The following is a 57,671-nucleotide window of genomic DNA, read 5'->3' as shown; positions in this document are numbered from 1 at the left end:
ATGAAACCGGTCATGCTGCTTATCTTTATGAAGCAATGATGCGACGAATGCCAGCTGCTAGCGTGGAAAAACTTGTAGATGAGTGGCGTACTCGCAAGGTCAATGGCTTATTAGGATTTGCAGGTAATATTTTCCAACGCAAAGATAGTTCCCCTTCCTTAGTGCAAGATGCTGCACCATCAGAAACCAATTCTGAACTGATACCCGCATAAAGTCATCTTTTATGGATAACACCATTTTACAAAAAGGGTGATACAAATCAATAGAGACGCGCTGTTTGAAGCGTCTCTACAGATACCTATAAAAAATATCCCTAAAAGTTATGTCGGGTCTCCAGGCCGTGGAAACTTTTCCAACCGTACCACTGCATTGTAATCAGGTACTCCTTCACGCGATCGCTTACTTCTATCTAACAGCACATTACCTTCGGGCCAATGTACCTGCAAATTTCTTGGGTTAACTGGTGCGATACACACTCGTCCTTTGAACTCACCCAAATTATTCTTAAGAACAACAGCGTCACCATCTTTGAATCCTAACTTTGCTGCATCTGCTTTATTAATCAACACTGCCTCTCTCAGTGCGCCAGTGATGGCGTCCTTATGCTCTTGCACCATACTATTAAATTGTTTGCCCCGGCGTGTAGTGACCAAAAAATAACCTTCTGGTAATTCTTGCTCTTGACGAGATACCACTGCAAAATGAGCTTTGCCATCTGCTGTGGGAAATTTCCAGCCAAAGCACAAATGCGATCCACCATACTGGAATTGATCCCCGGCTTCCTTGAGATGTTGAATCCCAGCATATTGGGGAACCACTTGAGCAATTTCTTCGCGAATTGCAACCGTATCGGCAAAATGTAGAGACGTGCCATGGCGCGTCTTTCCAACGCGTCTTGCCAATTCCACAAACACCTCCCATTCCGGGCGTGCTTCACCAATACGAAGACCTTTAATTTCCGGGCTGAAGATGACTCGGCGTTCAGTGCTGGTTTCTGTGACTCCCCCTGGAATTTCATAACGAGTTGTGGCTGGAAGAAGTACAACCGTATCAGCTGGTTCTACAAGCATTTGGCTGGAAAGGACAATATCCATGTGGACTCGCAGTGGAACCCGTTTTAAGGCAGCTTCAACGTAATCTGGTTCTGGAAGGACTTCCAAGAAGTTACCCCCGACAGAAAACAAAACGTTCAACTGTCCCTCATATGCAGCGTTAATCATATCCGGCGCAATTAAACCCTTGGTAGTTGGCACATCAAAACCCCAAAGCTGACTCAACTCGGCAGCATTTTCTGGAGTCATGGGTTTACCACCAGGGAAAACTGTCGCGTAACAGCCCATCTCTGCACCCCCTTGCACTCCTGAGTGTCCTCGAATGGGCATCAAACCACAACCTTCCCGACCAACAAAACCTTTGGTGAGAGCCAAATTAATAATGGCTCGTACATTGTCTTCGCCACACTCATGCTGGGTAATACCCATACTCCAGACGAATACAGCCTTGTTTGCTTCCCCAACCATCTTGGCAAAGGCGTACATATCATCGCGGGATGCTCCAGAAAGCCTTTCTAAATCTTCCCAAGATTGAGCTTCAACAAAGGCTTTTAATTCATTAAAACCAGTGGTATGGCGATCGATAAATGAATGGTCTATCCAATTATTGGCGATCGCGTGCTTGATTGTCCCGTTCAAAAAAGCCATGTCCCCGCCCACGTTAACGAGGAAAAAATCTTCTGCAAACTTGGTACCAAACAAAGCACTTTCTACAATTGAGGGAACCCAGTATCGCTCCATTCCTGGTTCGCGGTAGGTGTTGATAACAACTATTTTTGTGCCTGCCTTCTTTGCGTAATGTAAATACTTAACAGTGACAGGTTGATTGTTTGCTACATTTGAGCCTATAAAGACCAATAAATCTGTACCAATCCAATCTTTGTAAGAACAGGTGGTAGCAGTTGCACCAAGGGCAGCTTTAAGACCTGCTGTACTGGGAGAATGGCAAATGCGGGCAGCATTATCGATGTTGTTTGTCCCCATAGCCCGCACAGCTTTTTGTGTAACGTAGTAAGTCTCGTTAACCGTACCTCGGCTGGTGATATAAAAACTCAGACGGTCTGGTGTCGTGGTGCGGATGCGAGTAGCAATCACATCCATTGCCTCATCCCAATTTACCCGACGAAACCCTTTTTCCCCCCGTTGACGAATCATTGGATAGGGTAGCCGCCCCAACTCGCGCAATTGGGCACTTGTTTTGGTTTGCAACTCCGAGACATCCTCTAGGATGGCTGGGTCAAAGGCTGGCATTGTGTTCATTTGCAAAAGTCGCAGTCGCACATTGCAGACATGAATTCCTTCTACAGTCCAATCCTTCATACCTGTTGTCCCTAAAGCGCAGCCATCACATACACCCTTATTGAGGATGTTCCAGGCATAGGGCAAATTTTTGCGGGATAGCCAAAGGGCTCGAAAAACTTCCCAGTAATTGTTGGGATATTGTTCTCCAATACCAAAGGGTTTCCAACTTGCCCAATTTGAGGGTGTCCAGCGTTTTTTGGGTTTAGGCAACATAACAAGGCACCTCTGTCAACAGAACACTAAATTATCGTGTCTAGTTCATAATGCTATCGTAAAGGCAAAGACACGCTTGTACATTATCTGAGGAAACCCTTATGACCACAACGCTGTCTGTACCTAGTTCTATTGAGTCTTTGCTGGGACAAGAAGCCGAAGACTTGCTTACCCACAAGGCAAAAGTTTCTAAAGATTTATTACATCTACCGGGACCGGACTTTGTAGACCGAGTTTGGCTGAACAGCGATCGCAGCCCCCAGGTTCTGCGTAATTTGCAAATTCTTTATTCTACCGGACGTCTTGCCAACACCGGTTATCTATCTATTCTCCCGGTAGATCAAGGTATTGAACACTCAGCAGGTGCATCTTTTGCGCCCAATCCTATCTACTTTGACCCAGAAAATATTGTTAAGCTGGCAATTGAAGGAGGCTGCAACGCTGTTGCAACAACATTGGGAGTTTTGGGGATTATATCACGTAAATATGCCCACAAAATCCCGTTTATTGTCAAACTGAACCACAACGAACTGCTAACTTATCCCAATCAATTTGACCAGATTATGTTCGCCTCAGTTGAACAGGCTTGGAATTTAGGTGCAGTCGCTGTAGGTGCGACAATTTATTTTGGTTCAGAGCAATCTACCAGACAAATTCAGGAAGTTAGCCAAGCTTTCAAACGTGCCCATGAACTGGGAATGGTCACTATTTTGTGGTGTTATCTGCGGAATAACGCCTTCAAACAAGACCAAGACTATCACCTAGCGGCTGACTTAACTGGGCAAGCATAACTGGGAACTAGTGGTCAAGGAACCTTCGTCACAAGGCAACGGAACCAAGCAGCGATGCGCTTCTAGTTGAGCGAACTTATACCGTAGAGTTGGGTTTGTCCAAATTTATCTAATTGTGGGTAACTTTGTCCAAACTTTTAGAAGCGGTGAGAAAGCGTGAAACCTAGGATATGAGACATCCAAGTCATTCTCAATTATTAGCAATAAGATGGCAACAGATTTTCTCTCGTAGTTGATAGCCACCGCTCAAGTCATCGTCATTCATCCTGAGTTGTGATATCAAAGACTCGAAGTGTGATAGAAATTCTTCGCTCCTGATATTTCTTGGAAAAGGGAACCTCATGCGTCCAAAATTTATTGGTTTCAAAAGGCATGACAAATACGTGACCGTGTTTCGCTATAAAATCTTTGTAGCCTTCTCCTTTCCAAGGACGCAACCTAAATATTCGCTCTTCTCCGTATGAGATGGTAACAATAGGTGCATCACTGAGCATATTTATAGTACTATCGCGATGTTTTCCCATGTAGTGACCTAACTTGCCATCATACCAATTCAATAAAATTCCATTGAGACGATTATCTATGTTATCCTTTGTCCATTGTCCAAGCGGTTCAAGCAATGAAGGCAGAGGTAAAGCTTTATTGACTCTTCCTGTATAACGATAATCTACACCATAAGCCTGCTGCCAACGTGGTGTTTTGACCAAACGCCCGTGCATTTGGATTTCATGAAAATCACACGGATGTATCGCCCATAAAGCATCAAATTCTGATTGCTTCAAATGGAATTGAGCTGGTAAAGTTCCAGTCCAAAATTTATGCTTTTCGTCTAATTGATGACACTCGAAACCATCATACATAGACTAACGCCATCTCCCTCATCTTTAATTATTTTTCTTGTTTGGTACAAATTTACTATAAAACCGGCGTGCAGTTAAACCCACATAAATTTGTTTTTGCGCGATTACCTTGGGAGCGAACTGGAGAACTTATACATATCTTTATAATATTTAATTTTATAACTAAAAACAGATGTCCATGTAATAAAATGATTTTCATTTTTAAAGCAGTAAACATACTGAGGAAAGTACGTAAATCATCGATAGATTAGTTCTAAGCATTAAAGTCAGTCTTCAGATAGAAGTAAGATAAAACAAGAAAAATTTAACTTAATTAAGGCTAATTTAAGAAAAAGTTAGTAAAAACAAAAATAAGGAATTCAAAATTTAAAATTCAAAATTAGAAAGCCAATCATGACAAAGCCTGTATTTCTAAGCTGTTTGCGAATTTTAGCGTGACAGCTTACCCTGCCTGAAAACCCTCTCCTAAGAAGCTATTGTAGGTGAATATACTCCTCTCTAATTAAATCAAGAAATAGTCACAGTCACTGCCAAAGTAGAAATATGTGTAAAAAAATCATTCTCTGAAAAGAGATTTTTACCCCCATATTCTCTCCCAAAAGTTTTTGCAACAGAACCATCTGAAAAGCCATTTTAAAAAACACTTGTTAAATTACGGGAGATACTAAATGACAGCCAGTCATAATTTGGGCTCCAAAGGTTTCCTTAAAGACAGTAATGTTGCTACTTTAGTAGACATTCTCCAAGGTAGGGCGCTACACCAGCCTGACCAAAAGGCTTTTATTTTTCTACAAGATGGAGAAATCGAGGAAGTTAGCGTAACTTATCGAGAATTGGATTTGCAAGCACGGGCGATCGCTGCGATGCTCCAAAGTCTGGAAGCCACAGGAGAGCGGGCGCTGTTGCTCTACCCGCCCGGTTTGGAGTTCATTGCCGCGTTTTTTGGGTGCCTGTACGCTGGGGTTGTTGCTATCCCCGCCTATCAGCCCCGGAGCAATAACCAAAGCATGGATCGCTTGCTGGCGATTTTGGAAGATGCACAAACAACGCTGGTACTGACAAGCACAAATACTCTGTCTTATCTAGAGCGACGGTTCGGTGACGCTACCGACTTGGCGGCTATACGGTTGCTAACTACCGACAATGTGGCTCTTGAACTGGCACAGGCATGGCAAACTCCAGAGATTGATGCAGAAACTTTAGCTTATCTACAGTACACGTCTGGCTCCACTTCTAAACCAAAGGGAGTCAAGATTTCCCATCGAAATGCGATCGCCAATTCACTAGATATTGCCCTGGGGCATGAAACTAATTCAGAGAGTGTGCTTGTATCATGGCTCCCGCACTTCCATGATTTTGGATTGGTTTACGGAATCATTCAACCGGTGCATCAAGGGTGTCCGTGTGTCGTAATGGCACCCACATCCTTCATTCAGCAACCAATTCGATGGCTACAAGCGATTTCGCGTTATAGAGCCACCCATAGTGGTGCTCCAAACTTTGCATATGAACTTTGTACTAGCAAAATCACGCCCGAACAGTGTACGACTTTAGATCTAAGTTCTTGGTGTGTGGCTGCAAATGGTGCAGAGCCAATCCGCCAAGAAACTTTACAAAGGTTCGTACAGACTTTTGAACCCTATGGTTTCCGTTGGCAAACCTTCTGTCCCAGCTATGGGCTTGCTGAAGCAACCCTGAAGGTTACTAGCGTAGGCAAGACAGAAATGCCTATTTTCTGCACTGTTGAGGCAACTGCCCTAGAAAGGCACCAAATTATTGAAATCTCTGCAAATGAGGCAGAGACTCGGATGCTGGTGGGATGTGGTAGTACTTTAGTCGATACAAAGATTGCGATCGCAAATCCCACCTCTCGAACTACTTGTCTGCCCAACCAAGTGGGAGAAATTTGGGTGTCGAGTGCCAGCGTGAGTCATGGTTATTGGAACCGACCTGAAGAGACAGAGCGTACTTTCGGCGCGTATTTAGCGGACACGAGAGAAGGTCCGTTTCTCCGGACGGGAGATTTGGGATTCATCAAGAACGGTCAGCTCTTTGTCACCGGTCGTCTCAAGGATCTCATTATCATTCGGGGTTACAATCACTATCCCCAGGACATAGAACTGACGGTAGAAAACAGTCATTCAGCACTGCGTTCAAACTGTACCGCAGCGTTTTCAGTTGATGTGAATGGAGAGGAGCGACTGGTCATAGCAACTGAAGTAGAGCGCAGTCACCTCCGGAATTTGAATGTAGATGAGGTCATTGGAGAGATCCGTCTGGCAGTAGCCCAACAGCACGAATTACAAGTTTATGCCGTATTGCTCCTCAAAACGGGAACCATCCCCAAGACGTCTAGTGGCAAAATTCAGCGTCAACCTTGCCGTGCTGGTTTTCTGTCTGGCAGCTTAAATGTGGTAGGAGAATGGACTGAGAGTGATGAAAGCTTAGCAAAGTTAAAGCATCTACAGGCAGAAGTAGAAACTTTAATGCAGCAATTAGAAACTCGCAAACAATACTCCTTCTCAAGTCATAATCATTCTAACGAGCAAAAGAATTTGCAACCGGGTTCTCAAACAGCCCAAGCAATTCAAGCCTGGTTAGTCTCTAAAATTGCCGAACGGCTGAGGGTCAATCCCCATGACATAAATGTTCGAGAACCTTTCATCCGTTATGGTTTGGATTCAATGGCAGTCGTAAGCCTGACGGGCGAGCTAGAAAATTGGCTCAAACGCAAGCTTTCTCCTACCCTAGTGTACGATTACCCCTCTATTGAATCCCTTGCTCGGTACATAGCCGGAGAATCGGATGTCTCAGAGTCAATCTCTCAGGTAGATGCAAACCGGGATATTGAAAGGGAGGCGATCGCCATTATCGGTATGGGCTGCCGTTTTCCCCATGCCAAGGACCCAGAAGCTTTTTGGCACCTACTGCATTCTCAAATGGATGCCATCACTGAGGTGCCAGAAGCGCGTTGGAATGTCAACACGTTCTATGACTCAAATCCAGCAACACCAGGAAAAATGGTGACTCGTTGGGGCGGATTCCTAGACCAAGTAGACCAGTTCGACCCCCTGTTCTTTGGGATTTCTCCACGAGAAGCACAGCGTATGGACCCCCAGCAACGACTGCTACTGGAGGTTGCGTGGGAGGCACTGGAAAATGCTGGAATTGCACCGGATAAACTGGCTGGGAGTCAAACTGGAGTCTTCATCGGCATCAGTACCAACGACTACTCACGGTTGCAGTTTGAGGATTATGCTCAAATTGACGCCTATGCTGGCACTGGCAACGCCTTTAGCATTACCGCAAACCGCTTGTCCTATCTACTAGATTTACGTGGACCGAGTTTGGCAGTAGATACTGCCTGTTCTTCATCTTTGGTGGCGGTGCATTTAGCGTGCCAGAACCTGCGTCATGGAGAGTGCAACATGGCTTTAGCAGGTGGGGTGAATCTCATTCTCTCCCCAGAGTTGAACATCACCTTTTCTAAAGCACAAATGATGTCTGCCGATGGTCGTTGTAAGACCTTTGACGCAAATGCTGACGGCTATGTACGGGGAGAAGGCTGCGGTGTAGTACTCTTGAAGCGGCTTTCTGATGCTGTGCGGGACGGAGACAATATCCTCGCACTAATTAGAGGTTCTGCCATCAACCAGGATGGTCGCAGTAATGGGCTGACGGCACCCAACGGACCTTCCCAACAAGCGGTCATCCGTCAAGCCCTAAAAAATGCTCTTGTGGCACCAGAGGAAATTAACTATGTAGAGACCCACGGTACTGGCACATCTTTGGGAGACCCTATTGAGGTTGATTCCCTCAAGGTGGTACTGATGCCCAACCGTTCAAAGAACGAACCCTGTGCTATTGGATCGGTAAAAGCCAATATTGGTCACCTGGAGGCAGCTGCTGGTATTGCCAGCTTGATTAAGGTAGTGCTGGCTTTACAGCATGAGGAGATTCCCGCTCAACTGCACGTGAACCAGTTAAATCCACACATTTCTTTAGAAGGTACATCACTTTTTATCCCCAAAAAGGGACAGCCTTGGTTTGCGGGTTCAAAGCGTCGTTTGGCTGGTTTGAGTTCTTTTGGCTTTGGCGGCACTAATGCCCATGTGGTACTGGAGGAGCCGCCTTTACCAACAAAAGCAGATATAAATGTCGATGTGCCTTCCGGACAAGAGCAAAGCGAGCGCCCATTGCACCTATTGACTCTATCTGCAAAAAGCGATCGCGCCTTGCAGTCCTTGGTGCAAAGTTATCAAGGGTTTTTAGAGACTCATCCTCAAGTGTCGCTGGCAGATGTTTGTTTTACTGCCAATACGGGGCGATCTCACTTTTCCCACCGTCTGGCGATCGTCACCGAATCGACCGTGCAGTTACAAGCGGCACTAAGTGCTTTCCTTAGTGGCAAGCAGGTACCTGAACTCGTGAGCGGACAAGTGCATAGCACAAATCGACCAAAAATAGTATTTTTATTCACCGGTCAAGGCTCTCAATATCCCAACATGGGACGTCAGCTCTACGAAACCCAGCCCATCTTCCGTCAGACTCTGGATAGATGCGACGAACTGCTCCGCCCCTATCTGGAACTGCCTCTGTTGTCGGTGCTTTATCCCAAAGCCGGGATAACCTCGCCTTTAGACGAGACAGCCTATACCCAGCCAGCATTATTTGCTCTAGAATACGCCCTCTTCCAATTATGGCTGTCCTGGGGGATTGTGCCCGATGCTGTTATGGGTCACAGCTTGGGAGAATACGTGGCAGCTTGTGTGGCTGGGGTGTTCAGCTTGGAAAATGCACTCAAGCTTGTCGCCCTTCGCAGTCGGTTGATGCAGTCTTTACCCCACAACGGTGAGATGGCAGTCGTTTTTGCTCCCTATGAGCGGGTAGCCAGCGCTGTTGCTCCTTATGAAGAACAGGTAGCGATCGCTGCTGTTAACGGACCTGAAAACACCGTCATTTCAGGAGTAAGAGAACAAGTGCAGTTGGTAGCCGAGGAGTTAAAGTCGGAGGGGGGACTCGTACAACCAATGCAGGTTTCTCACGCCTTCCATTCGCAATTAGTAGACCCAATTCTCAACGAATTCGAGTCCCTAGCAGCAACAATAAAGTTTCACAGCCCAAATATTGCCCTAATTTCAAATCTGACGGGCAAAATGTTTCAACCAGGGGAAATCCCGGATGCAAGCTATTGGCGGCGTCATATGCGATCTGCAGTGCAATTTCAAAAAGGGATAGATACCCTGATTGAGCAGGGCTGCGAATTGTTTGTCGAGTTAGGACCGCAACCAACTTTGTTGGGTATGGGCAAGCGCTGTTTACCGAAAGGCATTGGCACCTGGTTGCCTTCTCTGCAGAAAGACCGGGATAACTGGCAAACCCTTTTGAACAGTGCGAGCACATTGTACGTCAAAGGCGTGGATGCAGACTGGACTGGATTCGATGGGGGCTACCGACGGTGCCGCATACCCCTACCTACCTATCCTTTTGAGCGCCACCGTTATTGGTTCGAGTCTAACAAACACAGAGACAAACACCTTATAGATGTTCGGGAATCAAATCCACAGATGGATGTAAGTGTTTATAAGGTATCAGATACGACACCAGTTAGCACCCTTGAAGAAACCCCCCTTCAATCGCCCGCAGAGGAAAATCTTCCCAAATCTGACTCCGCAACCCAGTTTCTCCAGGAGAGAGGATTGGTCTCCGAAGCTACCGTGGAACGAATTATGACACGGCAGATCGAAGCCCTCACTCAATTTATGTCCCGACAGTTAGAGGTCTTACAAAAGAATAGTTTGTCTGCACATCAAGGGCTTTTATCGGAGACATCTCAATCTGTACAACCTGCAAACTATCTTGTCCCTCCATCTTCTTCGTCTGCTTCAGACAAGGTGGAGCATCCCAAAACAACTGTCAAACCACAAGTCGAACCAAAAATTGATGCAAAGCAGTCATTTGGGTTGTGGAAACGAAATACAGAGAAATCTTCTGTTGCTGACATTAAATCTGGGGAAATAAAAACAAGCCAAAATACGAAACAAGAAATTCAATTTAGCTTATTTTATTTCGGCAACTACGAATCAGAATTCATTGCTGACAAGTACAATCTGCTATTTGAAGGTGCAAAATTTGCTGATGAACACGATTTTGCAGCTTTATGGATTCCCGAACGTCACTTTCATGCTTTTGGAGGATTTTCGCCCAATCCATCAGTGATAAGTGCTGCACTTGCCAAAGTCACCCAACGCATACAACTACGTGCAGGCAGTGTTGTTCTACCACTGCATCATCCAATTCGCGTTGCAGAGGAGTGGTCGGTCGTCGATAATCTGTCCAAAGGCAGAGTAGGAATTGCGTTTGCATCCGGTTGGCATGCTAATGATTTTGTTTTCTCCCCTGAGTCTTATGGCAACCATCGCGAACTCATGTTTCAAGGAATTGAGACAGTGCAAAAACTTTGGCGCGGTGAATCAATTTCAGTTATAGATGGTGCTAAAAGCAATATCAGTGTCAAGCTTTTTCCCATGCCAATGCAGTCTGAGTTACCGATTTGGCTAACAATCGTTAATAATCCGGAAACCTATATAAAAGCTGGGGAAATGGGCGCTGGTGTTTTAACTAACCTCATGGGTCAGACGATTGAAGATTTAGCGAAGAACATAGCTTTGTATCGTGAGTCTTTGGCAAAGCACGGGTACGACCCAGAATCAGGTTCTGTAACAGTTTTACTACATACATTTGTAGGCAATGATGTTGATAAGGTTCGCGAAAAAGCTCGTAAACCTTTCTACGAGTACCTCCAGTCATCGGTAGGACTTTTTCAAAATTTAGTCAAGAGCCAAGGGCTTTCTGTAGATTTCAACAAACTTTCTCAAACCGAGCGTGAGTACATATTTTCAACTGCTTATGAGCGTTATATAGGAACGAGCGCTCTGATTGGAACTCCAGAGTCATGCTCGCCCATCATTGACAAACTCATAGCAATTGGGGTTGATGAAATTGCTTGCTTTGTTGATTTCGGAGTAGATACTGATTCCGTTTTAGAAGGGTTAAATCAGTTAAATTCTCTGAAAGAACAATATAAAATTCGCTCTGATGCTGCTCCCAAACAATTCCTGTCACATCCGCAAAAGCACAACAACTGGGTACAGCAATTTACAGACTGGATTCCCAATCTAGAGTTATCTGACGAGCAACAGCCCGAGCAAATCATTACAGAAAACCCGGATAATTGCTTGTACGAGGTGACATGGCAACCTCAACCTTTGCCGTTAGAAAAGCAGGATGAACTACTTGGAAACCGAGGAACTTGGTTGATATTGGCAGACACCTCCGGTGTTGGTCAGCAACTGGCAGATTTGTTGGTGCAACGGGAACAAAGGTGTATTCTTGTTTACCCAGGCGAAGCATATCAGCGCGTGGATGAAGGGCACTTCTACATTCACCCGGAACGAGCAGAAGATATGCAGCTGCTGCTGAAAATGACCTTGGGAGTAGAACAGCCCCCCTGTCGTGGAATAGTCCACCTTTGGAGCCTGAATATCCTGGCTGCAGAAGACACAAGCATAGCTTCTCTGGACACAGCCCAGATTTTAGGGTGTAACAGTATTATACATTTGGTTCGGGAACTGGAGCGCTCGGGATGGGGGGAGACGGTTCGCTTGTGGCTGGTGACTCAAGGAACTCAGATGGTAGAATCCAAACCGATGAAGTTGGCGATAGCGAAGCGCTGCTGCTTGCAGCAGATCGCTCAAGCACCTCTGTGGGGATTAGGTCTGACCATTAGTCAGGAACACTCTACCTTCTGGGGAGGATTGGTGGATTTAGACCCCCAAGCACCCATACATGATTCTTCTGTTTTGTTGTGGCAGCAAATTTGCAGTCAGGATGGAGAAGATCGGGTGGCTTTTCGTGAAAAACAGCGTTACGTTGCCCGTTTAGTACGCAAGCACGAGTCCACACTGCCAGCTGCTCCTCTTTTGTTGCACTCTGATGGCAGCTACTTAATCACAGGGGGATTGGGCGATCTGGGTCTTTTAGTTGCCCGGTGGATGGTGGAGCAAGGGGCAAAGCGGTTGATACTTTTGGGGCGTACACAGTTGCCCGAACGCACTTACTGGAACCAAGTAGAAAAGGACAGTCGCCTTGGCAGTCAAATTACTGCCATACAAGAGCTAGAGTCCTTCGGTGCCAGCGTGTATCTCGCATCAGTGGATGTGGCAAGTGAGGCGCAGATGAAATCTTTCATAGAAGCATTTCACCGTTCGGGTTGGCCACCCATTCGAGGCGTGGTGCATGCAGCTGGGCTGGTGCAGGACCGAACACTGGTGGAGCTCGATCCAACTGCTTTAAACGAGGTTTGGCGACCTAAGGTTGTAGGTAGTTTGCTCTTGCACCAACTCCTGGAAAATGCTCCTCTAGACTTTTTTGTTCTTTTCTCCTCGATGAGTTCCTTGCTACCTCAACCCGGACAAGGAAACTATGCTGCTGCCAATGCTTTCCTAGATGCGCTAGCGCACCACCGACAAATTGAGGGGCGACCTGCCTTAAGCATTAACTGGCCGCTTTGGGCGTTAGCAACTAAAGCTGGGGAAAAGCGTCTAGCTAAGTACCTCACACGCATGGGAATTAGAAATCTGGAGTCAAAGCTTGGTCTAGAACTGCTCGGAAAATTACTCCCGCAACATTCTGCTCAAGTCGCGGTGATACCTGTTAACTGGTCTCAGTTACGTGATGTTTATCCAGCTGCTCGCAAGATACCGCTGCTTTCTTATCTGCTGCAGGAGGAATTGGATGTTCTGCTTGAGCCAGAGAGTGTCCAAGGAAAAGAGCGTTTAACGCGAGACGTTCTCATAGCTGCCGAACCCGAAAAGCAGCAACGCTTGCTAGAGTCTTACCTTAGCAAACAGGTAGCTGGGGTGCTCGGGCTTACGGTATCTCAGCTAGATGTACACCAACCTCTTAACAAACTGGGACTTGATTCTTTGATGGCTGTTGAACTGAAGAACCGCATCGAGAACGACTTAGGGGTCGTGGTATCAGTAGTGTCCTTCCTTCAAGGTCCCAGTGTGACAAAGCTAACAACACAACTGCTTGAACAAATAGCAACACCTGCAGTGGAGTTGGCATTGCCAGTTACACTCAGCCAGAGTACACAAAACGTTAACCAATTTGATGGCATCAACACGGATAACACAGAGTATTTGTTAGCCAAACTGAATCAACTTTCCGAAGAGGAAGTAGATTCTTTACTAAGTTCCATCCAGGCTGAAAAGGAGGTTCAAGAGTGTGAGTAATATCTCTAACAATAATCAAGACTTACGCAGTCATGACGAACAAATTGCTTTCACGAATCACAGACAAGCAAAGAATGTGGAGACAGTAGCAAGAGAATCCGTCAGTGCTAATAATAATGGTAAAAAACCTTCACTCAATGAAAAGCGTGCGCTTCTAGCACAGCTACTTCAGCAAAAAACCAGCGAATCAAAATCTGTATCTTCTCTCTCTTGCGGTCAGCAGGCTTTGTGGTTCTTATACCAATTGGCACCGGAGAGCCCTGCTTACAACATTATGTATGCGGCACGCGTCCGCTCCGATTTGGACATTCTTGTCTTACAACGGGCATTTGGGGAACTCATAGAGCGTCATCCTGCCTTGCGGACTGGTTACACAGTACAGGACGGCAGTGCTGTTCAACAGATTCACCCCCACCAGAAAGTTGACATTGAAGTCATAGACGCTTCAACCTTGAGCCACGAACAGTTAAACGAGCGGCTTGCACAAGAAGCCGACCGTCCCTTCGACTTGGAAAGCGGGGCTGTACTCAGGGTAAACTTGTTTACAACAAGGGAGGGGGAATACGTTCTTTTACTGACAGTACACCATATTGCGAGCGATTTCTGGTCCCTTGAGGTGTTAATTAATGAACTCTGCCTGCTGTATTTTATAGAAAAAGCTGGTGTACTAGCGTCTCTACCTTCTCTCACCCTACAGTACACAGACTACGTTCGTTGGCAATCCCAAATGCTGGCAGGTTCTGAAGGGGAGCGGCTGTGGAGCTACTGGCAGAAACAGCTTTCCGGTGTGTTATCCGTGCTGGATCTTCCGACAGATCGCCCCCGTCCGCCAGTCCAAACTTACCGTGGAGCATCCCACTCCTTCAAATTGAATGAAGAACTGACCCAAAATCTGGCGGAATTGGCTAAAGCCGAAGGCGCAACTCTTTTCATGAGTCTCTTGGCTGCCTTTCAAGTGCTACTTTACCGTTACACCAATCAAGAAGACATCTTAGTTGGCTCACCTACAACTGGTCGGAGTCGCAACGAGTTTGCGGGAATAGTGGGTTACTTCGCCAACCCAGTTGTCTTGAGAGCAAATCTTTCTCAAAATCCCAGTTTCAAGGAGTTTCTCAGCCAAGTGCGCTCCACAGTCTTGGGGGCGATCGCTCATCAAGATTACCCCTTCCCGTTGCTAGTGGAGCGACTCTGTCCGAAACGTGACCCCAGTTTCTCGCCGCTGGTTCAGGTGATGTTCATTTGGGATAAGCCACACCAAAGGAATGAACAGAATAAAACAGTAGCGGGAAACAATCAAGAGAAACTAGAACTGGAACCCTTTGCCTCACAACAGAAAGGATCTGCTTTCGATTTGACGTTGACGATTTTTGAAACGGACAAGCGACTTTCTGCTTCCTTGCAATACAACACAGATCTGTTTGAAGCTGCTACTATTGCTCGGATGGCAGAACATTTCCAAACTTTGCTCAAAGGTATTGTCGCCAACCCAGAGCAACGGCTATCCGATTTGCCGATGATGACACCGCCAGAACTCCAGCAGTTACTGGTGGCATGGAATGACACTCAAGCCCTGTATCCGCAAGATGTCTGTATCCATCAGTTATTTGAAGCTCAGGTCGAACGCACCCCTGATGCTGTTGCAGCGGTGTTTGAAGATCGGCAAATGACTTACTCTGAGTTGAACTGCCGCGCCAACTGTCTTGCCCATTACCTCCAGAAACTGGGTATCGGACCGGATAGTTTAGTTGGGCTGTGCCTGGAGCGATCTGCTGCTTGCAGCAGCGCTTCGCTATCGCTAGAAATGCTTGTAGGTCTGTTGGGCATATTGAAAGCGGGTGGTGCCTACTTGCCCTTAGATCCCTCCTATCCCCAGGAGCGCTTGACATTCATGCTCGAAGATGCACGGGTATCAGTGCTCTTAACTCAACAACAGTTGGCGAACAACTTTGTAAAACACCAGGCACACGCAGTCGCTTTGGATGTAGATTGGGAGAAGATTGCCCGAGAAAGTCAGAAAAACCCAAGCAGTAACGTTACGAGTCAGCACCTAGCCTACGTCATCTACACATCGGGCTCCACAGGCAAACCCAAAGGAGTACAAGTCCTGCATGGCGCTGTCGTCAATTTCCTAACTTCTATGAGCCTTTCTCCGGGACTGACAGACCGAGATACCCTCCTATCCGTCACAACTCTATCCTTTGATATTGCGGTTCTGGAATTATTTCTCCCCCTCATGGTGGGGGCTCGTGTAGTCGTAGTGAGCCGGGAAGCAGCATCTGACGGCACACAGTTGCTAGAAAGGCTAACCCAGTCCAACACTACGGTCATGCAAGCGACTCCAACAACCTGGCGGCTCCTACTGGCAGCAGGGTGGCAAGGTAATCATCAACTGAAAATACTCTGCGGCGGGGAAGCCCTACCCCGCGAGCTAGCCAATCAACTGCTTGAAACGGGCGCTTCCCTTTGGAATATGTATGGGCCTACAGAGACCACCATTTGGTCCGCCATCTGTCGGGTTGACAACAGCAGTCAGTTAGTTCCTATTGGTCGCCCGATCGCTAATACGCAAATTTATCTACTAGATCGACACTTACAGCCCGTGCCTGTAGGAATTCCTGGCGAACTGTATATCGGTGGTGCGGGTCTAGCCAGGGGTTACCTCAACCGTCCCGAGTTGACCGGTGAAAAGTTTATTCCCAACCCCTTCAGTCACGACCCAAAAGAGCGTCTTTATAAAACTGGAGATCTAGTTCGTTACCTACCAGATGGTAATATAGAGTATATTAGGCGCATAGATTCTCAGACTAAGCTTCGTGGCTTTCGCATCGAACTAGGAGAAATCGAGACATTACTAAGCAAGCACCCTAGCGTGCGGCAGGCTGTTGTCCTGATTCAGGAGAATATTCCTGGCAATAAACGCTTGGTAGCTTATGTGACTCTGAATCAAGAGCAGGCATTTATATCCAATGAGTTACGAAACTTCTTGAAGGAACAGCTACCCCAGTACATGGTGCCTTCAACCTTTGTAACCCTCGATACCCTACCGTTAACGCCCAATGGTAAGGTAGACCGGAAGGCACTGCCCAATCCGGAGAGCCTTTCCTCAGAGTTGGCAGAGGCTTATGTTGGACCCCAAACAGAAGTGGAGCAAGCGATCGCTGCGGTTTGGCAAGAGGCACTTAGTATAGAAAAGGTGGGGATGCATGACAATTTCTTCGATCTCGGAGGTCATTCATTACTCATGGCTCAGGTTCATAAAAAACTGCAAGAAGTCTTTAAGAGAGATTTCTTAATGACTGAAATGTTTAAATACCCAACTATCAGTTCCCTGGTTGAATATTTAAGTTCCAAACAGGGCGAACAAACGCCTCTCCAGCAAAGTCAAAAACGACTTGAAATGCGTAAAAAATCAATGGAGCGCCGGAAAAATGCAACCCCGTCAAAAAGCATTTATTAGCATTTATTAAAACATAGATAGGAGTTGCTCAAAATGAGTCATCTGAATACTATTGATAATAATGATGAGCTGGATTTGGAAATAGCTATTGTTGGCTTATCCGGTCGCTTTCCAGGTGCCAAAAGTATTGATGAGTTCTGGCAGAATCTACAGAATGGAGTAGAATCTATTTCGTTTTTTTCTGACCGGGAACTCAGGTCTTCAGGTATTAACTCTGCTTTGCTGAGCAATCCCAACTATGTAAAAGCTAAAGGTGTATTGCAAGATGTAGACCTGTTTGATGCATCATTCTTCAGCATTTCTCCCCGAGAAGCTAATATTATGGACCCACAACATCGCCTCTTTTTAGAGTGCGCTTGGGAGGCGCTGGAAGATGCGGGCTACAATCCTGCAACATACGAGGGTTCGGTTGGAGTTTATGCTGGTGCGGGTTTAAACACTTACCTGTTGTTCAACCTTAGCCCAAATCCTGAATTAACAGCAGGCAGTTTCCAAAATCTGATTTCAAACGATAAAGATTTTTTAGCAACACGTGTTTCTTACAAGTTAAACCTAAAAGGTCCGAGTGTCACGATCCAAAGCGGCTGTTCGACTTCACTGGTTGCCGTCCACCTAGCTTGTCAAAGTCTGCTAAATGGCGAATGCGATATGGCTTTGGCTGGTGGTGTTTCCATATACCTTCCAGAAAAAGCAGGTTATTTGTATCAAGAGGAGATGATTTTTTCTCCCGATGGTCACTGTAGAGCCTTTGATGCCAAAGCACGGGGAACCTTAAAAGGTGACGGTTTGGGAATTGTTGTTTTAAAGCGACTGGTAGATGCTCAAGCGGATGGGGACAATATTTATGCGGTCATCAAAGGTTCTGCTATCAACAATGATGGTTCTTTGAAAGTTGGTTACACCGCACCCAGCGAGCAAGGTCAGGCACAGGTCATTGAAGATGCACTTACCATAGCCAGAGTAACATCCGATACTGTAGCCTACGTAGAAACTCACGGCACGGGAACAGCCTTAGGAGATCCCATTGAAATTGCTGCGCTGACACAAGCTTTCCGCGCCAGTACTGAGGCAAAGGGCTTCTGCGCGATTGGTTCGGTGAAAACCAATATCGGACATTTGGATGTGGCTGCCGGTGTTGCAGGTCTCATCAAAACTGTCTTAGCCCTCAAACACAAGTTGCTACCGCCCAGCCTGCACTTTCAGGAACCCAATCCCCACATCAATTTTACGAACAGCCCCTTCTACGTTAACACCACACTTTCTGAATGGAAAGCCAGCACAACCCCCCGTCGGGCAGGGGTGAGTTCCTTCGGTATTGGAGGTACTAATGCTCATGTGGTTCTGGAGGAAGCACCTGCACCCAAACCAGTAGAGTCACAACTAGAACGCCCGTTACACATCTTCTGTCTATCAGCGAAAACCCAGAAGACGTTGCGAGAACTAGCAACTAAATTTGAAAGCTACTTAGCAATGCATCCTTCAGTATCCCTGGCAGATGTGTGCTATACGGCTAATGCAGGGCGATCGCATTTTTCCCATCGTTTAGCCGTCGTAGCTGAGACATTAGCTCAACTACGCGAGCAGCTAAGTACTTTCGCCAGCGATAAGCCAGTGCGGGTGCTGAGTGGCAAAGTGGAAGGTACAAATCAGCCCAAAGTAGCGTTTTTGTTCACAGGTCAAGGTTCCCAGTATGTTGGCATGGGACGCCAGTTGAGCGAAACACAGCCAACCTTCCGTAAAACGTTGGAGCGATGTGACGAAATACTCCGCCCCTATCTACAGCAGCCTCTGTTATCGGTGCTTTATCCAGAAAATGAAGTAACCTCGTCCCTAGATGAAACAGCATACACCCAACCAGCACTGTTTGCATTGGAGTATGCCCTAGCTGAGTTGTTTCTCTCTTGGGGCATAGAACCAACCGTTGTTATGGGTCACAGTCTGGGGGAATATGTAGCCGCCTGCGTGGCTGGAGTGTTCAGCCTGGAAGATGGGCTAAAACTCGTCGCGGAACGCAGTAGATTGATGCAAACATTACCACAAAATGGTAAGATGGCTGCAGTGTTTGCCAGTGAAGAGCGAGTGGCAACAGCAGTTGCTTCCTATAAGTCACAGATTGCAATTGCTGCTGTGAACGGTCCAGAAAACACCGTCATTTCAGGAGCGCGAGAAGCTGTAGAGTCTGCCATCGCGCAGTTGAAGTCACAGGGGATTGCAGTGCAACACTTGCAGGTTTCCCATGCTTTCCACTCACCACTGATAGAGTCGATTCTCGACAAATTCGAGCACTTGGCGGAAAAAGTGCAATTTAACGCCCCACGTATTCCACTCATCTCAAATTTGACGGGTCAAATGCTAAAAGCTGGGGAAATCCCCGATGCAAGCTATTGGCGTCGCCATATGCGAGAAACTGTACAATTTGCGGCTGGGATGAAAACCCTAGCTCAACAGGGTTATGAGATATTTCTAGAAATAGGGCCTAGCGCCACTCTGTTGGGAATGGGTAAGAGATGTCTGCCCAAAGGAAAAGGTCCTTGGCTGCCTTCCTTAAAGCAGGGCAAGGATGATTGGCAGGTGTTGCTAGAAAGTGTATCTCAACTATACACACTCGGTGGGAATCTCAACTGGAGCGGATTTGAGCGGGACTATTCACGGAGCCGTTTGTCACTTCCAACCTATCCATTTGAGCGACAGCGTTACTGGGTTGAAACAACAAGCGTTATGGATAATCAAAACGTAGCAGTGGAAACATCTACTCCACAGGTGAATATGACGCCCAAGACCAATCGCCGAGATGAAATTCTCTCAACATTGCAAGCTTGGGTGGCAAATTCGCTGCAAGCAGACCCCTCTGCAATAGAGGTGGAGACTCCCTTTACGGAAATGGGTGCCGATTCCATAGTCTTGATTGAAGCGTTACGAGCTATTGAAAATGTTTTTGGGATTAAAATTGCCATTCGACAGTTATTTGAAGAATTAGCCACAATCAATGCACTCGCAAATTATATAGATCGCAACCTTCCTCCAGCGTTTACTCTGGGAGTTTCCCCTTCACCCGAGTTTGAGCCAGTTGTGCATTCGAGTCAGCCAACTCAAGCAGCTTGGGGAAATGCACTTGCAAGCGCAAACCAACATCCGACAGTGGATATGAAAGATGAGAGAGCAACAGATGGGGATGGGCTGCAGCAAATCATGAAACAGCAGTTAGAAGTGCTGTCTCAGGTGATGTCTCAACAGCTAGAGGTTATGCGGGGCAAGGGTTTTTCTGTGGAGCAGCGGTCTTTCTCCCAGAATAGATCTTCTCAATCCGCTCATTTAAACACGACACCTGTTATTCATTCTTTTAGTAGCGTACAAAACAACCACGTTACTGAATCCCCATCTTTCACTAAGCTTAAACCCAATGAAACTACCCCCCAAGCATCCTCACCCTCTACTTTCTGGGGAGTGGAACAGCCTGGAGCAAGGGAACTGAGCCCGCAGCAACAGCGCCACCTGGAAGCACTAATCGCACGCTATACCAAACGTACCCAAAAATCAAAGCAACGAGCCCAAGCCTACCGCCCCGTTCTAGCTGATAGGAGAGCTTCACTAGGGTTCCGTTTTGAAATCAAGGAGATGCTTTATCCAATAGTTGGACAGAAATCTCTAGGTTCCAGAATTTGGGATATTGATGGTAATGAGTACATAGACCTTGCAATGGGTTTTGGCGTACATCTTTTCGGTCACGGTGCCCCCTTTATTCAAACAGCTCTACAAGAGCAGCTAGAGCAAGGTATACAAATCGGTCCACAATCGGAATTTGCAGGTGAAGTTGCCGAGTTGTTCTGCGAACTGACGGGAATGGAGCGAGTGACTTTCTGTAACTCGGGTACAGAAGCTGTGATGACAGCGGTGCGTGTAGCACGTGCTGCGACAGGTCGTGCCAAAATTGCTTTATTCAGTGGTTCTTATCACGGTCATTCTGACGGAACTTTAGCCATATCAAGAAATGTCAGCGGAAAGCAGCAATCTGCGCCCATGGCTATTGGTGTGTCACAACACGCCGTTGATGACGTTTTAGTTCTCACTTATGGTGCTCCTCGCTCTCTCGAAATCATCAAAACTCATGCCCGTGAATTAGCTGCTGTTTTGGTGGAACCCGTACAAAGTCAAAGACCTGATTTGCAACCCAAAGCGTTTCTTCAAGAACTCAGGGACTTAACGCAACAAGCGGGTATCGCGTTGATTTTTGATGAAGTGATTACTGGCTTTCGCATTCATCCCGGTGGAGCACAAGCGTGGTTTGGTATTGATGCAGACATTGCTACCTATGGCAAACTAGTGGGCGGTGGGATACCCATTGGAATCGTCGGTGGTAAGGCGAAATACATGGATAAAATCGACGGCGGTATGTGGAGTTATGGAGAAGCGTCTTATCCCAAGATAGAAACAACATTTTTTGCCGGAACCTTTAACAAGAATCCACTGGCTATGGCTGCGGCAAGAGCTGTTCTCAAGCATTTAAAGATGGAGGGACCAGCTCTTCAAGAGCGGTTAAATCAGCGCACATCACAGTTAGCCGAAACACTTAACGCTTATTTTCAACAAGAGAGCGTGCCCATCCAAGTGGTACATTTTGGCTCGCTTTTCCGCTTTGCCTTATCTGGTAATTTTAGCTATTTATATCAACGTTTAGAAACCGATTTACTGTTTTATCACCTCATCGAAAAGGGAGTCTACGTTTGGGAAGGACGCACTTGTTTTGTTTCCACAGCTCACACCGATGAAGATATTAATTATATAATTCAGGCGGTTAAAGATAGCGTAACGGAGTTAAAAGAGGGCGGTTTTTTTTTGAACCCTTCGGCAAAATTGCCAGAGGGTAATCAACAATTGGATGGCAAATCAAACACTCTTACAAAACCATTTTCCGCTACAGATGCGGTACCTGCTTCTGCATCTTTAAAAACGCAACAAGCAACGGATGAAGAAGCAAAGGAGGTACAAAAAGTACCCCTGAGTGAGGCTCAAAAGCAACTGTGGATTTTGGCGCAGATGGGTGACGATAGTTCCCTTGCCTACAACCTCACGACAACTCTCCAGTTGCGCGGTCCTTTTCAGTTACAGGCGATGCGTCAGGCATTGCAGCAAGTTATCGATCGCCATGAAGCTTTACGGACAACTATTAGCAGCCAGGGCGATTTTCAGCAAGTCTTACCATTTCTCAAGATAGACGTTCCTTTGATTGACTTGTCAACTGGAGATAGATGCGAACGCGAGTCTAAAGTGGCAGCATGGTTCACAAAAGAAAGCCAAGAACCTTTTGCTCTTACCCAAGGACCTCTCTTGCGTTGTCACATCTTGAAGTTAGAGGAACAACTGCATTTACTAGTTTTGACGGCTCATCACATGATAATTGATGGGTGGTCGATTAGCGTGTTGTTGCAAGAGGTGGGTGCATTTTATTCCGCACAGTGTCAGGGCAGTGTTTACCAACAGGAGCCACCTCTGCAATTTAGAGAATATATCGAATGGCAGATGGAGCAGAGCCAAAGTGCAGATATGTTGAAACACGAAAATTACTGGCTCGGGCAATTTGCCGACTCGATTCCTGTTTTGGAGTTACCTTGCGATAACCTGCGACCATCTGTCAAGACCTATAAAGGAGCCAGAGCCAGTCTGAAGCTTGAGGCAAACCTTTACGACTCCCTCAAAAAATTCAGCAGGCAGAAGGGGTACACGCTTTTTATGACCCTGCTAGCGACCTACATGACTTTGCTGCAGCGATTGACAAATCAGAATGATATTTTGATTGGTGTTCCAGTAGCAGGGCGATCGCTGAAAGGCTGTGAAAGTATGGTAGGCTACTGTACTAACATACTACCAATACACATTTCTCTAGAAGGGTCTCCTGCATTCTCAGAATATCTCAGCACGGTCAAGCGTGTTCTGTTCGATGCCTACGAACATCAGGATTATCCCTTTGCCCGATTACTCAACCAACTGAATTTACGCAGGGATGCCAGCAGTTCTCCTTTGGTGACCGCAACATTTAACCTAGATCGACCCTTGGCTGTGCCAAAGATGTTTGGGCTGGAACTTGAGTTGGTCTCACCTCCTATTAATTATTCACACTTTGATATCAGCTTGAATGTTATTGAAAGCAACAGTGAATTACTGTTGCAAATGGATTACAGCACCGACCTGTTCGATGCTAGTACCATTAACCGGATGCTAGAGCAGTTCCAGACCCTGCTAGAAAGCATTGTCAGCGATCCATCGCAGCGCCTTACAGATATGCCGCTGTTAACACAAGCAAAGCGCCTGACTCTGGTGGAGGAATGGAATCGCACGGCGACGGATTACCCGAAAGATTTATGTATTCATCAGTTATTTGAAGCACAGGTGGAGCAAACACCGGATGCAGTGGCGGTGGCATTTGAAGACCAACAACTGACCTACTTTGAGTTGAACCAAAGGGCGAATCAGCTAGCCCACCACTTGCATTGCCTAGGGGTGGAACCAGAAGTACTCGTTGGCATTTACCTGGAGCGATCGCTGGAAATGGTCGTAGGGCTGTTAGCCATTCTCAAAGCTGGCGGGGCTTACGTACCCCTAGACCCAGCCTATCCCCAAGAACGCTTGGGCTTCATGCTCAAAGATGCCCGTGTATCGGTACTACTGACCCAACAGCATTTGGCTGAGCAGCTTCCAGAACACACGGCACCTATTGTTTACCTCGACAGCAACTGGGGAACCAATGCCGACGACGGTGCTCAGAGCGGCACCCACCAAAGCTTAGAAAACCTCACGAGCAAAGCAACACCCGAAAACCTCGCCTACGTGATGTACACCTCAGGGTCCACGGGTACACCCAAGGGTGTGAGGATTATACACCGGGGAGTCGTGCGGTTAGTCAAAGAAAACAATTATGCCAACCTCAGTGCAGAACAGGTGTTCCTGCAACTTGCTCCCATCTCCTTTGATGCCTCAACTTTTGAGATTTGGGGCAGCCAGCTCAACGGTGGGCGGTTGGTGGTCATGCCTGCCCATATGCCATCTTTGCAGGAGTTAGGGCAAGCCCTGAGACAATACCAGGTAACAATACTGTGGTTGACAGCAGGATTGTTCCACCTGATGGTAGACGAGCGACTTTCTGACCTGGAGCAGGTAGGTCAACTACTTGCAGGCGGTGATGTTTTATCAGTATCCCACGTGCAAAAGGTTCATCAACAACTTAAAGGATGTCAGTCGATCGACGGCTATGGACCGACGGAGAATACAACCTTCACCTGCTGCTACGCGGTACCACGGGAAACTGACATTGGAAACACCATCCCTATCGGTCGCCCGATTGCAAATACCCAAGTATATCTGTTGGACGAACAGTTGCAACCAGTACCGATAGGCGTGCCAGGGGAATTGTATATCGGCGGTGACGGCTTGGCGCGGGATTACCTCAACCGCCCGGAACTGACGGCAGAAAAGTTCATCCCCAATCCTTTTAGCTCAAAGCCAGGGGAGCGTCTGTATAAAACTGGTGACTTAGCGCATTACTTAAGTGATGGCAACATTGAGTATCTCGGTCGCCTTGACAACCAGGTAAAAATTCGCGGCTTCCGCATTGAACTCGGAGAAATAGAGTCGGCGCTGCAACAGCATCCCGGCGTTCGCGAGAATGTGGTCGTAGCTCGGGAGGATGTACCGGGTAACAAGCGCTTGGTGGCATATGTGGTAGTGAGCCAGATGCCAGCGCCAACGAATGGGGAACTGCACCACTTCCTGAAAGCAAAGCTACCCGAGTACATGGTGCCCTCTGCCATAGTACTGCTAGAAACCCTACCCCTGACACCTAACGGCAAGGTAGACCGCCGTGCCCTTCCAGCACCTGACACGGCTCTACTGGAATTGAAAAGCAACTATGTGGCACCGCGAAATTCCGTTGAAGAAGTGCTTGCGGCAATCTGGGCAGAAGTCTTTGAGATCGAGCAAGTTGGGATCTACGACGATTTCTTTGAGTTGGGGGGGAATTCTCTCCTGGCGACTCAGGTCGTGTCCCGAGTTCAAGAAACCTTGCAGGTAGATCTGCCACTACGCAGTTTCTTTGAAACATCCACTGTAGCTGACTTGGCTGCATTGATTCTCCAAGATCCTAGTGAGGGAGTGAAAGTTGAAAGGACTGCTCAACTCCTCCTGAGCTTAGCTGAGCTTTCGGAGGAAGAGATAGAAGAGATGATTACCGAGCAGACTTCTTTAGGGAGGGTGTAGCGAAATGAGCCGTTTTTCCAAACAAAACTTGAAACTTTCTTCTCAAAAGCAGGCGCTACTTGAGACATTACTTCAAAAAGAAGGCATAGACTCCGCGCCTTCCCAAAAGATTACTCCCAGGAAAGATGTCAGTTCTCTTCCCCTGTCCTTTGCCCAGCAGAGGCTGTGGTTCTTCGACCAGTTTGCTCCCGGCACTCCTGCCTACAATATCCCAGCAGCCCTACGCCTTAAAGGGCAGGTCAATGTAATGGCGCTGCAGCAAAGCTTCAACGAAATTTTACAGCGCCACGAAGCTTTGCAAACAACCTTTGCTACTGTGGAGGGGCAACCAGTCCAAGTCATTACCTCAAAACAGACCTTGGCACTGCCAGTGGTGGATCTTCAAGACTTGCCAAAAACCGAGCGCGAAGCTCAGGCTCTACAGCTAGCAACTGAGGAAGCTCAGCAGCCTTTCAATCTAGCGCAAGATTTATTGTTGCGTGCCAAACTCCTGCGCCTGGACAAAGACGATTACGTACTGCTGCTGACAATGCACCACATTGTTTGCGATGGTTGGTCTGTAAAGGTATTAATCCGGGAATTGACAGCGCTTTACGAAGCCTTTGCTGCTGGCAAGCCCTCGCCACTCCCCAAGCTACCCATCCAGTACGCAGACTTTGCACTTTGGCAGCGGCAGTGGTTGCAGGGAGATGTTCTGAAGACCCAACTAGGGTACTGGAAGCAACAACTTGCCCATTTGCCCGTGTTGCAACTGCCCACTGACCGCCCGCGAGCGGTAGTTCAGAGCTTGCGAGGGGCAGCGCAATTTCTCATGCTATCTAAGAGTCTGACTGAGGCGCTCAAAGCCCTCAGCCAGCAGGAGGGGCTCACCCTTTTTATGACGCTACTGGCAGCATTCAAGACGCTGCTCTACCGCTACACGGGACAGGATGACATCGTTGTAGGTTCCGGCATCGCAAATCGAAACCGACCCGAGATTGAGGGACTCATTGGGTTTTTCGTAAACACCTTGGTTCTGCGTAGCAACCTTTCAGGTAACCCAAGTTTCCGGGAACTTTTAGGTCGGGTTCGGGAGATAACTCTACAGGCCTATGCCCATCAGGATCTGCCCTTTGAAAAGTTGGTAGAAGAACTGCAGCCAGAACGTCACCTGAGCCACCAGCCCCTGTTTCAAACAGCATTTTTCCTCCAGAATGCGCCGAAATCAGTTTTGGAGCTTCCATGTCTGACCTTGAGTTACCTGGAGGTCGAAACCAAAACAGCAAAGTTTGATTTGATGGTTGACATGGTGGAGACACGGTCGGGTCTGTGCGCCACATGTGAGTACAGCACCGACCTGTTTGATGCTAGCACCATTAGGCGGATGCTAGGGCATTTTCAGACTTTGCTAGAAGGTATTGTCGCCGCTCCATCGCAGCGGTTATCAGACCTACCGCTTTTAACTGAGGCAGAGCGCCTGACTTTAGTCGAGGAATGGAATCCCACGGGGGTGGATTATCCCCAGAACCTGTGTATTCATCAGTTGTTTGAAGCACAGGTGGAGCGCATACCGGATGCTGTGGCGGTGACATTTGAAGACCAACAACTGACTTACCTTGAGTTGAATCAAAGGGCAAATCAGCTGGCGCACTACTTGCGATCGCTGGGGGTGAAACCGGATAGTTTAGTGGGTCTGTGCGTGGAGCGATCGCTGGAAATGGTTGTGGGGCTGTTAGCCATCCTCAAAGCTGGTGGGGCTTACGTACCCTTAGACCCAGCTTATCCTCAGGAGCGCTTGGCCTTCATGTTGGAAGATTCACAGGCATTAGTGCTACTAACCCAACAGCAGTTGCTCCAGAAGCTTCCCAAACACAAAGCACGTGTAGTCTGCTTGGACAGCAACTGGGAGACGAATGCCAGCAGCACAGCTTTTCCCAACGCCCTCCACAGTTTGGAAAATCCCACGAGCAAAGTGACGCCCGACAACCTAGCCTATGTCATTTATACCTCAGGATCTACGGGCAAGCCTAAGGGTGTTTTGGTAAATCACTCTAATGTCCTTCGTCTGTTTGAAGCAACTGATTCGTGGTTTCACTTTGACGAACGTGATGTGTGTACCCTCTTTCACTCCTATGCCTTCGACTTCTCAGTTTGGGAACTTTGGAGTGCTCTTTTGCACGGCGGGCGTCTTGTAGTCGTTCCCTACTGGGTGAGCCGATCGCCGACAGCGTTATACGACCTATTGTACGCGGAGCAGGTCACAGTCCTCAACCAGACACCTTCAGCCTTCCGCCAACTGATACAAACTCAGGTATCTTCAGGTGTCACTGAGGAGCAGAGCCTGCGCCTGGTTATCTTTGGTGGGGAAGCTCTTGACCTCCAAAGCTTGAAACCCTGGTTCGAGCGAAATGGGGACGAGTGCCCTCAGTTAATCAATATGTACGGTATCACGGAAACGACCGTACACGTGACCTATCGCCCCTTAATGATGAGCGATCTTAGGGGGACGGGTAGTGTTATCGGAGGTGCAATTCCCGACCTGCAGGTCTATATGCTGGATCGGTACTTGCAGCCCGTACCCATTGGGGTTCCTGGTGAAATGTACATTAGTGGGGCTGGTTTAGCCAGAGGCTACCTCAACCGCCCGGAACTAACCGCACAGAGGTTTATCCCCAACCCCTTTAGCGACAAACCGGGAGCGCGGCTGTACAAAACTGGTGACTTAGCTCGCTACTTACCCAATGGCGACATCGAGTATCTCGGTCGCATTGATGTTTCGGACTTGGTACACTGAGATTTTATGAAAAAATCCTGGCAATAGGAGTACAGTCTCGAATCACAACGGCACTGCACCGCAATTACCCGACAGCTGTACTCCTAATACCAGGTCGTTAACCTTTTAGCAGGGGTTTACGAATTGTAAAGTGATGTTGCTAAACGCCAAGCGAGAACGCCTGGAATCAGCGCCACAAGAAGAGCGATGTACACTTGAGTGTCTGAGATACTGGACACTTGAGCTAGGTAAAGAAAATTTGAGATAGACATACTGTGAAACCTCCCAATCTCAACAGATTTTGAACATTTCGTTTACTACTTTTCCCTGTTTTGCCAAGATTGGGGAATAGGTTGTTACAAGATGCAACATAAACGAGTCAAAAATCAAAAATACAAAGACAAAAAAAATAATAAAAATAGAAAAGTCAAGTTTTTTAAAAAAAGTTATTAAATTATGGGCATTTATTTAGGCATAGATTTTGGAACTTCTGGGGCAAGGGCTGTGGCAATTGACGAGACAGGTTCTATTCAGTCTCAGGAACGGTTTCCCTTCCAAATGTTAAATGTGCCCGACTTAACAGAACTCTGGAAAAATGCCTTATTTACCCTGCTTGAGCAAATTTCTCCCGAGTTAAAGCAACAGATGAGGGCGATCGCTATTAACGGTACATCATCCACTGTCTTATTATGTAACAATGCCGGACAACCCGTAGATACACCCATGCTGTACAACGATGCACGGGGGGAACTGATGCTGGAGGATTTAAAAAAAATCGCACCTCCAAACCACACAGTCATCAGCGCCACTTCCAGCCTTGCCAAACTGCTGTGGATGTCCCAACTGCCCTCCTTCGTTAACGCAACACACTTTTTGCATCAAGCAGACTGGCTGGCATATCTTCTACACGGGCAATTGGGTGTGAGTGACTACCACAACGCATTAAAGTTGGGTTACGACGTAGAAGAGTTAAAATATCCGGATTGGCTCGAACAGATGGAAATTGAAGTTCAGCTACCAAAAGTCATCACCCCAGGGACAGCCATTGCTGAATTACATCCTGAGATTGCAGATAGATTCGGTTTTCCTCAAGATTGTGTAGTTTGTGCGGGGACAACAGACAGTATTGCAGCCTTTCTTGCCAGTGGTGCCAAACTTCCAGGTGAAGCCGTTACCTCCCTGGGGTCAACCTTGGTGCTGAAGCTATTAAGCCGTACCCGTTTAGAGGATGCAAGGTACGGAATTTACAGCCACCGCCTGGGGGACTTGTGGTTGACTGGAGGGGCTTCCAATACAGGAGGTGCAGCACTCAAGCAATTTTTCAATAATGCTGAGTTAGAAAGCCTCAGCCAAGAGATTGATGCGTCAAAACCCAGCCAGTTCGATTACTACCCCTTATTAAAGCCAGGGGAAAGATTTCCAATCAACGACCCAACTTTACCACCGCGACTGGAACCCCGTCCGGAGAGTGATGTGGAATTCCTACACGGGTTGTTAGAAAGTATCGCCCGTGTAGAAGCAAGAGGGTATCAGTTATTGCAGGAATTGGGGGCGGATAAATTAACTCGCGTTTACACTGCTGGTGGAGGTGCCCTTAATCTTGCTTGGACGGAAATCAGAGGGCGTCTTTTGGAAGTTCCTGTTGAGAGTTCCGTGAATACCGAGGCAGCTTTTGGGACGGCTTTGTTAGCAATGCGGGGCATAAAGGAATAAATCTTGTACGGTGGGCAACAAGTTGATTCACCCCCCTTAATCCCCCCTTGTTAAGGGGGGAAACGAGAAATCCAATTCCCTCCCCAATACATCGGGGAGGGCTAGGGAGGGGTGAGACTAACGTGTATACCGTAGTAATTTCAGGACGGGCGGGACGCCCATTCCACAAAAGAGTAGGTTGGGTTGAGGAACGAAACCCAACATTTCATCCAATTACCTTTGTTCCTATCACATGCATCAACGGATAATGGTCAATCCTTGCCCGCAAATCTTGTAGGGTGGGCATCCTTGCCTGCCCTCAACTTTAGGACGGGCGGGACGCCCATCCCACAAGAAAAAAGAATAGCATTACCTAAACTAGAAAGTATGGTATTGCAAGCGGTAAGGTATTCGGTCATGCTGGATTTCAATCGTTCCAATCATGTGGTTACTGAGGACATGGGAGAAGTTAGAGTGCAGGTTAAACTCACAAATGCTGTGGATGAAATTTTGGTTAACAGAGGATTACTTAATCCAAATCAGTTGCGAGTTTGTGAAACACAAGCACTAGTAGACACTGGCGCTGTGCGGACTGTGTTACCAGTAGAAATAGTGGAAAAGCTTGGTTTGAAAATTCGCGGTCAGCAAATAGCAAAGTATGCTGATGGGAGACAGGAACCAGTTGGATTGACGGAACCTGTGATTATTGAAATAGAAGGACGTGAAACAACAGAAGCTGCTTTAGTCGCAGGTGATGAGGTGTTAATCGGTCAGACGGTATTAGAAACTTTAGATTTGCACGTGGATTGCAAGAATCAGCGTTTGATTCCGAATCCTGCACATCCTGAGTATCCTGTATTTAGAATTTAGTAGGTTGGGTTGAGGAACGAAACCCAACATTTCATCCAATTGCCTTTGTTCTACCCAACCTACATAATTAAAAAACCAACCGCTAAGACCTCAAAGACACAAAGCGTAGGTTGGGTTGAGGAACGAAACCCAACATTTCATCCAATTGCCTTTGTTCTACCCAATCTACATAATTAAAAAACCGCAAAGACGCTAAGGACACAAAGAAAGAGCAAAAGAAGATCCGTAATCTTACATTGAGAAGGAATAACTTTATAAAGCTTGAACAAAGCGTCGCTAAGACCAACTACCCAAAATCAGGTTGCTGTGTATTCATGTTTTCTTCTTAAATGATAATCTTTTATATTATGCGGTTTTCATATGCGTCACCCAATTGTGAGAGGGCGAACAACCGTTCACCCCTACCAACGTACCTTACTCAATCGGGAAAAGCCATAACTGATGACTGAATATATTGATTCTTATTTAAAGGAGCGATTGATGAGTCAAGAGGAATGGTTGATTGATGAGGTTGTTAAGCCTGGAACGCGAACTTAACTCTAGTCCACGGAGTCGGGAGGTGAAGCATCAAGTATTTATATGCCACAAACGTTTCGTTTTCCTGGTGTTAAAAGTCGCGATCGCTTGCCTACGGGGGAAAATGGGTTACTAATATTTTAGAACTTCGCTAATACTTACTAACTTAAAAAAATTGTATGCAACTAACTGGTCAACAATTTAGACAATTGACAGAAGCTTTAATTGATGCATTTCCATCTCAGCAAAGACTTACAGAATTAGTAAGATTCCGGCTTGACAAAAACCTAAATGCGATCGCAATGGGAGATGACTTACAAGCAATTGTCTTTAGATTGATTCAAGCCGCAGAAGCTCAGGGATGGGTTGATAAACTGATTGCAGTTGCTCGTGAGTCAAATCCTGGAAACCCAAAATTATTTGTTTTTGCTCAGGAGTTCCATCTTGCGACTCCCATCCCACCACAGTTATCAGCAAGAGGCGCATTGGAGAAAATTATTAAGAAGACGAATAGTTTTCTGAATGTGAATACGTGGCGAGAAAAGTTGGGCGTAATTGAAGCCCAAGTATGCCGCATAGAAATTACTAAGAACAATAATACTAAAGAATTTGGTACGGGTTTTCTAATTGCACCAAATGTGGTGATTACCAATTACCATGTCATTGAAACTGTGGATTTAGGAAAAGCATCATCTAGCAATGTTATTCTACGTTTTGACTACAAACAGCTACCAGATGGTAAAATTATCAACGCGGGTACAGAGTACCGATTAGAGGAAGATTGGCTAATTGATAAAAGCCCTTACTCCGAAAATGAGTTACCAACGACTGACGAACTGGACTATGCATTGCTTCGAGTAGCTGGAATCTATAACGACAAAGGCCCTGGAGAGGAACCGATAGGAAAAAATCCCGAGCAAAATGCTCCAAAACGAGGATGGATTCAGTTACCTAAAGAACCTTATGAGTTTTCGCCCAACACTCCATTATTAATAGTACAACATCCAAAGGGTGACCCATTAAAGTTGGCATTTGACACGGAAGCTATTATTGGCGTTAACGAGAATCACACAATTGTTAAATATAAAACGAATACAGAGCCTGGTTCTTCAGGTTCACCATGTTTTGATATTAATTGGAATTTAGTTGCGCTGCATCATAGTGGCGATCCGGACTCCAAGAACCCAGAGTACAACGCCGGAACACCCTTCAGTACTATTTGTTCTCGCTTAGAGAAGCAAGGTATATTGGCAGATTTACAAAGCGGTGAAGCAATATGGTGAGAGCAAACTCCAGTCACCTATCAGCTATTTGATAGTTTTCTACCTTGGACCAATTTAAAGTTTGTATAGTACGTGCATTCATGGGTCAACGCGAAAAAATAAAATTACGTAACAAAAAGTAAAAACCTGTATTTGGCTCGTAGTAGCGCTTTAGCGCATGCATCGCAACTAAAAACCAGTCACAATTATTCGCGCCAAACTTAAGCAAATAGCGGCATAAATTAATAGCTAACAACTTTAGAAAGTCAGTGGGCGGAAGGAGTTATATCCGAAAGCAAGCAAAAAAGAGGTGTAGATACTGAAAGAAAGTTAATATCTGTAAAAATTTAATGTAGTGGGTCTTGGGTAGACAATGTTTTTTCCAGGCAAATTTGGGAAGGAAAATTGCATGAAATTGAGCGGTCAACAAATCGAAAAACTAAGAGATGCTTTAATTAGCGCGTTTCCGGAGCAAAGTCAACTCGAACAATTCGTCAGGTTTAAGTTTAGTCAAAACTTAAATGCGATCGCAATGGGAAGTGACTTAAAATACATTGTCTTTAAATTGATTCAAACTGCAGAATCTCAAGGATGGGTTAAGGAATTGATTGTAGCGGCTCGTGAATCAAATCCTAAAAACCCAGAATTATATGTTTGTGCTCAGGAGTTATTACCAGACGAATCAAAAATAAATGTACAACAAACAAAAGAGGATTTAGAAGCAGACGTAAATTCTCCAGAGTTACCAACTCGCCAAGCAATAGTACAACCAAGACCAACTCAGCGTTGGGCTTTCCTGGTTGGGGTTAATACTTACACAGACTCTAATAACTTTGGACAATTGAAGTTTTGCGTTAACGATGTGTTGGCGCTAGAGAAAATCCTGAAGCAGCTTGGCTATGAAGTGCATTGTCTTCATGACGATCGCGATCGCGATGACCCCTTATTTCCCACTCGCGACAACGTAGAAGCAAGATTGAAGGAGATGTGTACAGCAGTTAGACCAAATGATTTACTTTGGGTGCATTTTGCTTGTCATGGAATGCGAGTCGAGAGAGGCGCTTCTAAGAAAGAACCTGTTTTAATCATGAGAGATACCCAGTATGCCTTATTGGAGAAAAGGGCTTTCCCTGTTGCTGAGGTAGAGCAATATATGAGACAGAGTGGGGCGCAGCAGCTAGTTCTGACATTAGATGCTTGTCATACTGGGGTCGAGATGGGAAGAAATATCACCGATCCGGAATTTATTCACAATGTTTATGAGTTAGCTAAAGGTTTTGCTCTCATCGCAGCAAGCACTGCTCAACAAGTCGCATCTGAATGGCAAGAAAAGCAACATGGTGTCTTCACTTATTATTTGTTGGAAGGGCTTTCCGGTCAAGGCGATCGCGTGGGTAAAAATTTTGTGACTGTCGATGACCTCAAGAATCACGTACTTGATGGGTTGCGTCGTTGGGGTGTTAAAAACTATAGAACTCAAGAACCAACAGCCCGTACTGAGGGCTTTGGGGATATGATTCTGGCGGATTATCGGGATGCAAAGCTGGTGATGGAAAAGAATCGAGAATCTGAAGTAAACGCGCCTGTAAAAAGTCAGCCGACTGTTGAGGGTGGTTCTACCCCACGTCGTTTGAGTAATGCTGCTAAGAAGTTATTAGAGAATCAGCTGAATGACCTTAATGAGCGGTTGGAAGCAGTGCAGAGACAAATGAGAACAGAGGGTGACCTTGAGAAACAACTTCTTCTTCAAAGAAGAGCAGATGATTTATTGAAACAAATAGAAAAAATTCAACAACAAATTGAAAGTTAAGGTGATTTCTCATAACTAATTGAACTCATGGCAAATTGGGAGAAAGATTTATTAGCTGACCTTAATGAGCAGTTGGAAGCAGTTCAGAGACAAATGAGAACAGAGGGAGATTATGAAAGGCTAGTTCTTCTTCAAAGAAGAGCCAATGATTTATTGCAAGAGATAGAAAAAAATGATAAATTCCGAGATATTAACAAATATATTGAAGACAAAATACAATATATTGATTTCAAAAAAGCCATAAAATTATTGGAAGTAAAGCTCAAAAAGTTTGATAATACTTGGGGTGAAGCCATACTTGTTATGAATCATACGTCTACTATGGCAGGTCAATATTTTGTCTCTAGAATTAGAAATCTCTTAGATAAGCAAACAGGAACATTTAGATATTTTCCAATTGGTATCACTGTTGTTAGTGAAAAAAATAAATTTGGAATTTTAACGCCTCTTTCTCAGCAACTAAAAGTAAATTGCGATTCTAACTTGAGACCAGAAGAATATACTCAATCAGTTATTAATAAAATTTGCACATCTCTACAAACAGGCAGTGTTATCTTTATAGAAATACAAAATTGGGATTTTTTATCAAAACACCAAGACATTATGCCTTGGTTGCTTAATGATTTCTGGAGAATTTTAGTTGCAGAAGGGCGAAAAAAAGTTCAAGATAATAAGCTGCGTCAAGTTAAGTTTATTACTATTATTAGTGCAGCTTCTAAAATGGATTTAAAAAAATATAAAACTTTGTTTAAAGAACATAATGTTCTTGAAATTAGTTTAAGTAAGTGGAGTAAGCAGGATATTATATCATGGCTTGAAGAATACTCAACAGGGTTAATCAATCCTGGTTTAAATGGCGAGCAAATTGATGACATGGCAGAGGAAATTTACTCAAGAGCAAAAGGTGTTCCCTCTATAGTGCGTAGTGAGTTAGAAAACGAATTAAATTTACTCCTTAAATCTACATCAATTAACTTATGACTTCAAAAACTCGATTGACTTTTAACAATGACCCCAATCTAATACCCAAAGACCCGCATCCAGACTCACCAAAAGAAAAAGAACCCTACATCGCCTCAGAAGAATTGCAAAAAGCAGTGAATTTAGCCATTTATCTGGGAAGACCTTTGTTGATAGAAGGAGAAGCTGGATGCGGTAAAACTAAATTAGCTCATGCAGTGGCTTACCAACTTGGTTTTCCCTTTTACCGTTGGGATGTTCGTTCGACGACTAAAGCAAAGGAGGGGTTATACGAATATGATGCGATATTGCGTCTGCATGATGTAGAAACTCGCAAGCTAGGAGACAAAATTGATGAAGGACGAAATCCTACAAACCCCAAAGACTACCGCACCTTTGGACCTTTAGGAAAAGCCTTTATTGCCAACCGTCCTGCTGTAGTTCTCATCGATGAAATAGATAAAGCTGACGTTGACTTTCCCAACGATTTGCTGACAGTTTTAGATAAGCCGATGCGATTTGAAATCAGAGAAACAGGAGAAACAGGCGAGCAAGCAATTCAGGCAAAATATCCTCCCATAGTCATAATAACTAGCAATAAGGAAAAAGGCAATTTGCCCGCTCCCTTTTTGCGTCGTTGCTTGTATTATTACCTCAAGTTTCCCAGCCCAGAAGAATTGGCAAAAATTGTTGATATTCACTACAAACTTCATCGTGAGGACTTGGGTAAATCTCCTCACAAAAACCTCAAAGAAGCTGCAGTAAATCTTTTTTTTGAACTGCGTGAGGAGAAAGGGCTATTGAAACTACCAGGAACTAGTGAGTTTTTGGATTGGTTACACGCATTACAAAGCTTTCAACCATATCCTTATCCTGCAAAGGACTTAAGCAAAGATAAAATTCCTTATCCAGAGTTATTATTTAAACTGCGACAAGACTGGCAAAAGTACACAAATTCACCAGTTGCTTCATAGATAAATTATCCAAAAACTCAACTCCAAAATGGACTACGATTATCACCCAATCTTAACTCGCATTTTTCACCGCTTGCGTCGGGAAGGTTTTAACTTGGGTGTAGCTGAATATTTAGATGCATTGAACGCAATTGAGGGAGGATGGGAAACAAAAAGTACAGAAGATTTAAAGCAGCTTGTATTGTTATTGTGGTGTAGTTCTTTCACCGAACAAGGTAGATTGCAGATTATTTGGGATTCAATAGTTGCAACTGATTCCTCAAAGCAGAACTCCAAGACTCTAGAGAAGGAATTAGAAGCTTCTTCCAAACCACCAAACCAGGAAGATGAGACGTCCCAAAGTCGCCAGGAAAAGATTATCGAATCGAAATCTGTTGTCTCTCAACTAACTTCTGAAATCTCCTTTAAACCAGTACAAGCTCCCTGTTTTACTCCAGCAGAACTGGAGGAAGATATAGAATTTCAAAACGACTGGCTGGTGTCCAGACGCTACATGGTTTATATTTGGCGTTATTTACGTCGCCCTGTTGCAGATGGACCTGAAGATGAATTGGATGTCACGGCTACAGTAGAAAAAGCTGCACAGCAAGGTTTTTTTCTTCAATCAGTCTATCGCAGACGAGAAATTAATCACGCTCACCTGTTGTTGCTAATAGATCGCGAAGGCTCGATGACTCCATTTCACCGTTTTACGCGTGACTTGGTAGAAACGGCTCAGTATGAGAGCAATCTTCAGCGCGTGGATGTGGGCTACTTTCATAACATCCCGGCTCAAAGTGTCTATCAAGATTCCCACCTGACTGAACCCATACCTTTTGAGGAGATTTTAGAAAAATGCGATCGCGAAACGAGTGTTTTGATAGTTAGCGATGCAGGTGCAGCACGGGGTTATCGTAGAATGGAAAGGGTACGCGCTACCACAGAAGTTATCTTTGATATTAAGCGATACACTCATCTAATCGCTTGGTTAAATCCCATGCCAAAAGAGCGTTGGACAAGCACATCAGCCCAGATACTCAGTTATCTTGTCCCAATGTACCCGATGGATAAAGAAGGATTGAGTCAAGCAATCAATATTTTACAAGGTCAACCTTGGCAATCTTAGTTTCTTTGCCTCAATCCAACCAAAGATTAACTTATGCCCCCCACGCGAACTAGAAGGACAAAAAAAGAAAAAGAACGAGCCGCACAGATGGTAGAGCGATTTATACGCCGCTTTGATGAATCTTATCTCAAGTTGGCTTACTATGCTGCTTTACCTCTAGTGTTGACGCCAGAATTGTTGAACTTCCTGAGAGTACAGTTTTTACGGGGGAAAGTACACTGGGTTGCAGAAGTAGATTTATTACTGTCAGATTTATGCAGTCAGGTAGGGTATGAGCTTTATGCAATGGACACTGCTGTACGGGATTATTTACTGGAAGACATGAGCAGTAAATTACCAGAAGCCGAACAGCAGATGCAAGAAGTTGCAAAGGCGCTCATTAGCTATGTTAAATATTTAGCACAAACTAATCCTTATGTGAGCCCGCAGGAACTACAGGCACAACAATGGTCGGCAATGGTGTATTTAAATACACAAAGAGAAAAAGCAGTGAGTGAGATAGCTCAAGCTTTTGATATTGCTGCATCTCAAAAAGATGCTGAGGGACGATTGTGCGATCGCACAGAAATGTTACGTTTAGCAAGGATTACCGAAGAACTAGCACCTCAATTAAAAAAATATCGAAACTTGGTGAAATACGCCCAAGTTGTGACTCAGGTTTTAACTAACCCTTCAAAAGTCAAGCAAGAAGATTTACACCGTTCTTACCCGGTAGCACAAGCAAAACTTTCTATCCCACCAGAATTAGTACCGGGAGGAGAAAAGCCAAAATCTTCTTCCCCACGTTTACAAGAATTTGAGTTTGAGGTGGCGACAGTACAAGTAGAGAAAAAGACAAAAGAAATTGTTATTAATCGCCGTCCGGGTAGAGCAAAATTCTTTGTTGAAGACTTGGGTAATGGTATTACTTTGGAGATGGTTGATATCCCTGGTGGGACTTTTACTATGGGCGCACCAAAAGATGAAGAAGGTAGTAAAGATAGGGAACGCCCGCAACATCAAGTTACCATCAAGCCCTTCTTCATGGGTAAATATCCAGTCACCCAAGCACAATGGAAAGCAGTTGCTGCATTGCCCAAAGTTGAACGAGATTTAAAACCCGCTCCATCTCATTTCAAAGGTGATGACCGTCCTGTAGAATGTGTTTCTTGGTTTGATGCGATGGAATTTTGTGCTAGGCTATCTAAATATAGCGGGCGAGAATATCGTTTACCGAGCGAAGCAGAGTGGGAATATGCCTGTCGTGCTGGTACGACTACACCATTTCATTTTGGTGAGACTATTAATACCGACCTGGCTAATTATAATGGAACAGATGACAAGGATGGTAAACGGAAGGGTTCTTATTGGCAAGGACCTTTAGGTGAGTATCGTCAGCAAACAACAAAAGTAGGAATTTTTCCAGCCAATGCCTTTGGGTTATATGATATGCATGGCAATGTCTGGGAATGGTGTGCTGATGATTGGCATAGTAATTACGAAGCAGCACCTAGTGATGGGGGTATTTGGATAAAAAATAATAATGATAATCAAATAAAGCTGCTGCGCGGTGGTTCGTGGTACGACAATCCTGAGCACTGTCGTTCTGCGTATCGCAACGACCACTTCCCGGACAACGACTTCAACGATTTCAACGGGTTTCGGGTTGTTTGTGGGTTTGCGCCGAGGACTTAGTACCCTTTACACTCTAGCACTTTTGCCCTTTTCTCTTATTCTTTTTTCTCTTTACGCGAGCGAAGCGAGCCGAATTTTTTTAGCATTTTCATCACACCACACTCAGCCATAAGGTAAGCTCTTAAGTTTCCACCTTTGTAACAAATTTTAACACGATTTTTTTGAGAGAAACTGCGTTAGTCCAATTGCCTGTCTTAAACTCATCAAATTTTTTCCCTTTAAACAAGTAAAATAATATCGTAAACTACCCTAGGTTGTAGTTTATAAAGATGAAACCTGCTGTAAATAAATGGAAGAATTATCGATTGTCCAAAAAACCTACGATTTGATTAAATGGTATGTTCCAATTCTCAATCGCCTGCCTAAGAGACCTGTTCGGTGTGATATCGGTGACGCTATCCAAAAATCAACCTGGGTTGGGTACTCTGGTAGGTGTCAAAGCCGAACGTTTACCTAACTCTTGAAAGAAATATACCTTTGCTATAGCAGTCCTATTTGATAGGTAAAAATTATTAACCGCCAAGACGCCAAGAGCGCCAAGAAAAGAGAGAACAAAAGGAGGCGATCGTTAAATGGCAAAAGTAGAACAGTACCGTCAACTTATTCAAGAACTTTTACTAGCTTACAGCGAAATCAAAGCCAGCAATGAAGAAGTTGAAGCACAAGTCATTTTCGATCGCGATCAAGATAGATATCAACTAGTTCATGCAGGCTGGTCAAACAAACGCCGTGTATACGGTTGTGTTTTACATCTAGATATTAAAAACGAAAAAATCTGGATTCAGCACGATGGAACTGAGGGAGGTATTGCCAACGAACTTACCAGTCGAGGTGTACCCCATAAAGACATTGTATTAGCTTTTCATTCTCCCTTCAAACGGCAATTTACTGAGTTCGCTGTTGGTTAATGATTTAAGTTCGCTATATACGCAGTTATCGCTCGACAAGCGTTTAAAAACTTGGTTAGCACAAGAAGGAAAATTAGATGAAGGAAGTAGCACTAGCAGAAATTCAGAGCGATATATCTAGATATTTAGAATTAGCTGAAAACGAAGAAATAGTTATTATCAATAATGAAAACCCCGTTGGGATTTTGATTGGTTTACAGTCAGATGAAGAGTTATTGGATTACCAACTAGAGAATGATTTACGCTTTTTAAAGCGGATTCAGAAATCGCGGCAAAGTTTACGTGAAGGTAAAGGTGTAAAACTGGATGATTTAGATATTTAATATTTATAAAAGTAAACGATTACAAGTAGCTCGGGTTGTAGGAGTCATATCGATGATTTTTAAACCATGTGCTGAGCAAATAAAGTGGTCTGACCACTTTTGCTTACGGGGATTAAATAAAGGGATTATCTCCTGCATTTCGCGATCGATACCAGTTATAAAGTTGTAGCGACACCTATTAAATCTTGAACACGCTAACGCTTAATTATTAAATTCATCTTCTCCACTAAGAGATTGTGGAATGATATGGTCAATAAAAACAGAGATGCACTTGCCTCTTCTAAAGAAAGACAGCATTCGCAAAGAAATTTAGCTCTTTCTCTGACTAATTTTTTGGTAGCACAATCAACTGTCATGTTCAGAAATTATCCTAGCATTGAGCAAAGTAAAAATCCTATCAAGTTCTAATATTCCTGCTAATTCTGCTTCTTCGGAGGAAGTCAGCATACCAGCTTTTCTCTTCTCGGAAAGTTCTTCGAGTCGAGACTGTAGTCCTGAGGTGAATTTAAACAAAAGCAAATTTCTAACTTTGCTGGTTTGAATTCCAGACTCGACCCAGAATGAGGGCTGAACCATCATTTGAGTAATCATGACTGTATCTTGATAAGTTGGGCAATGGTATTACAGCAGATTGTAACAAGCGTGCGGTACAGATTTTTGTAAGGACGTAAGTTTTGCGGGCAGGCTATGTTAAAGCGCAGCATACCGACACTCGTAGGCATACGGCTGTTCGCCCCTACTGATGTACTTCATTGATGGGAGTGGGGTAATGGCACATTTTTAAAACGCTTCCCATTCATCTTTACTGACTTGAGCTTGCTTTTTAGACTATCTTTCAAACTCCTGTAAGGCTTTGTCCAATCCGTAGGTTTCCATCTGCATCATGCGATCGACTAAATCAAGGCAGCGCGATCGCAAGGTTTCATCCTTACTTTGACTGTACAGGCGGATTAGTAATTCACTGACTTCATTTGCATCAGCTGCACTACGGGTACGGATATCAGCAGCAGATGAACCACAAGAATCGATAAATTTTTCACAAACTAGATAAGTAATATCTGGCAGTTTAGCTGTTGTTTTCTGAAGGGCACTAATTAAATGACTGCAGTCAGTTTCAAATGCAAGACTTTTAACAAATGCCTCAACCAGATTAACATATGCACCTAATTCCTCTCCCTCAAAACGGAAGAAACACTTAGCTGCTTGTTTGCGAACATTCTTATCAGAATCGTTAAAAAGTTGAGTTAACCCAGTTTCACAAAATTCGCGAAAATGAGCCGTCCTCAGGTTAGCAACAGAGATTCTAGCAGCTGAAATTCTATGTGATTCTGTACCAGTAAGACAACGTTCCCCCAAGGAACGCGCCTCCACTATTATTAAAGATGCAAGACAAGCCTGCCGAGCACCAACCTTTACTACTTCTGGTAAATCAGAAGTAATCATGCGTTCCAAAATTGGCGCTAGTTGTTGAAAATGGGTTGGCAATGTATACTTTAGAAACTTTTCAACAGTATGCGTTGCTAAAAGTACATCCTCAGTTTTACAAAGTTCATGGAAAAGGTTGACAGCTAAATCTCTGTCATAATTTAACATCGCTGTCAGTGCCTCAGCAGCACAAGACCTAACAGCAATAGAAGAGTCTCGGACTATCTGCTGCATAGGTATGAGTAAGTAGGAAGCGCGATTTTTATCAGCAAAAATTAGCTTGGCGATCGCACTTACAGCACTACCACGTGTGGAGTTGATTCCAGCCTCACGAATATCGCCACCATAGTAAACACTTCCATTGGAAGTCGGAGTACGCCACAATTCCTGCTTTGGATCGGGGTCATTGAGTGCATAGCAAAGCAGAATATCTAAAGCTGACACTGTCCAAGGAAGGTTAGCTAATTTCTCAAACAGCCACGCAATCCAGCGACCGCAGGGACGTTGTGGTAGTTGATGACAGCGTTGACAGACACGAAATGCAGTTTCAACATCCAGCCCAACTTCAGCAATACCGCGCAAAACTGCATCAAAATAAGACGAATTCGCATTATCTGGAAACCGCCAAATTAACGAGGCAAAACGTGCTGGCTGCTTCTTAACTTGGCTTTCCAAAAGACTTGATAGTTGATGAGCACCACCTATAAGTTCCCCAGTGCGTTGAAATCGAGTGCCTAAATCATCGTAATCATACCGAGCAATTGCTTGTAACCATTGCTCATCAGTCATTTTGTCTGCTGCTTGGTCGGGAATTGGAGAACCAACAATTCGAGCTTCTACCGACTCTGGTGGCTCAATTTTTCCTGGTGGTTCTAGCAACTCTAAATCTGTAAACTTGCGTTTTAACTCCTGTAGCCGACGAATCCCAGCTTGTGTCATTCGATTCTGAGCAATAGCATCTAGCAGAATCAGTTGTGGATACCCTCGAAACCAAAGACCATCACTGCTTTTCTCGTAATTGGTGTAGTAGTTCAAAATTACTTTTTCCAGTTGTACCAACTTTTCTGGAGAACAATAGGGAGTCGTTGCTTCTAGCAGTTGACGAGTAGCCCAGAAAGGAGCAGCATGAACATTGCCAGCACCAGCAGAGTATCCTGTTTTGAGTCTGGCTGGTTGCTCGCAAAGATAATCAATAGCAACAGAAGCAAATCTTTCTGGGTTAGCAGTGTAAGCACGAACTAACAAATACTGAATTGTTTCAAAATTTGACTGTCGAAGTTGCTGTTGTGCAAGAGTAGCAAAATCTTCAGGATAGTTTGCAGCTAAACTACACAATGCTGCTTCTATCCCATTTAACAATGCATAGTTAATGCCATAGTCTCTGCCATAAGACCGGAACCACCATATTGAATCTTTCCAGGGCGGATCGCCTTCTTTTCTTGCCGTCAATTCCAACAGGCGCAGTATAAAGGGAAGAACTTGGTCAACAAATTCTCTTGGCGCACGACGAGCACTCTCTATAAATATCCTGTCATCATATTGACTGTCGGGAATAGTTCCTTGATGTCGGTCAAATGGATTAGATTGTCCGGTAGCGAGACTTAAACTCAAATGTCGGTTAAGATAGTGACCGATTACCTCACAAGCCCATTCCGGACGTTTTTCTGGTAAAGAATATATAAGACTCCAGAAGTCATTACTAACAGCGATCGCTCCTCTTGCTTCGTCAAGAATACCTTCATCAATTAGCCGCAAGAACAGTTCAAAAAAGCGGCGTCCTGTTTCTAGTTGAGACCATTGTATTAGGTAGACAAGCCGATTTCGCCAAACATTTGATAAACCGACAAAAGGCTCTACTAACTCTGCTACTTGGTCTGGAATTTGACTTTGCATTCTTGATAAAAGAGTTATCGTTTTATCAACGAGTTCCTCATTTTTATCTCTTAGCCATTGCTGTATAATTCCAAGAGAATTTAACAGTTGAAACCAACTTACAGAACCATACAAAGTTCGCCAAACTTGTTGTGAGAGTGCGGCGTCTCCCTTAGCAATCAAAGGAGCTATAATTTCCCATTCTTCTTGCTTGGGTTTATCTATTGTTCCCAACAGAGCAAACACGACCTGTTTAATGTGAAAGCGAATTTCAGAGCTAGTAAGTAAGGCTTCGAGATTCGCAAGGTATTGGTCAAAATCCTCTTCGCGTTCATGCAGAAGAATTTGGCGAACTTGAGCACGTCGGAATAAATGTTGTTGCTCCCGTCTCCCCAAAAACGGTAGTAATTTCTGACCGCGAGCGGCAAAGCGACGGGCAAAAGCATAGTCAAAAAAAGTTTCATGGAAAAATGAAATACGCTTGCCTTCCCAAGTCAAAATATGCTCGGAAGCCATCGCATTAGCATCATCTGCAAATTCATCAACAACCCTCTCGGGAGCAGACAAACTTTGTTGTTGCTGACCGTTCATGTAGTCGCATAATGCATCAATAACCTGCGTCCATTGAACAGAGCGACCAAGGCGTTCGAGTAATTTCGATTTTTTGTATTTCCAAAACTGGTCGTATAGTTCCTTTGCTGTCTGAAAGTTTAAAACATCTATAGAAGAATCTTTAGCTATTTCTGCTAACAAACTCAAATGTAACGGTACAGACAGTAAGTGGATTTGCTTTTCACTTAGTCGCGTCGCATCTAAACTTAACTTGGTAACGGTTTCTCTCACTGTCAAATGAGCAAGGCGATTAATGGTTACAGCAAGAGCGATGGCATTTTCGCTGCTCAAAAGCTTTTTTATCCTGTAATCATTTTCTAAATCGAACTTGCGGCAAGCCAGTAGCACCCTTATATTAGGATGCGCTTGAGCTTGCTGAATAATCAGATCTACACAAGTAAAGAATTCTGGATTGCGACCTGATGCTAAACTTACAGCATCAAGCTGGTCGATGACAAGCACGCAATCTCGTTTTTGCGCGATGTTAGCTAAAACAATAGCAGGAGAACCCGGCAAACCTAACTGTTGACCTACATTATCGGGCAGTGGTATTGGAGCTAGACTATCTACACGAAAAGCTAATATCGGGAAACCTTGATTGTGCAGCTTCTCCAAGACTTGCAGCATGACGCCGCTCTTGCCAACTCCCGCTTCACCTACTAGCAAAATGCTCTGCTTTTTTTCAGTCAATTGCTCAAAGGCAATCTGCGCCTCATCGCGAGGAATAATATCACCTGCGATCGCTCTCTGCTCGCGCAGTGAAGAAATGTAAAGATTGTTTGCATTCTCAACAGCAGCCAACACGTGGGGGTCATTACCCCATTGGCGACGGCGATCGCCTCGTTCTTGCAGCAGATAATGCCAAATGTCATGAGCCGTCAATTCGTGATGAATTCTGTCTTGAGCTAATTCAGCCAATTCAATTCTGATGGTTTTTGGATCGCCCTCCACTAAAGCAGCGAGACGATTTTCAATAGTATCAACAAGAAACTTCTCTCCCACTGTTTCAACACGAACTCTCTTCAAAGCTTCAAACGCGTCCATTTGAGAACAATTGCCCCATTTTTGGCACAGTGTCTTGAAGTGACCGAACAGCGTCTTGTTCAGAAAATCATGCTCGAACTCCGTCCACGATGCAGCGTCTCTTGCTCGATTAGCCAATTCTCCCAGTTCGTCTGCATCTTGAGTAGAAACGAATACACAAGAAACATCTGGAGCCTGAAGTTTTTTCCAAAAATCTGATAGGACTTGAACTTGTTTATCTTCTAAAGCACTAAGCGTCCAGCGTCCGCGTCCACTTTTTTGCCGCTTAACTTGGTGGTACTCCAACTTACCATTTCGACGGAGAAAAAACTCGAAAGCGTCTTCACCAGGTTTTTCCAAACGGATAGAATCAGCTTTCTCATCCATGACATCTGCCATGCAAAATACAGTCCAACGACCTTCATAACGATTGCCGATTTTGTCAGTTTCTCCACCCGGTAAAGGCATATAATCTTTATCTGTTTAGAACTTTTTTGTCAGAGGTCATGCGTGGTGTAACGTTAGCTATGCTACTTGGGCAGTACTGGCGCTCAACACTAGACATATCATAACAATTCCTTCCCAACCAAGATTGCTGTTATTATTGACGACCCAATGCGTGTGGGTATCGCCTTCAGCAACAGCCTCTGTTTTCCATGCGATCGCTTTTGATTGAGGCGATGCGGAAACTGCAGGCTCGCGATAGCCTTCCCAATTCTACAAACAAACCCTCAGTAGCGCGGTCATTCAGTTTAAAGCTTGCCCGCTCGACTTACAATTTTTCTGCCTGATGTTAATTCCTGCAAATGATTGCAGATGGTAGAAGCAATAACATAAGCAAGGGTGACAGGAACCGCATTGCCTATTTGACGCATCGACTCACCCCAGGTACAGGGAAAATAATAATCATCGGGGAAAGTCTGCAATCTTGCCGCCTCCCGTACCGTAAAATAACGCACTTCCCCAGACGGTAAGGCAAGCATATTCTCCCCACCAGGAACACCGTGTACCCCTGCTTTCAAAGTTTTAGCTGGCTCATCCAAAGGACTACCCGTGTGTCCTGGGTAACTTCTTGCCCCTGAAATATAAACATGGTTGGGTATCGATGCAGCTAGATCGATGTTTTCAGGCGGTGGCAAGTCAGAAATAGCATCGCGGACAGTACGCCAGGGGGCAGTCATTGTACCCAACAAATTTGCTCCAAATCGTTCCAAATGCGATTTTAATCTTGCTGGCATCTCTGGACGGTCATGAGTAGAAATACCGTGCCTCTCCCAATACTCAAGAGTCACCCACTTGTGCCAAATTAGCGCTTCAGAGGTATGGGTTGGTTCGGGAAAAGACCAATTAGCGTTTAAATCGGAACGGAAACCCACTATAAAAACCCGTTCCCGCTTTTGCGGTACACCATAATCAGCCGCATTGAGCAACCTAAAAGTAACCCGATAACCAAGGTCATCACTGACACCACTGTTGTGATGGCGTTCCAGCCGTGCCAAATGGTCAACCCATGACTCATCTGGTTTGGGCTGTAATTCGGGGTGGGCAAGCTGTAAAGTAATATACTCAAAATAATTGAGAAAATTTTGTCGCAGCAATCCCCGCACATTCTCAATTAGGAAGGCTTTAGGGCGTAACTCGCGCACCGCTTGAAAAAACCGGGGAAACATATCCCGCGAATCAAGATGGGCACCATGCCTACCACCAATCGAAAATGGCTGACAAGGTGGACCACCAGCCAGTAAATCTATTTCCCCATCAACAGTAGAAAAATCAAAATCTGCAACATCCATCTCATGGACACGCCAGTCCCTAACAACAGACACCCTCCGGTGTTGATTTTCCCGGATAGTATGACAGCTGTGCTTATCCCGTTCCACGAGTGCTAAGTGATGGAAGCCTGCATAAGCTGTTCCTATCGCCAAACCCCCAGCACCCGTAAATAACTCTACTGATTTCACGTTTTTGATTTAGAATAGGACTTTGTCATGCTGAATGATTGTCCTTTGTTTTACAGCAGATTGCAAGTAAATGAGGTAGAGATTTTGGCAATTGTGCCAAAATTAGAAGCAGAAACACTGGGTTTGCACAAGAAGGAGAATTAGATGAAGGAAGTAGCAAAGCGCGGAAATTCAGAACGATCTATCTAGATATTTAGAATTAGCTGAAAACGAAGAAATAGTTATTATCAATCATGGAAAAACCATTGGAATTTTGATTGGTTTACAGTCAGATGAAAATTTATTTGATTACCAACTAGAGAATGATTCATGCTTTTTAAAGCGGATTCATAAATCGCGGCAAAGTTTACGTGAAGGTAAAGGTGTAAAACTGGATGATTTAGATATTTAATATTTATAAAAGTAAACGATTACAAGTAGCTCGGTTTGTAGGAGTCATATCGATGATTTTTAAACCATGTGCTGAGCAAATAAAGTGGTCATACCAATTTTGCTTACAGGAATTAAATCAAGGAATCATCTCCTGTGTTGTGCGATCGCTACCAGTTATAAAGTTGTAGCAACACCTATTAAATCTTTAACACGCTAACGCTAAATTATTCAATTCATCTTCTCTACTGAGAGATTGTATAGGATTACTATTTGATTTTTGAAATACACGTAGGTAGGGCTAAAGCCCACCAAATCTAAGTTGTGGTGGGCACTGCCCACCATACAAATACTTAGATTTTTTCAATAATCAAACTGGGTTCCTATAGAATAATATACAGCATATATAGATTTTTTTTTATTTGATACAAGAACGAATACACCCAAGGGAATTATTGCTATTGATTTGGTCAGGTGGAAGCCATAATGATAAAAAACGAGCAACAATATCAAAAGACCAAAGAATGGTTGCGGAAATTTGAGCCTGACTTTTCACGGGAGAAAGGAAAACCCCTCTCCAACCTCTCCCCTACAAGGAGAGAGGCTTTGATTTCTCCCCCTTCCCTTGTAGGGAAGGGGGCTGGGGGGTTAGGTTTTCCACATGACGTGAAAAGTCAGATTTGAGCAGTCTGTGGCTGAATTTGATGGTAATGAAGATTTGAAAGCAGATCCTAAGCGTTGGAAATTACACAAAGATTCCTATCAGAGCCAAGTTGACGAATTAAAGAAAGAAATTGCGGAATATGAAAGGTTGATTAATTGCGATCGCACTCAGCCAATAACGGTAAAAGTAGAAAGTTTCAATAAGCTACCGAATGCTTTAATCAAAGCTCGAATTGCTGCAAAAATGAGTATTTCCAAACTGGCTGAAATTTTAGGCATAGCCGAGCAAAGGGTCAAGGAATACAAGGTGGTTCAAATCACACACTATGATATTTATCGCGGCTTGGTAGATAATTCTTCTTAGTCACATCTTCAGAACGCGAACAATCAGATGTTACTTGCTTTAATTGCTTTTGGTTCTAACTATGAAGCTAAGTCTAACCTGGTCAAGGGGTTAAAAGCTTTGAATCAACAGGTACGGATATTGGGTATATCGGCAGTATACGAAAATCCAGCAATCGGCAAACCGACCAGCCCACCTTATCTCAATGGTGTCTGCCTAGTAGAGACAAGTTTGCCAGCAATCGATCTGCATGAGCAAATACTGCGTCCAATAGAGGATTCACTAGGTCGAATTAGGGGAGAGGAAGGCAAAGCCCAATGTAGCATCGACTTAGACCTCATCCTTTACGAGGGAGAAGTTCTGTCAACTCCTAACTTGGAGTTACCAGCACCGGATATCCTCAACTACGCCTATGTCGCCGTGCCTCTAGGATTTCTAGTACCAGATTGGATTCATCCGGTAACAAAAGAGACATTTGCTCAAATTGGAAATCGATTTTGCCAACAGAAGGCTAGCTTTTACCACCGAGTAGATGTGAACGCCGCGATCGCTTCTGAGATATTTGGTTCGACGCGATCGGCTATCAAACCAATACAATCTTGGCATTGGCGATCCGTGGTGCTACCCCCACCCAAGATGAGCAGTTAGAGAAAGAGTTCCTACTTTAGAAAGCCAGAGGATATGCTAAAGTCGTTTTTCATCCTTTTCTTTATCTTTCCTTACATACTGCTAGAGCGAAATTTACAAACATGGTTAGAATCGCGGAACGCTCCGGAGACTTTGTGGAATACGTTACAGAGCTTGAGAAGCTATGCTTTGAACAAGATTCAAATCTTTATAGAGTTCCCACTCCAAGTCAGTTGGCTACTTTTGCAGCTCTTGCATCAACGCTGCTGTCAGGTAGTATCACCGATTTAGCTCAACAGGCAGATGCGATCGGCTACTGCCTGATTAAATATGCAGATATACCATCAGGTCTAGTTTTTTATGGACTTGAGGCAAAATTAGTTGATAGCAAACCTACCCATGGATGGGGCTCTTATTTTCTAAATCGTTCGTACACTTCTAAGGCACTAATAGAAGCTCCACACCCTTCATTCGATCGATACACCCCTGAAATGGCAGCACGTATTTTTCGCGAAAGTCGGAGCAAAGGTTTCCTCTTGGCTGGCACTCACCGTTACTCCAATGGTCGTGACCCTAGCAATAAAGACTTTGCCGATGTAGCTCATGTGAAAGAATCCATTTTTCAGGAGGTACATAAGGTGTGGATTGGCTCTACGGATTCTGTCGTAACCTTTCAAATTCATGGTTATAAAGCTTCAAATAGTTCCCACCATAAAATTCCTTTAGGGGTAAATTTTATAATATCAAATGGTGATGGAAGCTTATCAAATGAAGTATTAACTCTGGATCGACTATTGGAGGATAAGGGATTTGATGCTCGTGCTTACAATACTCTCTCTGTCAAAGATCCTCGAAATATACAAGTAAATGGTGTCGGTGTTTCAGGTGATACCTTTGAAAGTTTGAGAGCAACTTCTAACATTCAAGGCCAGTACAGTCGTAGCTTAAAGAAAACTTTTGTTCATATTGAAATTGAATCAAAAGTTCGTTCTAACTCTGAGCAAAGAAACTTAGCAGCGGATATTATTGCCCAAGCCATATTGAATTCAGCATCAATCGATTAAGGAAATAGCAGCATAAATAGTCATGCGATATAGCAAAGAGCTAGTGTCTATATGATGATTAGATGCACGAAGCGGGCGTGACCTACAAGCTACCAGCGCACCGGGTTCTTGCAACATAAAACGCTAGCGATCGCACAAGGCGGGGAGCAGCCACAGATATTTCGAGGCTCGGTTGAGTCCAATCATCAATGCTTGCCGTTGCTCTGATGAATTCTTTGGTATACCAATTCCCGCAAGATATTAGCTTTTTGATTGGTGATAGAGGAATTCAAACTCTGAAGAGTCATTCGCACTAGCAAATTCTTTTGATTGGGTTGGATACCCAACCGTTGAATTGCTTGTGGGGGAAGTTGGTGATAGTGAGTTTCGCTCAAAATATCTACGGACTCTAAAAGTTCCACGTCATCTCCTAACGTTTCTACTATTTGTTCGCAGATATCTTCTAACTCGACATCAAGCCCAGTGACAATGGATATATCCCGACAGATAATTGGTTGGTTAGATACTTGATGGTAGGGTTCCAGGTTAGTCATTTGGGCTGCAATCTTGGGATTGCTACTTCGCAATAAGCGAATATCATCTATTCCTTTAACAAGCATGACCAAACGGTCTATTCCCCAACCCGATGCTAAGCCACTATATCCCGGTTTGAGTAAGCCAGGGTGACCTTCTCCACATTCGCCTATTTCAACCCATTTGTTATTAACTAAAACCTCTATCTCTAAACCGTTGCAAGTGTATGGATGTGAGGTTTCGTTGAGGCGGTAGGAGACCCCAGGAAGAACTGCATGGATAATGGTTTGAATGAATTTGACTAGGGCTTCCCTAGCTAAATGTTGATGTTCGCTTATCAGCCAAACATCCATCTGGTGGGGTTCACCGACATGGCGTTTATCCACTACATCCCGACGGTAACAAATACCGGGATGCAGGATGAGTTGGTCTCCCCGTAATTTGGGGAGTAAGTCTGGCATGATGGCAGTGGTGTGAGTTCTGAGCAGTCTACCGTCGCTTAGGTAGCGGGTGTATTTTGGCGAGCGCGATAAACTATCTGAAGGGAAATACAGTTTGTCGAAGTTATCTGCGACTGTGGTAATGGGTGAAGAACGCCAAATTGTTGGTTCTGGATATCCGGAAGCTTGAAGAGTCTCAGCTATTTTGTAGACGATAAGATTTATGGCGTGAATGCCATTAGCTGGATTCGTCAAGTCCGGCTTTAGAAGTCCCGATGGTTCATTTTTTGCCTCGCTTTATATTGTTTAATACATACAGGAGGGCGAACAACCGTATGCCTCCTTCGTCGGCACACTACGTGAACGCCCCTACGGTATTGGATTCAAGAGAGAAACGTTATATTACGATTATACTACATAATAGCATTAAATAATATAAATGAAACATCTTGAGGAGAAAGTAGCATTGGTGACGGGTGCTACACGGGGAATTGGCAAGGGAATTGCTGTTGGTCTCGGTGAAGCAGGGGCGACTGTGTATGTCACGGGTCGCAGTCTTGACACTGATTCCAATGGTGGCATCTCAGGCAGTCTGGGTGAGACCAAAGCAGCTGTTGAGGAAGTTGGTGGTGTATGCATTCCCGTCCAAGTAGACCACAGTAATGACGAGCAAGTACGTTTGCTCTTCAATCGCATTCAAGATGAGCAACACGGACAACTCGACCTACTGGTCAATAATGCTTTCTCAGGAGTTCAGGCATTAACAAACGCTAATGGGAAGCCGTTCTGGGATTGCGAACCCAGTCTTTGGGATGCTACTAACAATGTTGGTCTGCGGAGCCATTATATTGCAAGTGCTTTTGCTGCTGGGATGATGACCAAACGCCAGCAGGGACTGATTTGCACCATTTCCTCGTGGGGGGGTTTGTCCTACATTTTTGGCACAGCTTACGGTGTTGGCAAAGCAGCTTGCGATCGATTAGCAGCGGATATGGCTGTTGAGCTAAAGCCCCATAACATCGCCTCTGTCTCTATTTGGCCGGGTATTGTCGGTACGGAACTCTTTTCCCGTTTCGCATCTGAAATTGAGGAAAACGATACTACTGACCCAAAAAACGCATTATTCCGCGATCGCTATAACTGGGAAACTCCCTTGCTTACAGGACGTGTCATTGCTAAGCTGGCTGCAGAGCCAAATGTGATGCGCCGGACAGGACGGGTGCAAGTTGTTGCGGAACTGGCTAAGCAATATGGGCTTGTAGATTCTGATGGAAATCGTCCCGTATCGCTCCGTTCTTTGCGTTTTATTGCCCCTTTTACGTTGCCTGTACTGAGAAAGTACGCGTGGCTTGTGCCCGATCTTAATATACCCTGGTCACTGCTCTTACTGGGCGTACTTGGCTCACCGAAGATTTGATTTATTATGCAAGATTAATAAGGTGTTAAAATGTTGGGTTGCGTTGCTCTACTTATTTTTTCATCCTTGATACTTGATTGAATGTTGGGTTTCGTTCCTCAACCCAACCTACCTTTGAGAATCGACAAAAACCCGACGCCAGCCATTCAGTTCTATTTCACTAGTGGCTGGAGGTTGGCTATCGGTAGGTGCATCGCGTCGCCAGAGTTTGATTTTAACTAAGCTAGGTTCCAGAGAACGGACCAAACGCCAAACAATTAGACCATCTAGCGGTATTTTTTTGCCATCTTCACCTATTTGAAACAGGGGTATTTGCTTTCCTCCCTGTTCTAGGGAATCAAGATACCATCTACCTGTAGATAAGGTATCACCTGGTGCTCCACGGAGTGAGGCACGTAGTTGTGTTGCTACCTCTACTAGCTCTGGATTGCGGTTATGGAAAGCCGGGTTCAACTCAGGATCGTTTAGTTCCAGACCAAGCAAGAGAGCACCTCCACGCAAAGCATCTGGGTTGGGATTGTCGCTTTCAGAAACAAACTCAAAAATTAGCCCAGCAAAAAAACGGCGATCCAGATTGCGTTGGTCAAATTCCAGCCCCGGATAGCAGTTGCCAACACCACTTTCTAAGCGTGTGGTAACTGGATTACCAACCACAAGTCGGTCGGCTCTAGCTGTCAGGTTACGGGGAAAAATTTTCTCACTCATAATGGTTATGTGTGTGGGTAATCAAAAATTTCAGGACGTTCAGATAAAGCGCGATTGTAATAACGCAAGCAGTAATCCAGCCAGCCCCGGATATAATCGCAACCATGACGCCCAGATGCAATGACTTCAGCATGGCAGCCGCCACCGCAGAGGTAACGTGCCCAGCAAGAACGACAAGGTTCTTGGCGATCGACCGATCGCGCTTGCAAAAACTCCTCGCGAGCTACTTGAGAAAGTCCATCAGCTAAAGTTCCTAAGGCAAAACCGTCTTGGTCGATAGTACGGTGGCAGGTAAAGTAATTACCTTCAGCACTCACAGATACATAACTGTCTGCGGCACCACATGGCAATGGACGACAGGAACCCCGGTGAATTTCCCGCAGAGCGATCGCTAAATTAGAAAAGCGAAACTCCTGACCTTTTAACACTGCTTGCCATTCAGCTTCAGCTACCCGAATCATTTCTTGCAGAAAAATTGACCAATCCTCTGAGGTAAAAGCCAATTTCGGCTCAGGGGATGTCCGCAGAGGGCTAACGCCAATTTCTTGAAACCCAATTGCACTGAGCGCCTCGACCCGTTCTAACACTCGCAGATCGTCACGAGTTACTGTAGAACGTGCGGCTATCTTGGCTCGACCTGGATTGTTAAGTAAAGGGCGGAGGCGCTCCACAGCTGTAGCAAAGCTGCCCGTACCGGAATGGTTACTACGGTGTAAATCATGAATCTTTGCACCCCCATCAATACTTACCGACACAGCAAAAGGATTGTCTTGCAGGAGTTTAATGTCTGACTGATTTAGTAGAGTGCCATTAGTGGTGATGGAAAAGCCTACAGAAATACCGCGATGAGCCGCCAGTTCATTGGCATATTCCACACTCCGGTAAAGGGTAGGGCGATTGAGAAATGGTTCACCACCAATAAAGCCGATAGTGACTCGTCGTCCTCGGGCGCGGTCAATCAGTTGCTTGATGGTTTTCAAAGCAACTTCCACAGACATGAAACGTTGCTTTCCCCCAAAGCGTCCTTCATCTGCATAACAATAGCTACAGGCTAAGTTACACGATTGTGCCAGATTTAGAGATATAGCAGTTGGCTCTTTATCAGCGTGCCAAGGACTAACTGTTTCTCCAGCAGACGGTACAGTAGCACGTAATTCGGCGATCGCTTCTGGATTGCCATTTGCCAAGTCTGCAAAAAAATCCGGGCTAACTTCAAAAAGTTGGGAGTTTGCCATCAAAAATACTAATGGTCGATCGCCTGTTATCAAGTGAAACCAAGGTGGTGGATTCCCAGCAATTGCCGAATCAGAGTTGGCAAAAATAGATTGCATATTATTACGACTCCTGAGAATCTGAGCGCCGAGCAATAACCCTAGCTATATGCCGGCGGACTGGTGTAGCTACTGTAGATGTTGGGGAAACTTGGTTCGCGGTAAATGCTAATTGAGTTGGGGCTTGGGCGCGGAGCTTGTCCACAAACCCTAGAATTTGATTGTACTGCCGCCTTGTTAGAGATAACGCTGTCGCATCCGAGTCCCGCATATAAGGAGGCATACGCATATCATGGACGCGATCGCGTGCGATGCGAACATCCCGATGACGGGGTTCGGGTTTTTCTGGTGGCTGTTCGCTGAGTTCTGCCACCACGCCGTAGGGGGGACGCAACAAGTACTCAACCCGCATGCCGAAGGTACGCAGAAAATCAGTTAGGGCTTCCACATCTGTTAAAGATGCATGAACGCTAGCAGCAACTGCTGAGTAAGGTAAGCGGTCACGGGCTACTGGTTGACCAATCAAATCTGGCACCTTATCTGCATAAGGCTTGTCTTCAAATGTCATACTACCAAAATCAGTGCGGGGTGGCGATGTTGCAACAGATCCAGGTATACTGCTGCCTGCATTTTCATTTAATGCCCGCGAGCGATTGGCATCCAAATTTAGCAAGCTTATTGTCTCAAACACACGTTGGAAAAGATCGGCAATTTCTGAAGTAGTCAGCTGTTCGTCATCTAACTCTGGCACAGGCAAATCGCGGTCAGCTAAGTCATCAGCTAAGGTGAGGAAAGGACGGCGGTCAGGAGAAAAGTCTGGCGGTCCTGAGAAGAATCGAGCTACTGCCTTGAATCGCTCTCCACCTACTACAACAAAAGCTGTAATTATGCCATCACAAGTATCATCGACAACACCCCAAGAGAGATTGCTGTCTACAGGAGAATTCGCACTAGCCCCATCATATGTATCATACGGGTCGGGATTGTTATAACGTGTGAAATCAGCATCGTACTTGAGCCATGAGGAATTAGGGTTCAGAATCCGATTTTGTTCTAAAACGATTTCGTGTACGCGTCTAGTTCCGGGAGCAGGAGCTGTGGTAGCCGTTGGTGGTCCATAGACATGACCGTAAGCAGGGGTAAACCGAATGCGGAGTACACCCAAGTCTACCCCCATCTCCACAGCATCCACAGGGCGAATCACTTGAATTTGCCCCAGAGGTATAGGCTTATCTGGTAAAACTAAGGGTTCCAAACCTACTCCGCGTGGACTGGTTGCCAAGAGTGGATAAGGTTGCGAATCGCTAGCACGAACCTCAACTCTGGCATGAAAACCACAGCTTGCATCGCCAGTGCGCCTTACTGCTTTTAAATTTGCCGCTTCTACCACGTAAGAAACAGCATCAAGGGGTACTGCTGCTAATTCTTGAAGAAGTTTATTTGTTAGAGGAACCTCTTCTATAGAGCCATCAGCATTTTGTACTCGCGCCCATAACTCAAAAAATGGCGCGACTGGACGACAGAGGTTTTGATCCTTAAAGTGAATAATGCTAGGTAAATAGGGACGTATTGAACCATTCGGTTGGATTTCTAGACTAATTGCTGGCTCAATAATTGTTTTAGCTGCACCGTGTAAAGTTGGGTCTTCCTGCCAGGTGAAACTCTCTAATGGGATATTACTGCCACCCAAGCGACCAATAGCCATTGGTGGATAAAAGAATACTTCAAGTAATCGAGGCTGCACACAAACCCCCATCATAAATACTTGGATATAACCGAGGCTATCGTATATTCCTGGAATTTGATTGGTTAGTTAATATAAATTGTGTTAAGTATCTTTTCAGCGTTGAGTGTCAGCTTGTGAGTAGTAATAATTGGGAAAACAATATAGCGATCGCGGGGATGGGGTTGTCTGCTGCCGCCGTGGCAATGCGATTGCTCAAGTGCGGCTTCCACCCTCTATTGTTGAGTCGTGGACTGCCTCACATTCAGGGCGTTGAGGCAATTCCTGAATCAGCCTTGCGGCTATTTGATGCCCTTGATTTGACACCCGCTTTACAGATGGCAGGCGGTTTCTGGGTAGATGGATTTGAAAACGCTTGGCAAGGTAACGAATCTGCAATCACACCGGGAAGGTATATACACGTTGAAAGGTCCTTGTTGGCTCAAGCTGCGATCGCTATGGTAATTCAACAAGGCGCAACCGTAGTATATAGTAATACAATTGCACCGCTTATTGTTGAAAAAGAATTCGTGCGCTCAATTATAGATGGCGTAGAACAACGATTTGCCGCAGCTATTGACGCTACAGGACGTTCAGCACTATGGTCACGACCTATCAAACGACATCAAAGACAGATGGCACAAATTTTTAGTACTTCTGGAAATGAAAACTTACTGCGTGGGCGGATAGTCCAATTCCCAGGGGGATGGGCTTATCGCCTTGGTCTGCCAGATATCATGACCATTGGTGTTGTCAGTTCACACCATATTAACGATAAGCAGATTCAAACCCTAATTAGAGAAAATTTGTGTCTTCCCCCAATGCAACTACACTCTCTGGGGCGACGACCAGTCTCTCCACAGTGGTCAGAAGAACCTATTCAAGACCGCAGGCTAGCTGTTGGTGATGCGGTACTTGCATATAGCCCGATTGCTGGACAGGGAATTCGTTTTGCTCTATCGAGTACCTTGGCTGCTGCTGCTGTTGTTCGCACTTGGCGAGATTCACCAGCAGATCGAGATTACGCAACGCAGTATTACCGCGAACTGGTTAGCTCAGAAAGGCTCCACCATATTTCTAATATCAATTCTCTATCCGGCAATCAGCCTCTGCCGACTAACCCAACACCACCCTCTATTAGTCATACTGCACTGCCATCTATAGTTTATTACATTGGACAAACAAAAATGACAGGGCTTTACATCAATGGGTTGATTAAATGCACAGAAGCGATTGTCTTACCTGATGGCAACCTAGTTCGCTGGTTGGGTAACTTTGACCTGTTGACCGTGCGGGAATTTTGCACCAAGCCACTTCCTACTGCCAGTTTAATTGAGCAATTAATTTGGCAGCAATTAAGTCAGGCAGAAGCTCTCTACTTAATTCGCTGGTGTTTAAAACACAACATTCTCGCAACCGTAGACCTGTAAGTAAGTCAGCGAGAAAAAACAAAACTACCTAACGAAAAGTAAAATCTCCAATTTGGCTCGTAGTAGCGCTTTAGCGCATGCATCCCAACGACTAAGCAGTAACAAATACGGCATTGCTGAATTTAATAATAAACTAACTGTAAATC

General features: G+C 45.0%; 30 protein-coding genes and 3 pseudogenes (1 of these 33 only partly in view). 23 read left to right on the top strand and 10 right to left on the bottom strand.

Going from position 1 to position 57,671, the window contains the following annotated elements; genetic code table 11:
- Positions 1-212: the end of a ferritin-like domain-containing protein gene (locus ACYRY3_RS33170; protein ID WP_460205916.1), read on the top strand. It extends 535 nt beyond the left edge of the window; 212 of the gene's 747 nt are visible here — the last part of the coding sequence; its start codon lies beyond the left edge, outside the window; its stop codon occupies positions 210-212.
- A gap of 108 nt (positions 213-320) precedes the next feature.
- Here the strand turns inward: ACYRY3_RS33170 and ACYRY3_RS33165 are convergent, their stop codons facing one another.
- The gene (locus tag ACYRY3_RS33165; RefSeq protein ID WP_460205915.1) at positions 321-2,567 is read right to left on the bottom strand and encodes an FdhF/YdeP family oxidoreductase; all 2,247 of its coding nucleotides are present in this window, start codon (positions 2,565-2,567) and stop codon (positions 321-323) included.
- Between the two features lie 101 nt (positions 2,568-2,668).
- Here ACYRY3_RS33165 and ACYRY3_RS33160 point away from each other — a divergent pair.
- Positions 2,669-3,355: pseudogene (locus ACYRY3_RS33160) on the top strand (class I fructose-bisphosphate aldolase); the annotation flags it as partial.
- A gap of 260 nt (positions 3,356-3,615) precedes the next feature.
- Here the strand turns inward: ACYRY3_RS33160 and ACYRY3_RS33155 are convergent.
- A complete protein-coding gene (locus tag ACYRY3_RS33155) occupies positions 3,616-4,218 on the bottom strand; it encodes an alpha-ketoglutarate-dependent dioxygenase AlkB (protein ID WP_460205914.1) in 603 nt (200 codons plus the stop codon).
- A 668-nt stretch (positions 4,219-4,886) separates the two neighbouring features.
- Here ACYRY3_RS33155 and ACYRY3_RS33150 point away from each other — a divergent pair.
- From ACYRY3_RS33150 to ACYRY3_RS33135, 4 genes and pseudogenes are all read left to right on the top strand, one after another.
- Complete coding sequence (locus tag ACYRY3_RS33150) at positions 4,887-13,517, top strand: MupA/Atu3671 family FMN-dependent luciferase-like monooxygenase (RefSeq protein ID WP_460205913.1); 8,631 nt, start codon at positions 4,887-4,889, stop codon at positions 13,515-13,517.
- Positions 13,510-16,974, top strand: coding sequence for a non-ribosomal peptide synthetase (locus ACYRY3_RS33145; protein ID WP_460205912.1), 3,465 nt, complete (start codon positions 13,510-13,512; stop codon positions 16,972-16,974). Before ACYRY3_RS33150 ends, ACYRY3_RS33145 begins: the two co-directional genes overlap by 8 nt.
- 33 nt (positions 16,975-17,007) lie before the next feature.
- On the top strand, positions 17,008-25,221 hold the full coding sequence (locus ACYRY3_RS33140; protein WP_460205911.1) for an amino acid adenylation domain-containing protein: 8,214 nt from the start codon (positions 17,008-17,010) through the stop codon (positions 25,219-25,221).
- A 4-nt stretch (positions 25,222-25,225) separates the two neighbouring features.
- Positions 25,226-27,994: pseudogene (locus ACYRY3_RS33135) on the top strand (non-ribosomal peptide synthetase); the annotation flags it as partial.
- Positions 27,995-28,110: 116 nt separating this feature from the next.
- Here the strand turns inward: ACYRY3_RS33135 and psaM are convergent.
- Positions 28,111-28,245 (bottom strand): photosystem I reaction center subunit XII, encoded by a 135-nt coding sequence (gene psaM / locus ACYRY3_RS33130; RefSeq protein WP_460205910.1) that lies wholly within the window; start codon positions 28,243-28,245, stop codon positions 28,111-28,113.
- Positions 28,246-28,429: 184 nt separating this feature from the next.
- Between psaM and ACYRY3_RS33125 the strand changes: the two genes are divergently transcribed.
- From ACYRY3_RS33125 to ACYRY3_RS33075, 11 genes and pseudogenes are all read left to right on the top strand, one after another.
- Positions 28,430-29,686, top strand: a complete 1,257-nt coding sequence (locus ACYRY3_RS33125) for an FGGY-family carbohydrate kinase (RefSeq protein ID WP_460205909.1) — start codon at positions 28,430-28,432, stop codon at positions 29,684-29,686.
- Positions 29,687-29,869: 183 nt separating this feature from the next.
- Positions 29,870-30,535 (top strand): retroviral-like aspartic protease family protein, encoded by a 666-nt coding sequence (locus tag ACYRY3_RS33120; RefSeq protein ID WP_460205908.1) that lies wholly within the window; start codon positions 29,870-29,872, stop codon positions 30,533-30,535.
- Positions 30,536-31,230: 695 nt separating this feature from the next.
- Entirely contained in the window at positions 31,231-32,334 is a 1,104-nt protein-coding gene (locus ACYRY3_RS33115; protein WP_460205907.1) for an effector-associated domain EAD1-containing protein, read from the top strand.
- Positions 32,335-32,722: 388 nt separating this feature from the next.
- Positions 32,723-34,123: an effector-associated domain EAD1-containing protein gene (locus tag ACYRY3_RS33110; protein WP_460205906.1), complete on the top strand. Its 1,401-nt coding sequence runs from the start codon at positions 32,723-32,725 to the stop codon at positions 34,121-34,123.
- A 27-nt stretch (positions 34,124-34,150) separates the two neighbouring features.
- Positions 34,151-35,104, top strand: coding sequence for a hypothetical protein (locus ACYRY3_RS33105; RefSeq protein ID WP_460205905.1), 954 nt, complete (start codon positions 34,151-34,153; stop codon positions 35,102-35,104).
- Entirely contained in the window at positions 35,101-36,057 is a 957-nt protein-coding gene (locus ACYRY3_RS33100; RefSeq protein WP_460205904.1) for an AAA family ATPase, read from the top strand. Before ACYRY3_RS33105 ends, ACYRY3_RS33100 begins: the two co-directional genes overlap by 4 nt.
- A gap of 28 nt (positions 36,058-36,085) precedes the next feature.
- Complete coding sequence (locus ACYRY3_RS33095) at positions 36,086-37,162, top strand: VWA containing CoxE family protein (protein ID WP_460205903.1); 1,077 nt, start codon at positions 36,086-36,088, stop codon at positions 37,160-37,162.
- A gap of 33 nt (positions 37,163-37,195) precedes the next feature.
- Positions 37,196-38,836 (top strand): formylglycine-generating enzyme family protein, encoded by a 1,641-nt coding sequence (locus ACYRY3_RS33090; RefSeq protein WP_460205902.1) that lies wholly within the window; start codon positions 37,196-37,198, stop codon positions 38,834-38,836.
- Between the two features lie 289 nt (positions 38,837-39,125).
- A pseudogene (locus ACYRY3_RS33085) lies at positions 39,126-39,203 on the top strand (diversity-generating retroelement protein Avd); the annotation flags it as partial.
- Positions 39,204-39,408: 205 nt separating this feature from the next.
- Positions 39,409-39,744: an element excision factor XisI family protein gene (locus tag ACYRY3_RS33080; RefSeq protein ID WP_460205901.1), complete on the top strand. Its 336-nt coding sequence runs from the start codon at positions 39,409-39,411 to the stop codon at positions 39,742-39,744.
- Positions 39,745-39,821: 77 nt separating this feature from the next.
- Entirely contained in the window at positions 39,822-40,067 is a 246-nt protein-coding gene (locus ACYRY3_RS33075; RefSeq protein WP_460205900.1) for a prevent-host-death protein, read from the top strand.
- Positions 40,068-40,412: 345 nt separating this feature from the next.
- Here the strand turns inward: ACYRY3_RS33075 and ACYRY3_RS33070 are convergent, their stop codons facing one another.
- The 3 genes from ACYRY3_RS33070 to ACYRY3_RS33060 form a co-directional block, all read right to left on the bottom strand.
- Positions 40,413-40,658: a hypothetical protein gene (locus ACYRY3_RS33070; RefSeq protein WP_460205899.1), complete on the bottom strand. Its 246-nt coding sequence runs from the start codon at positions 40,656-40,658 to the stop codon at positions 40,413-40,415.
- A gap of 237 nt (positions 40,659-40,895) precedes the next feature.
- Positions 40,896-45,467 (bottom strand): NACHT domain-containing protein, encoded by a 4,572-nt coding sequence (locus ACYRY3_RS33065; protein WP_460205898.1) that lies wholly within the window; start codon positions 45,465-45,467, stop codon positions 40,896-40,898.
- Between the two features lie 284 nt (positions 45,468-45,751).
- Positions 45,752-46,960, bottom strand: coding sequence for a DNA cytosine methyltransferase (locus ACYRY3_RS33060; RefSeq protein ID WP_460205897.1), 1,209 nt, complete (start codon positions 46,958-46,960; stop codon positions 45,752-45,754).
- Between the two features lie 855 nt (positions 46,961-47,815).
- On the opposite strand from ACYRY3_RS33060, the gene ACYRY3_RS33055 reads away from it, so the two are divergent.
- The 4 genes from ACYRY3_RS33055 to ACYRY3_RS33040 all read left to right on the top strand — a co-directional run bounded on the left by ACYRY3_RS33055 (position 47,816) and on the right by ACYRY3_RS33040 (position 50,026).
- Positions 47,816-48,013, top strand: a complete 198-nt coding sequence (locus tag ACYRY3_RS33055) for a hypothetical protein (protein ID WP_460205981.1) — start codon at positions 47,816-47,818, stop codon at positions 48,011-48,013.
- A gap of 7 nt (positions 48,014-48,020) precedes the next feature.
- Entirely contained in the window at positions 48,021-48,356 is a 336-nt protein-coding gene (locus ACYRY3_RS33050) for a hypothetical protein (protein ID WP_460205896.1), read from the top strand.
- 27 nt (positions 48,357-48,383) lie between these two features.
- Positions 48,384-48,983, top strand: a complete 600-nt coding sequence (folK, locus tag ACYRY3_RS33045; protein ID WP_460205895.1) for a 2-amino-4-hydroxy-6-hydroxymethyldihydropteridine diphosphokinase — start codon at positions 48,384-48,386, stop codon at positions 48,981-48,983.
- A gap of 134 nt (positions 48,984-49,117) precedes the next feature.
- On the top strand, positions 49,118-50,026 hold the full coding sequence (locus tag ACYRY3_RS33040; protein ID WP_460205894.1) for a hypothetical protein: 909 nt from the start codon (positions 49,118-49,120) through the stop codon (positions 50,024-50,026).
- A 185-nt stretch (positions 50,027-50,211) separates the two neighbouring features.
- On the opposite strand, the gene srmL is transcribed toward ACYRY3_RS33040, so the two are convergent.
- Positions 50,212-51,234 (bottom strand): PheS-related mystery ligase SrmL, encoded by a 1,023-nt coding sequence (gene srmL, locus ACYRY3_RS33035; RefSeq protein ID WP_460205893.1) that lies wholly within the window; start codon positions 51,232-51,234, stop codon positions 50,212-50,214.
- A gap of 184 nt (positions 51,235-51,418) precedes the next feature.
- Here srmL and ACYRY3_RS33030 point away from each other — a divergent pair, with 184 nt between their 5' ends.
- Positions 51,419-52,396, top strand: coding sequence for an SDR family NAD(P)-dependent oxidoreductase (locus ACYRY3_RS33030; protein WP_460205892.1), 978 nt, complete (start codon positions 51,419-51,421; stop codon positions 52,394-52,396).
- A 108-nt stretch (positions 52,397-52,504) separates the two neighbouring features.
- On the opposite strand, the gene ACYRY3_RS33025 is transcribed toward ACYRY3_RS33030, so the two are convergent.
- The 3 genes from ACYRY3_RS33025 to ACYRY3_RS33015 are packed head-to-tail and all read right to left on the bottom strand — an operon-like array spanning position 52,505 to position 56,116.
- Positions 52,505-53,101, bottom strand: a complete 597-nt coding sequence (locus ACYRY3_RS33025) for a hypothetical protein (protein WP_460205891.1) — start codon at positions 53,099-53,101, stop codon at positions 52,505-52,507.
- A 5-nt stretch (positions 53,102-53,106) separates the two neighbouring features.
- Positions 53,107-54,432 (bottom strand): radical SAM protein, encoded by a 1,326-nt coding sequence (locus ACYRY3_RS33020; RefSeq protein WP_460205890.1) that lies wholly within the window; start codon positions 54,430-54,432, stop codon positions 53,107-53,109.
- Between the two features lie 4 nt (positions 54,433-54,436).
- Entirely contained in the window at positions 54,437-56,116 is a 1,680-nt protein-coding gene (locus ACYRY3_RS33015) for a hypothetical protein (protein ID WP_460205889.1), read from the bottom strand.
- A 116-nt stretch (positions 56,117-56,232) separates the two neighbouring features.
- Here ACYRY3_RS33015 and ACYRY3_RS33010 point away from each other — a divergent pair, with 116 nt between their 5' ends.
- Positions 56,233-57,525, top strand: coding sequence for an NAD(P)/FAD-dependent oxidoreductase (locus tag ACYRY3_RS33010; RefSeq protein WP_460205888.1), 1,293 nt, complete (start codon positions 56,233-56,235; stop codon positions 57,523-57,525).
- Positions 57,526-57,671: the final 146 nt, after the last annotated feature.

Source organism: Scytonema sp. NUACC21 (assembly GCF_054684315.1).
The sequence above is the reverse complement of the archived record's forward strand: the minus strand, read 5'-3'. Positions and strand labels throughout refer to the sequence as shown.

Excerpts from the sequence above, each read along its gene's own strand:
- ACYRY3_RS33165 (WP_460205915.1), bottom strand. The coding sequence starts at position 2,567 with ATGTTGCCTAAACCCAAAAAACGCTGGACACCCTCAAATTGGGCAAGT.
- ACYRY3_RS33155 (WP_460205914.1), bottom strand. The coding sequence starts at position 4,218 with ATGTATGATGGTTTCGAGTGTCATCAATTAGACGAAAAGCATAAATTT.
- ACYRY3_RS33150 (WP_460205913.1), top strand. The coding sequence starts at position 4,887 with ATGACAGCCAGTCATAATTTGGGCTCCAAAGGTTTCCTTAAAGACAGT.
- ACYRY3_RS33140 (WP_460205911.1), top strand. The coding sequence starts at position 17,008 with ATGAGTCATCTGAATACTATTGATAATAATGATGAGCTGGATTTGGAA.
- psaM (WP_460205910.1), bottom strand. The coding sequence starts at position 28,245 with ATGTCTATCTCAAATTTTCTTTACCTAGCTCAAGTGTCCAGTATCTCA.
- ACYRY3_RS33125 (WP_460205909.1), top strand. The coding sequence starts at position 28,430 with ATGGGCATTTATTTAGGCATAGATTTTGGAACTTCTGGGGCAAGGGCT.
- ACYRY3_RS33115 (WP_460205907.1), top strand. The coding sequence starts at position 31,231 with ATGCAACTAACTGGTCAACAATTTAGACAATTGACAGAAGCTTTAATT.
- ACYRY3_RS33110 (WP_460205906.1), top strand. The coding sequence starts at position 32,723 with ATGAAATTGAGCGGTCAACAAATCGAAAAACTAAGAGATGCTTTAATT.
- ACYRY3_RS33105 (WP_460205905.1), top strand. The coding sequence starts at position 34,151 with ATGGCAAATTGGGAGAAAGATTTATTAGCTGACCTTAATGAGCAGTTG.
- ACYRY3_RS33100 (WP_460205904.1), top strand. The coding sequence starts at position 35,101 with ATGACTTCAAAAACTCGATTGACTTTTAACAATGACCCCAATCTAATA.
- ACYRY3_RS33095 (WP_460205903.1), top strand. The coding sequence starts at position 36,086 with ATGGACTACGATTATCACCCAATCTTAACTCGCATTTTTCACCGCTTG.
- ACYRY3_RS33090 (WP_460205902.1), top strand. The coding sequence starts at position 37,196 with ATGCCCCCCACGCGAACTAGAAGGACAAAAAAAGAAAAAGAACGAGCC.
- ACYRY3_RS33080 (WP_460205901.1), top strand. The coding sequence starts at position 39,409 with ATGGCAAAAGTAGAACAGTACCGTCAACTTATTCAAGAACTTTTACTA.
- ACYRY3_RS33075 (WP_460205900.1), top strand. The coding sequence starts at position 39,822 with ATGAAGGAAGTAGCACTAGCAGAAATTCAGAGCGATATATCTAGATAT.
- ACYRY3_RS33070 (WP_460205899.1), bottom strand. The coding sequence starts at position 40,658 with ATGATTACTCAAATGATGGTTCAGCCCTCATTCTGGGTCGAGTCTGGA.
- ACYRY3_RS33065 (WP_460205898.1), bottom strand. The coding sequence starts at position 45,467 with ATGCCTTTACCGGGTGGAGAAACTGACAAAATCGGCAATCGTTATGAA.
- ACYRY3_RS33055 (WP_460205981.1), top strand. The coding sequence starts at position 47,816 with ATGATAAAAAACGAGCAACAATATCAAAAGACCAAAGAATGGTTGCGG.
- folK (WP_460205895.1), top strand. The coding sequence starts at position 48,384 with ATGTTACTTGCTTTAATTGCTTTTGGTTCTAACTATGAAGCTAAGTCT.
- ACYRY3_RS33030 (WP_460205892.1), top strand. The coding sequence starts at position 51,419 with ATGAAACATCTTGAGGAGAAAGTAGCATTGGTGACGGGTGCTACACGG.
- ACYRY3_RS33025 (WP_460205891.1), bottom strand. The coding sequence starts at position 53,101 with ATGAGTGAGAAAATTTTTCCCCGTAACCTGACAGCTAGAGCCGACCGA.
- ACYRY3_RS33020 (WP_460205890.1), bottom strand. The coding sequence starts at position 54,432 with ATGCAATCTATTTTTGCCAACTCTGATTCGGCAATTGCTGGGAATCCA.